General features: G+C 50.1%; 49 protein-coding genes. 37 read left to right on the top strand and 12 right to left on the bottom strand.

Annotated elements, in window-relative coordinates; translation table 11 throughout:
* Positions 1-122: 122 nt before the first annotated feature.
* A complete protein-coding gene (locus tag NUV48_09810) occupies positions 123-2,126 on the top strand; it encodes a methyl-accepting chemotaxis protein (protein ID MCR4442433.1) in 2,004 nt (667 codons plus the stop codon).
* A gap of 69 nt (positions 2,127-2,195) precedes the next feature.
* Here the strand turns inward: NUV48_09810 and glnA are convergent, their stop codons facing one another.
* The 5 genes from glnA to NUV48_09785 form a co-directional block, all read right to left on the bottom strand.
* Positions 2,196-3,530, bottom strand: coding sequence for a type I glutamate--ammonia ligase (gene glnA / locus NUV48_09805; protein MCR4442432.1), 1,335 nt, complete (start codon positions 3,528-3,530; stop codon positions 2,196-2,198).
* Between the two features lie 108 nt (positions 3,531-3,638).
* Positions 3,639-3,977, bottom strand: a complete 339-nt coding sequence (locus NUV48_09800) for a P-II family nitrogen regulator (GenBank protein ID MCR4442431.1) — start codon at positions 3,975-3,977, stop codon at positions 3,639-3,641.
* 29 nt (positions 3,978-4,006) lie between these two features.
* Positions 4,007-5,356 (bottom strand): ammonium transporter, encoded by a 1,350-nt coding sequence (locus NUV48_09795; protein ID MCR4442430.1) that lies wholly within the window; start codon positions 5,354-5,356, stop codon positions 4,007-4,009.
* A 327-nt stretch (positions 5,357-5,683) separates the two neighbouring features.
* On the bottom strand, positions 5,684-6,259 hold the full coding sequence (locus tag NUV48_09790; GenBank protein ID MCR4442429.1) for an ANTAR domain-containing protein: 576 nt from the start codon (positions 6,257-6,259) through the stop codon (positions 5,684-5,686).
* Positions 6,260-6,414: 155 nt separating this feature from the next.
* The gene (locus tag NUV48_09785; GenBank protein ID MCR4442428.1) at positions 6,415-8,835 is read right to left on the bottom strand and encodes a homocysteine S-methyltransferase family protein; all 2,421 of its coding nucleotides are present in this window, start codon (positions 8,833-8,835) and stop codon (positions 6,415-6,417) included.
* A gap of 176 nt (positions 8,836-9,011) precedes the next feature.
* Here NUV48_09785 and NUV48_09780 point away from each other — a divergent pair, with 176 nt between their 5' ends.
* The 12 genes from NUV48_09780 to NUV48_09725 all read left to right on the top strand — a co-directional run bounded on the left by NUV48_09780 (position 9,012) and on the right by NUV48_09725 (position 21,021).
* On the top strand, positions 9,012-9,746 hold the full coding sequence (locus NUV48_09780) for a M23 family metallopeptidase (GenBank protein MCR4442427.1): 735 nt from the start codon (positions 9,012-9,014) through the stop codon (positions 9,744-9,746).
* Between the two features lie 239 nt (positions 9,747-9,985).
* A complete protein-coding gene (locus NUV48_09775) occupies positions 9,986-11,884 on the top strand; it encodes a TIGR03960 family B12-binding radical SAM protein (protein MCR4442426.1) in 1,899 nt (632 codons plus the stop codon).
* On the top strand, positions 11,868-12,554 hold the full coding sequence (locus NUV48_09770; GenBank protein MCR4442425.1) for a TIGR03936 family radical SAM-associated protein: 687 nt from the start codon (positions 11,868-11,870) through the stop codon (positions 12,552-12,554). The genes NUV48_09775 and NUV48_09770 overlap by 17 nt, the downstream gene beginning before the upstream one ends.
* A gap of 57 nt (positions 12,555-12,611) precedes the next feature.
* The gene (locus tag NUV48_09765) at positions 12,612-14,114 is read left to right on the top strand and encodes an Rne/Rng family ribonuclease (protein MCR4442424.1); all 1,503 of its coding nucleotides are present in this window, start codon (positions 12,612-12,614) and stop codon (positions 14,112-14,114) included.
* Between the two features lie 153 nt (positions 14,115-14,267).
* Positions 14,268-14,582 carry a 50S ribosomal protein L21 gene (gene rplU, locus NUV48_09760; GenBank protein MCR4442423.1) on the top strand — a complete coding sequence of 105 codons (315 nt, stop codon included), beginning with the start codon at positions 14,268-14,270 and terminating at the stop codon, positions 14,580-14,582.
* Positions 14,579-14,986 carry a ribosomal-processing cysteine protease Prp gene (locus NUV48_09755; protein ID MCR4442422.1) on the top strand — a complete coding sequence of 136 codons (408 nt, stop codon included), beginning with the start codon at positions 14,579-14,581 and terminating at the stop codon, positions 14,984-14,986. The genes rplU and NUV48_09755 overlap by 4 nt, the downstream gene beginning before the upstream one ends.
* Positions 14,974-15,249 (top strand): 50S ribosomal protein L27, encoded by a 276-nt coding sequence (rpmA, locus tag NUV48_09750; GenBank protein MCR4442421.1) that lies wholly within the window; start codon positions 14,974-14,976, stop codon positions 15,247-15,249. Before NUV48_09755 ends, rpmA begins: the two co-directional genes overlap by 13 nt.
* Before the next feature lie 108 nt (positions 15,250-15,357).
* On the top strand, positions 15,358-15,903 hold the full coding sequence (locus NUV48_09745) for a Spo0B domain-containing protein (protein ID MCR4442420.1): 546 nt from the start codon (positions 15,358-15,360) through the stop codon (positions 15,901-15,903).
* Between the two features lie 5 nt (positions 15,904-15,908).
* The gene (gene obgE, locus NUV48_09740; GenBank protein MCR4442419.1) at positions 15,909-17,180 is read left to right on the top strand and encodes a GTPase ObgE; all 1,272 of its coding nucleotides are present in this window, start codon (positions 15,909-15,911) and stop codon (positions 17,178-17,180) included.
* 141 nt (positions 17,181-17,321) lie between these two features.
* Positions 17,322-18,959: an FAD-dependent oxidoreductase gene (locus NUV48_09735; GenBank protein ID MCR4442418.1), complete on the top strand. Its 1,638-nt coding sequence runs from the start codon at positions 17,322-17,324 to the stop codon at positions 18,957-18,959.
* 103 nt (positions 18,960-19,062) lie between these two features.
* A complete protein-coding gene (locus tag NUV48_09730) occupies positions 19,063-20,010 on the top strand; it encodes a metal-dependent hydrolase (protein ID MCR4442417.1) in 948 nt (315 codons plus the stop codon).
* A gap of 108 nt (positions 20,011-20,118) precedes the next feature.
* Positions 20,119-21,021 (top strand): hypothetical protein, encoded by a 903-nt coding sequence (locus NUV48_09725; protein MCR4442416.1) that lies wholly within the window; start codon positions 20,119-20,121, stop codon positions 21,019-21,021.
* A 24-nt stretch (positions 21,022-21,045) separates the two neighbouring features.
* On the opposite strand, the gene NUV48_09720 is transcribed toward NUV48_09725, so the two are convergent.
* A complete protein-coding gene (locus NUV48_09720; GenBank protein ID MCR4442415.1) occupies positions 21,046-21,321 on the bottom strand; it encodes a DUF1657 domain-containing protein in 276 nt (91 codons plus the stop codon).
* Between the two features lie 243 nt (positions 21,322-21,564).
* On the opposite strand from NUV48_09720, the gene NUV48_09715 reads away from it, so the two are divergent.
* The 4 genes from NUV48_09715 to NUV48_09700 are packed head-to-tail and all read left to right on the top strand — an operon-like array spanning position 21,565 to position 27,447.
* Positions 21,565-23,202: a hypothetical protein gene (locus tag NUV48_09715; GenBank protein MCR4442414.1), complete on the top strand. Its 1,638-nt coding sequence runs from the start codon at positions 21,565-21,567 to the stop codon at positions 23,200-23,202.
* A gap of 50 nt (positions 23,203-23,252) precedes the next feature.
* On the top strand, positions 23,253-25,955 hold the full coding sequence (locus NUV48_09710) for an ATP-binding protein (GenBank protein ID MCR4442413.1): 2,703 nt from the start codon (positions 23,253-23,255) through the stop codon (positions 25,953-25,955).
* Positions 25,952-26,644, top strand: a complete 693-nt coding sequence (locus NUV48_09705) for a response regulator transcription factor (GenBank protein ID MCR4442412.1) — start codon at positions 25,952-25,954, stop codon at positions 26,642-26,644. Before NUV48_09710 ends, NUV48_09705 begins: the two co-directional genes overlap by 4 nt.
* 35 nt (positions 26,645-26,679) lie before the next feature.
* Positions 26,680-27,447 carry an NAD-dependent deacylase gene (locus tag NUV48_09700; GenBank protein ID MCR4442411.1) on the top strand — a complete coding sequence of 256 codons (768 nt, stop codon included), beginning with the start codon at positions 26,680-26,682 and terminating at the stop codon, positions 27,445-27,447.
* A 52-nt stretch (positions 27,448-27,499) separates the two neighbouring features.
* Here the strand turns inward: NUV48_09700 and NUV48_09695 are convergent, their stop codons facing one another.
* Positions 27,500-27,790, bottom strand: coding sequence for a hypothetical protein (locus NUV48_09695; GenBank protein MCR4442410.1), 291 nt, complete (start codon positions 27,788-27,790; stop codon positions 27,500-27,502).
* 148 nt (positions 27,791-27,938) lie between these two features.
* On the opposite strand from NUV48_09695, the gene NUV48_09690 reads away from it, so the two are divergent.
* Genes NUV48_09690 through NUV48_09680 form a run of 3 tightly spaced genes read left to right on the top strand, consistent with a single transcriptional unit; the run spans position 27,939 to position 30,516 of the window.
* Positions 27,939-28,391 carry an ATP-binding protein gene (locus NUV48_09690; GenBank protein MCR4442409.1) on the top strand — a complete coding sequence of 151 codons (453 nt, stop codon included), beginning with the start codon at positions 27,939-27,941 and terminating at the stop codon, positions 28,389-28,391.
* Complete coding sequence (locus tag NUV48_09685; protein ID MCR4442408.1) at positions 28,392-29,723, top strand: 4Fe-4S dicluster domain-containing protein; 1,332 nt, start codon at positions 28,392-28,394, stop codon at positions 29,721-29,723.
* A 1-nt stretch (position 29,724) separates the two neighbouring features.
* Entirely contained in the window at positions 29,725-30,516 is a 792-nt protein-coding gene (locus NUV48_09680; protein ID MCR4442407.1) for a carbon-nitrogen family hydrolase, read from the top strand.
* A 13-nt stretch (positions 30,517-30,529) separates the two neighbouring features.
* Here the strand turns inward: NUV48_09680 and NUV48_09675 are convergent, their stop codons facing one another.
* On the bottom strand, positions 30,530-31,678 hold the full coding sequence (locus NUV48_09675; protein ID MCR4442406.1) for an NAD(P)/FAD-dependent oxidoreductase: 1,149 nt from the start codon (positions 31,676-31,678) through the stop codon (positions 30,530-30,532).
* A 109-nt stretch (positions 31,679-31,787) separates the two neighbouring features.
* On the bottom strand, positions 31,788-31,985 hold the full coding sequence (locus NUV48_09670; GenBank protein MCR4442405.1) for a DUF1858 domain-containing protein: 198 nt from the start codon (positions 31,983-31,985) through the stop codon (positions 31,788-31,790).
* Between the two features lie 195 nt (positions 31,986-32,180).
* Here NUV48_09670 and NUV48_09665 point away from each other — a divergent pair, with 195 nt between their 5' ends.
* A complete protein-coding gene (locus NUV48_09665) occupies positions 32,181-33,224 on the top strand; it encodes a polysaccharide deacetylase family protein (protein ID MCR4442404.1) in 1,044 nt (347 codons plus the stop codon).
* A 39-nt stretch (positions 33,225-33,263) separates the two neighbouring features.
* Here NUV48_09665 and cysK read toward each other — a convergent pair whose 3' ends face one another.
* Both cysK and cysE read right to left on the bottom strand, forming a co-directional pair.
* Complete coding sequence (gene cysK, locus NUV48_09660) at positions 33,264-34,196, bottom strand: cysteine synthase A (GenBank protein MCR4442403.1); 933 nt, start codon at positions 34,194-34,196, stop codon at positions 33,264-33,266.
* A 39-nt stretch (positions 34,197-34,235) separates the two neighbouring features.
* Positions 34,236-35,027, bottom strand: a complete 792-nt coding sequence (gene cysE / locus NUV48_09655; protein ID MCR4442402.1) for a serine O-acetyltransferase — start codon at positions 35,025-35,027, stop codon at positions 34,236-34,238.
* Between the two features lie 164 nt (positions 35,028-35,191).
* On the opposite strand from cysE, the gene NUV48_09650 reads away from it, so the two are divergent.
* The 12 genes from NUV48_09650 to NUV48_09595 all read left to right on the top strand — a co-directional run bounded on the left by NUV48_09650 (position 35,192) and on the right by NUV48_09595 (position 44,743).
* Positions 35,192-36,352, top strand: coding sequence for a DUF1015 family protein (locus NUV48_09650; protein MCR4442401.1), 1,161 nt, complete (start codon positions 35,192-35,194; stop codon positions 36,350-36,352).
* 141 nt (positions 36,353-36,493) lie between these two features.
* The gene (locus NUV48_09645) at positions 36,494-37,096 is read left to right on the top strand and encodes a GNAT family N-acetyltransferase (protein MCR4442400.1); all 603 of its coding nucleotides are present in this window, start codon (positions 36,494-36,496) and stop codon (positions 37,094-37,096) included.
* Positions 37,096-37,620 carry a M48 family metallopeptidase gene (locus NUV48_09640; protein ID MCR4442399.1) on the top strand — a complete coding sequence of 175 codons (525 nt, stop codon included), beginning with the start codon at positions 37,096-37,098 and terminating at the stop codon, positions 37,618-37,620. The genes NUV48_09645 and NUV48_09640 overlap by 1 nt, the downstream gene beginning before the upstream one ends.
* 19 nt (positions 37,621-37,639) lie before the next feature.
* On the top strand, positions 37,640-38,497 hold the full coding sequence (locus NUV48_09635; GenBank protein ID MCR4442398.1) for a hypothetical protein: 858 nt from the start codon (positions 37,640-37,642) through the stop codon (positions 38,495-38,497).
* 30 nt (positions 38,498-38,527) lie between these two features.
* Positions 38,528-39,556: a hypothetical protein gene (locus tag NUV48_09630; protein ID MCR4442397.1), complete on the top strand. Its 1,029-nt coding sequence runs from the start codon at positions 38,528-38,530 to the stop codon at positions 39,554-39,556.
* A gap of 61 nt (positions 39,557-39,617) precedes the next feature.
* The gene (locus NUV48_09625) at positions 39,618-39,968 is read left to right on the top strand and encodes a YlbF family regulator (GenBank protein MCR4442396.1); all 351 of its coding nucleotides are present in this window, start codon (positions 39,618-39,620) and stop codon (positions 39,966-39,968) included.
* Positions 39,969-39,991: 23 nt separating this feature from the next.
* Positions 39,992-40,399 (top strand): transcriptional repressor, encoded by a 408-nt coding sequence (locus NUV48_09620; protein MCR4442395.1) that lies wholly within the window; start codon positions 39,992-39,994, stop codon positions 40,397-40,399.
* Positions 40,400-40,421: 22 nt separating this feature from the next.
* Entirely contained in the window at positions 40,422-41,243 is an 822-nt protein-coding gene (locus tag NUV48_09615; protein ID MCR4442394.1) for an Asp23/Gls24 family envelope stress response protein, read from the top strand.
* Positions 41,244-41,293: 50 nt separating this feature from the next.
* Positions 41,294-42,217: a DnaD domain protein gene (locus NUV48_09610; protein MCR4442393.1), complete on the top strand. Its 924-nt coding sequence runs from the start codon at positions 41,294-41,296 to the stop codon at positions 42,215-42,217.
* Positions 42,218-42,251: 34 nt separating this feature from the next.
* Complete coding sequence (locus tag NUV48_09605) at positions 42,252-43,202, top strand: ATP-binding protein (protein MCR4442392.1); 951 nt, start codon at positions 42,252-42,254, stop codon at positions 43,200-43,202.
* Positions 43,203-43,306: 104 nt separating this feature from the next.
* Positions 43,307-44,173 (top strand): M20/M25/M40 family metallo-hydrolase, encoded by an 867-nt coding sequence (locus NUV48_09600; GenBank protein ID MCR4442391.1) that lies wholly within the window; start codon positions 43,307-43,309, stop codon positions 44,171-44,173.
* A 39-nt stretch (positions 44,174-44,212) separates the two neighbouring features.
* On the top strand, positions 44,213-44,743 hold the full coding sequence (locus NUV48_09595) for a small multi-drug export protein (protein ID MCR4442390.1): 531 nt from the start codon (positions 44,213-44,215) through the stop codon (positions 44,741-44,743).
* Positions 44,744-44,749: 6 nt separating this feature from the next.
* Here NUV48_09595 and loaP read toward each other — a convergent pair whose 3' ends face one another.
* Positions 44,750-45,292, bottom strand: coding sequence for an antiterminator LoaP (gene loaP / locus NUV48_09590; protein MCR4442389.1), 543 nt, complete (start codon positions 45,290-45,292; stop codon positions 44,750-44,752).
* 321 nt (positions 45,293-45,613) lie between these two features.
* Here loaP and NUV48_09585 point away from each other — a divergent pair, with 321 nt between their 5' ends.
* From NUV48_09585 to NUV48_09570, 4 genes are all read left to right on the top strand, one after another.
* The gene (locus NUV48_09585; GenBank protein MCR4442388.1) at positions 45,614-46,366 is read left to right on the top strand and encodes a metallophosphoesterase; all 753 of its coding nucleotides are present in this window, start codon (positions 45,614-45,616) and stop codon (positions 46,364-46,366) included.
* A gap of 30 nt (positions 46,367-46,396) precedes the next feature.
* On the top strand, positions 46,397-47,185 hold the full coding sequence (locus NUV48_09580; GenBank protein MCR4442387.1) for a 4'-phosphopantetheinyl transferase superfamily protein: 789 nt from the start codon (positions 46,397-46,399) through the stop codon (positions 47,183-47,185).
* 100 nt (positions 47,186-47,285) lie between these two features.
* Complete coding sequence (locus tag NUV48_09575) at positions 47,286-47,456, top strand: hypothetical protein (protein MCR4442386.1); 171 nt, start codon at positions 47,286-47,288, stop codon at positions 47,454-47,456.
* Positions 47,457-47,464: 8 nt separating this feature from the next.
* The coding region (locus tag NUV48_09570) for a copper amine oxidase N-terminal domain-containing protein (GenBank protein ID MCR4442385.1) at positions 47,465-48,266 on the top strand (802 nt) is incomplete at its 3' end.

Here is a 48,266-nt window from a genome sequence, read left to right as displayed (position 1 = left end):
TTTCCGCAGTCTTGTTTTTGTGTTGCCTTTTTACGGTCTATGGTTTTCAGGGTAGTTCTTGACAGTTCTTGCCGGCCGGTATAGAAAAGCTGTGAAAAATAAATAGAGGAGGGTTTGTTTGGATGAGAATAAAAATGCGCAGTCTGAGGGTAAAGCTGGTTTCAAGCTTTTTGATTCTTCTTACTGTACCGATGGTTGTTTTGGGTTACCTTTCGTATTCCAGGGCTTCTTCCACCCTGCAGGTAACAATTGAACAGGAGTTGAACAATACGGCCAAGCTGACGGCTGACCTGACGGGACAGGTGCTGGACGGGGTGGAAGGATACCTGGCGGCTCTTAGCAAGGCCACGGTGCTGGCGCAGGCTGCGGCCGGCGATGAGTCGAGCAGGCTTGAGGCATACCAGTATTTGTCAGAAGCCCGTAAAGAGAAAGGCGAGATGCTGGAGAATCTTGTCCTTGTTGATAATATAGCGCGCGGGATAATAACCGATTCAAAGCAAGAGGAAAACCTTGATCTGACAGACAGGTATTACGTCACCCAAGCGCTGGCAGGGAAAAAGAGCAGGAGCGATGTCATCGTCTCCAAAATAACCGGCAATCCTGTGATCGCTTTAGCAAATCCCCTGTTAATAGACGGTCAGGTGGTGGGAGTGCTTGTCGGAACCATCAATTTTAAAAAGATTACCAGGTATGTTTCGGAGGTCAAAATTGGCGAAAACGGGTATGCTTTTATGGTAAACAGGGAGGGGATACTGATTTATCACCCCAAAAAGGAAAAAGTGATGACCGAAAACCTGCTCCAATCGGAGAGCGCCGGTTTAAGAGAGTTGGCCCAGAAGATGACCGCCGGCGAATCCTCCAGCGGGTTTTACACCTATGAAGGCATCAATAAATTTTTGGCTTTTAGACCGGTAGGGGAATGGTCGGTAGCCGTAACCGCGAATTGCGATGAATACATGGCTGCAGCTGTGCAGATCGGGAGGATAATCACCGTTACCGGCGGTGCAGCCCTTGTCATTGCTATTGTCCTGGCCTTTTTCATCACTTCGGGCATAGTAAGACCGGTTCAGCAGCTGCAGCGGCTGATGGAAAAAGCGGGAAACGGCGATTTGACCATCAGGTCGGAAATAAAAACCGGGGATGAAGTCGAGGTCCTCGGGGAATCGTTCAATAAAATGATCGCCAACCAGGCGGCGATCGTGAAACAGGCCTTGACAAGCGCCGGGGAACTGGCCGCCACGTCCGAGGAAATGGCGGCATACTCGGAGGAACTGAGTTCGTCGGTCCAGCAAATTAACGCGAGCACGCAGGAAATTGCCAGCCTGATGGAGGAAACAAGCGCTTCCGCAGAAGAAGTCGCCGCTTCCGGGCAGGAGATAACCCGGTCCGCATCCGAATTGGCTAAAAAAGCCGGGGAGGGGAGCCTTACTGTTCAGGAAATCGAGAAAAAGGCCCAGAAAATGAGAGAGGATGCGGAAAAATCCAGGGAACTGGCCAGGAGCATGTATGAGGAGAAGCAGGAGCGCATTCGCCGGGTTATCGAGGAAGGCAGGGTGGTGGAAGAGATCGTTATAATGACCGATGCGATTTCGGAAATCGCCGACCAGACAAACCTGCTGGCTCTCAACGCCGCGATTGAAGCGGCCAGGGCGGGCGAACAAGGGCGCGGCTTTGCCGTAGTGGCGGAGGAAGTGAGAAAACTTGCCGAACAGTCGTCCCGGACGGTCGGTGACATTCAAAGGGTTATTAAGCAGGTTAAAGGCGCGTTTGAAAACCTCTCGGCGAACGCCAGCGATATTCTCGAATTTATCAATAACAAGGTCGCTGCAGATTATGAGACGTTGGTCGTAACTGGACGGCAGTACCGGGATGATGCGGAAATAATGGGGGACCTTGTAGAGGAATTCGCTGCCGGTGCCGAGGAAATCATGGCTTCGATCAACCAGGTCAATGAGGCCATCGGTTCGGTGGCCAAGGCTGTCGAGCAGGCGGCAAGCGGGTCGCAGGAAATAGCTTCAAGCGTGGCCCAGTCAGCGACGGCGGCGGGCGATGTGGCCAAGGCGGCCCAGAATCAAACGCTAATGGCCGAAAATTTAAACTCGATGGTCCAAAAATTCAAGGTGTGAAAAAAGGTGGATTAAAAGGCTGGAACAGAATGTTCCAGCCTTTTAGGTGGTGGTGGTGCGCAATTTGTTTTAATATATCGAGAGATACCTGTCCAGTTCCCACTGGTGTACCCTGGTGCGGTATTCGTCCCATTCGCGGATCTTGGCTTCCAGGTAACGGTCAAGAACATGCGGCCCCAGGGCTTGTTTTACGACCTCGTCCTTTGACAATTCCTCAATGGCTTCCTGCAGTGTTCCGGGAAGGCTGCCGATTCCCAGGTCCCAGCGCTCCACGGGGGTCATTTCGTAAATATTGCGGTCGCAGGGAGCCGGGGCCTTAAGCCGGTTTTTTATACCGTCCAGCCCGCTCATCAGCACTACGGCCAGGGCCAGGTACGGGTTACAGCTGGGATCGGGATTGCGAAGCTCGATCCGGGTGGAAAGGCCTCTTTTTGCCGGTATGCGAATGAGAGGACTGCGGTTGCGGTAGGACCAGGCAATGTAGACCGGCGCTTCATAGCCGGGAACCAGGCGTTTGTAAGAGTTGACTGTCGGGTTGGTAACAGCGGTGATGGCCCTGGCGTGCTTGAGGATGCCGGCGATATAGTGTACTGCTGTTTCGCTGAGCTGGTCAGGGGCCTCGGGATCGTAAAAGGCGTTTTGGCCGTCCTTAAAGAGGGATTGATTCATGTGCATTCCGTTGCCGGCTACGCCAAAGATGGGTTTAGCCATAAAAGTGGCATGCAGGCCGTGGCGTTGAGCAATGATGCGTACAACCATTTTGAAGGTAATGATTTTATCGGCGATATTCAGGGCATCGGAGTATTTGAAATCAATTTCGTGCTGGCCAGGAGCTACTTCATGGTGAGAAGTTTCTATCTCAAAGCCCATTTTTTCCAAGGTTAGCACAATATCGCGGCGAGCGTTCTCTCCCAGGTCAATTGGCGAAAGGTCAAAATACCCGGCCCGGTCGTGGGTATTGGTTGTAGGGGAACCGTCGGGGGCGGTATGGAAGAGGAAAAACTCCGCTTCAGGACCGACATTGAATGTATATCCCATGCTGGCCGCTTCTTTGAGCGCCCGGCGCAGGACGAAGCGCGGGTCTCCGGCGAAAGGCGTTCCATCAGGGTTATAGATGTCGCATATTAACCTGGCCACTCCTCCTTCTTCAGAAGCGCGCCAGGGATAAATGACAAAGGTGTCGGGATCGGGATAAAGATACATGTCCGATTCCTCAATGCGCACAAAGCCTTCGATGGAAGAACCGTCAAACATCAACTCGTTGTTCAAGGCTTTCTCCAGCTGTTTGACGGTTATGGAGACATTTTTGGGGACGCCCATGATGTCGGTAAACTGCAGCCGGATGAATTTGACATTGTTTTCTGAGACCAGGCGGACTATATCCTCTTTGCTAAGCCTTTGCATACCGGTTACCCTCCCTAATGTGGATTCATGTGCTAAGAATGAATGTACATTAGGTATATTTTAGCAACAGGGATATGTTTTTGCAAGCACATAACAAGAAAGTCGCGTTTAGATGGCGGCCTCTCCTCGCTCGCCGGTCCTGATGCGGATGGCATCTTCGATCTCATAGATAAAAATCTTGCCATCCCCGATTTCCCCCGACCAGGCATTGCCGGTGACAATTTTTACGAGTTCATCCACTTGATGGTCTGGAACAACGATTTCTATTTTTAGCTTGGGGAGCAATTGAATGTCATAGACCGTCCCGCGGTATACTTCCCGACGGCCTTTCTGCAGCCCGCAGCCCATGACCTGGGTTACGGTCATCCCGTGCACTCCGAACTTGTTCAGGGCGCTGGTGACTTCATCCAGCCTGGTCGGGCGGATGATACACTCGACTTTTTTCATCGAGTTCAAACCTCCTTTTACTTTTAATATTAATTGGTGGAATAAAGCGCGCTGGTGCCAAGACCTGCGCTGTCATACGCGTCTTCACCGTGCTGGGTCAGGTCGAGGCCGACATCCTCTTCTTTGGCGCTGACCCGCAGCCCGCCACAGAGGAAGGAGACAAGTTTCAAAATCAAGAAGGTACTCGCACCCACGAAAACGATGGTGACCAGCACGGCTAGGCCCTGTATCGCCAGCTGCTGCGGGTTTCCAAAGATAAGCCCGTTTGCGCCGGCTTCGTTAATGGCCGTGGAAGCAAAGATACCGGTGGCCAGGGCACCCAGGACGCCTCCTACCCCGTGAATACCGAAAGCATCCAGGGAATCGTCATATCCCAGTTTGGCTTTTACGACGGCCACGGCTAAATAACAGGAAGCACCCGCGGCTAGCCCAATTAAAATGGCATAAAGGGGACCTACAAACCCGGAAGCCGGGGTGATCGCCACAAGTCCTGCCACAGCTCCGCTGGCCGCGCCAAGGACAGTCGCTTTGCCGTTGCGGGCCTTTTCGCAAGCCACCCAGGAAATTGCGCCGGCCGCCGCTGCGGTATTGGTAACAATGAAGGCGCTTGCGGCCAGGCTTCCGGCAGCCAGGGCGCTCCCAGCGTTGAAACCGAACCAGCCGAACCAGAGCAACCCTGCACCCATAACGGTCATGGGTATATTATGGGGGGTCAAGGAACCGGAACCGTGCCCCTTTCTTTTACCGAGGACGAAAGCGGCCACGAGACCGGAGACGCCTGAACTGATGTGAACCACGGTACCCCCGGCAAAATCCAAGGCTCCAAGGTTTCTGAGCCAGCCGTCCACGCCCCAGACCCAGTGAGCCAGCGGGTCATAAACGAATGTTGACCAGAAGAGGGTGAACAGAACAAACGCCGAAAATTTCATGCGCTCGGCAAATGCTCCTGTAATCAGGGCCGGTGTTATGATGGCAAACATTAACTGGAAGGCGGCGAAAGCCTGGTGGGGTATTGTTGCGGCGTAATCAGGGTTGGGGTCCATACCCACGCCGCGGAAGCCGAGCCACTGAAAAGAGCCTATCAGGTGGCCCTTATCTGGGCCGAAGGCTAAGGTGTAGCCTACCAGAACCCACTGGACGGATATGAGAGCAATGATGAAAAAGCTCTGCATGATGGTGCTAAGCACATTTTTCTTACGAACCATCCCGCCGTAGAAGAGAGCCAGGCCTGGAGTCATCAGCATAACCAGGGCGGAGGAGATAAGGATAAACGTGGTGTCGCCCGGGTCGACGGATGATTCGGCGGCCAGCGCCGGAAAGGGAAAGACAGCGGCGCAAGAAAGTAAAAGCAAGCAGGTTGACAGTGATTTTTTTCTCATGGTTTTTTATTTCTCCTTTCATTATATTATTTATAAAAACAAAGGCGCTCCCGGACAGGATTTTCCCGCCGAGAACGCCTTCGTTCTCAACCGTTTGTTTGTTAAGGAAACAATGAAAAACGCCCACAGACCGGTTCTGCCTGTCTATGGACGCCTTTGTCCTAAAAAGGATACGCCTTCGTATCGCTTTTCATTTTAGCGGCAATGTATTTAAAATTCAAGAGCCGCGGCGAAAATATATTGTATATCTGGGTCATCAAACCTGATGAGCCGGGGCGGCATAGCGGTTTCTGCAGGTCAAGAGCCTTCCCACAGCTGATCTATTTGCTACTTTTTGAGTTCCTCGTTCAGAAGAATGGCCTGGGCCAGTTCTTTCATGGGTATTCCCTTGTCCATGCTCTGTTTTTGAAGGCGCCGGAACGCTTCGGCTTCAGAGAGTTTAAGGTCGCGCATGATGATGTGTTTTGCACGCTCCACGAGTTTGCGCGTTTCCAGTGATTCTTTGAGTTTTTTGATTTCGGATTCTTTTTGTTCCATCTTGTTAAAGTTGGCCAGGGCGGTATTAACGGCGGATTCCAACGCCCACTTGTTGAGCGGTTTTACCACGTAGGACATGACGTATTCCTCTTTAATAGCGTCAATCACATTCTGCTGGTGGGGAACGGTGACCAGTATCACGGGGGCCAGCTTTTCCCTGGCGATAAGGGAGGCGGTGTCCATCTCGGAGTAATCGTACCTTTCAATATCAAACACGACGAGGCGAGGCTGGGAGGAACGGACCAACCGCAAGGCCTGATGGGCGTCGGATGCTTCCGCTACAACCGTTAGGCCCATGGACTGCAAAAGGGAGGTAATCCTGTTGCGGCGTTTTGTATCTGAACAACAAACCATTACCGTGACCATAAAGAACCTCCCCTATAAAGGTAAAACACAAGAATTCGCCGTTGGGACACCGGCTGATTTCCCTGGCAACATTTTGGCTTGAATTACCTGGATATTATCCTTTAATATATGGAATTTTGTGGAGAGTGTCAAGGATTTTAGGTAAAAGTGATTTATCATGCCTCGATGTTTTCTATTTCTTTAAATAAGGATTGCACCAGTTTTACGGCGGCGACAGCGTCTTTGCCGTAGCCATCCGCTCCTATGGACCGGGCATATTCCTCGGTGACGACAGCGCCTCCCACAATAACCTTGATCCTGCTATCCGCTTTTTTGATCATCCGGATTATGGGCCCCATTTCCACCATGGTGGTAGTCATTAAAGCGCTAAGCCCCACAATGCCTGCCTTTTCCTGTATTGCGGCGGCGAGAAATTTTTCGCCGGGCACGTTTTTACCTAAATCTATTACCCTGTACCCGTGGTTTTCCAGCATGGCGGCCGTGATGTTCTTGCCGATGTCGTGGATATCTCCCTTTACCGTGCCGATCACGACGGTCCCCTTGTTCCCAGATGCCTGCGCGGGCAGGTGTTTCTTGAGAAAAGCGAGTGCCTGTTTGGCCGCGCCTCCGGCCAGCATAAGCTGGGGTAGAAAAACCTCTCCCCTGGCAAAAAGGTCGCCCATTTTTTCCAGGGGCGGGATGACTCCTCGGTTGATGATGCTCAACGGCTCTTCGGTTTCCAGGAGCTTCTTTAAAAGCGGGACGATTGTTTCTACCTGGCCGTGAAAGACCAGCGATTGAAGATGATCTAAAGAGATGTCCTCCTTTTTGCCGGGCGGGGGTGCCTGCAACGGCAAAGACACGGCGCGGCCGGCAACCGAAAGATAGTTTTGGGCTCCTTTGTCCCTGCCGGCAAGCAGGGACGCCGCAGCAAGGGTTTCCGTGATTCTGCTGTCGGCAGGATTAGCGATGACGGCATCCAGCCCGGCGCCAAGGGCGAGGGCGAGAAAAGCGGCATTGAGCCAGGAACGCTGCGGCAGGCCGTGGGAGATGTTGCTTAAACCCAAGACGACGGCGACACGGAGGTCCTTTTTCACCAGCGAGACGGCGCGTATGGTTTCCATGGCCTGGGCGGGAGAAGTTGCGGCGGTGAGCGTCAGGCAGTCGATGAGAACGTCTTCCCTGGCCAGGCCGTGTTCGAAAGCGCGGTTTACAATTCGTTCGGCGATGGCCAGGCGCTGTTTGGCGCTCTCGGGGATGCCTTTTTCATCAAGGCAAAGTCCAATAACAGCGGCACCGTATTTTTTAGCCAGCGGAAGGATTGCGGAGAGGCTTTTTTCCTCGCCGTTTACTGAATTGATTAAAGCCCTGCCCTGGAATTCTCTCAGCCCTTTTTCCAGCGCTTCGGGCCGTGTGCAGTCGAGGACGAGGGGGACATCAAGCGCCTGTTGAAGCTGCTGTACCCCGTCTTTCAGCAGGGAATCCTCTTCCAGGCCGGGAACTCCCACGTTAAAATCCAGGAGCTGGGCGCCCGCTTCCACCTGGGCGGTCGCTTCCTGAACGATGAACGCCCAGTTTCCTTTGCGCAGGGCACCTGCAACAGCGGACCTTGCGGTCGGATTAATTCTTTCGCCGATCAGGACGGGGAGGCAGCCGGGACCGAGGGATACGAGGCAGGAACGGCTGGCCAGCCGGGTAACAGGTGTGCTGGTAGAAGGTGGAAAAACGGGCTGCCGGGAGGTGAGGGCTTTGGCTATTGCTTCAATGTGGCGGGGCGTGCTCCCGCAGCAAGCGCCGATAAGGTTTACTCCCGCCTGGCGAAAAGCCTCCGCATAGGAAGCCATAAATTCAGGGGTATCCCGAAATACCGTTTTACCGCCTATTAATTCGGGCATGCCTGCATTCGGCTCCACCAGGAGAGGCAAACGGGTGGCTGCCCGGTAAGATTTCATCACTTCAAGCAGTTCACGGGAACCCGTTGAGCAGTTGGCTCCTATCAACTGGGCGCCCAGGGAGGATAAAACGGTAGCCGCGATCTCGGGAGAGGTGCCGGTAAGGGTCCGGCCGCCGCTGTATGTCATTGAGCAGGCCACAGGCAGGGAGGTCATGGTTTTAGCGGCAAAAAGGGCTGCCCTGATTTCTCCCAGGTCGGAGAAAGTTTCGAGGAAGATGAAGTCAACGCCGCCTTCCGCCAGGGCTGTTACTTGTTCACCAAAAACATCCACGAGCTCCGACCACTCAATGTCGCCCAATGGGGCGGGAAAGTGCCCGGTAGGGCCAACGATCCCGGCTACAAAGGCTTTTTTCCCGGCGGCCTCTCTGGCCAGCCTGGCTGCTTTCTTATTGATGAGCGCTACCTTATCGGATGCGCCGTATTCCCCAAGTTTGAGCCGGTTGGCTCCGAAGGTGTTGGTTTGTATAACCTGTGAGCCTGCTTCAAGGTAAGAACAGTGAATCTTTTTTATTTCTTCGGGATGTGCAAGCATCCACAGTTCCGGGCTTTCGCCGCGGCCAAGACCTTGTTCGGCCAGCATGGTGCCCATTGCCCCGTCTCCTATCAGCACCTGTTCGCGCAGTTTATCTAAAAAACCAGACAATATAAACACCTCCGTTAACCGGATAATCTTGTTTCAATCATTTTAGCCGTAGATGGCGGGGAAGTCAATTGCCCTGGCCTGTGTTATGTTTGCGGCAGATAAATCATTTCATCAGTCATATTATTGAGGTTGGGACAATATATTTTAGTTAAAAATGGTTTATGAGGGTGGTTTTCATGGGGAAGTTATGGGAACCAGGGGAACGGCCGTCAGTTTCTCGTTATTATGGGAATTATGGGAAAAAAAAGCCGTTGCATGAACGCAGCAGGGAAAGAACAGCCTGGAAAAGCATTTTGTGGCAGAGCGGCATTTCTTTAGTCCTGTTTTTCTTGATCTGGGCCGTTTTCCAGGTTGATACACCCGCGCTGCAGCCTGTTCAGGCCAGGATAAGGGCCTGGTTTACAGAAGACTGTAGTATCACGCCGGTGCTCAAGTTTTTTTCGGAAGTAGGTTTGTGGGGAGATACATTTGATCGGGCGGCTTTTGAAGCCTCAAGTTTTTCTCAGAACCAGGTCTCTTTGGCTGTTCCCGTTTCAGGCCAGGTAACCGGTCCCTTCGGCGGAATTACCGGTACGGGTGCGGCCCAGAGAATCAATGACGGGATAATAATTGCCGCTCCGGAGGGAACGCCTGTTAAGGCCGCGTTCCGGGGAGTTGTCACCAGGCTCGCCAATGACGAGGAAATAGGGAGGACAATAGAAATCACCAGCGAAGGCGGGCTTGTTTTTACATACGGCCATTGCAAGGAGATACTTGTGAATTTAAACGACAGCATTCTCACGGGACAGGTTATTGCCAAGGTTGGCAAAACCGGCAAAGCTGCCGGACCTCAGCTTTATTTCAGGGTATTGCAGCAGGGCGAACCGCTGGACCCGACAAAACTTTTTCTTCCGGCTGCGGATAAAACTTAAAATATAGGTGCAGTGCAGGTCCTGGCCGTGGCCGCGCCAATAACTGCTTGAATGCCGCGTTAATGCGGTCTTTTTAATTCTACGGCCGTAACAGCGGAGAAGAGGAAAAGATTTTGGGAGTGGGGTCGTTGCCATGATTTAGAAATAATTGTATATTATAAGGGTACAATAGTTAATGAATCGGAGAAACAGCTGGTGGCGAGAGATGAAGCCGTGGGCGCTGTGGGAGGACTTTGCGCATGGAAGAGATTAAACGCATTCTGGATAGCGAGATTCTACCCGGAGTGCTCAAGCCGCTGCGTTACGTCGGCAACGAGTACAACGCTGTGAAAAAGGACTGGTCCGCGGTTAAACTGAGAAGCCTTTTCGCTTTTCCCGACCTGTACGAGGTGGGCATGTCTCACCTGGGTCTTAGCATTATTTATCACCTGGTAAATGACCAGCCCGGCTACTTGATGGAACGGGTTTTTGCGCCGTGGACGGATATGGAAAAGGCCCTGAGAGAGAGAAATATTCCACTTTTCAGCTTGGAATCCTGCCGGCCTATTGCCGACTTCGACTGTATCGGGTTTACGCTGCAGTACGAAATGAGCTACACCAACATCCTTAATATGCTTGATTTGGGCAGGATACCGCTCAGGTCAAAGGACCGGAATGACGATTATCCCCTCATTATGGGAGGAGGGCCGTGCGCCTCTAACCCTGAACCAATTGCCGATTATTTTGATTTTTTCGTGCTCGGAGAGGGCGAAGAAGCGATCCTGGAAGTCTTCGAGCTTATTTCCCGCCACCGCCTGGAACGCGGCGGCAGGCAGGATAAAAGAACCCTCCTCAAAGAACTGGCGCGCCTTGAGGGAATTTACGTGCCTGCTTTTTATGAGCCTGTTTACCTGGCAGGCGGCGTCCTAAAAGAGATTAGGGTTATCGAAACAGCGGCTCCCAGCCGCGTGGTTAAACGGGTGGTGCGTGATCTTGATGAGGCCTATTTCCCCTTGAACCCAATTGTACCGTATATAGAAGTGGTTCACGACCGGGTCATGCTTGAGGTTCTGCGCGGCTGCACGCGGGGATGCCGGTTTTGCCAGGCGGGTATGATTTACAGGCCAGTACGGGAAAGAAGCCGTGCACTTCTGGAAAAACAGGCGGAGAAACTGGTGGCCGGGACAGGGTACAACGAAATATCCCTCACTTCGCTGAGCACGAGTGACTACACTTGTGTGGAATCCCTGGTAAAAGGGCTTTTGGATAAGTACGAGAAAGAAAAGGTCGGGGTATCCCTTCCTTCCTTGCGTGTAGATTCCTTTTCCCTGGAACTGGCCAGGCAGGTGCAGCGCGTGCGTAAAACGGGCCTGACTTTTGCTCCGGAGGCGGGAACACAGCGGCTGCGTGATGTTATAAACAAGGGAGTCACGGAAGAGGACTTGCTGGAAGTGACCGCGGCGGCATTTCACGCCGGTTGGACCCAGATCAAACTTTATTTTATGATTGGCCTGCCCACTGAAACAACAGCCGACCTTGACGGCATTGCCGAACTGGCCCGCAGGGTGCTGCGCAGCGGTTTGGAGATCTTACGCGAAAAGAGCGGTTCCAGGCAGCCAAAAATCACTGTCAGTGTGTCCTCGTTTGTGCCTAAAGCCCATACTCCTTTTCAGTGGGAAGCCCAGGACAATCTTCACCGGCTGCGGGAAAAACAGCAGTATTTAAAAGAAAGAATTAGGGACAGGAGAATCGCTTATCATTATCATCAGGCCGAGCTGAGCCTGCTGGAAGCCGTTTTCGCCAGAGGAGACAGGCGTTTGAGCGCCGTTTTGATGAAAGCCTGGCAAAAAGGCTGCAAATTTGACAGCTGGACGGAACACTTTAACTGGCAGGCCTGGTTGGAAGCATTCAGAGAGGAAGGGATTGAGCCGGCCGAAATTGCCTGTTCTGCCAGGAATTATGAAGATGTGCTGCCCTGGGAACACCTGGATATGGGAGTGACCAAAAAGTACCTCTGGCAAGAAAGGGAAAAGGCTTATCAAACTGCCGTTACGGGCGACTGTCGTTTTGAAAGCTGCGTTTTGTGCGGCGTTTGCCAGGTCCTGGAAGTGGATAAGGTTTTAAAGAGCGAGGGGAAAAGCCATGCTGCTTCGAATTAAATATGCTAAAACCGCGGCTGGCCGTTTCCTTTCCCACCTTGACCTGTTGAGAACTATGGAAAGGGCTTTTCGCCGGGCCTGCCTGCCTCTGGCTTTCAGCGAGGGATATAATCCTCATCCCCGGGTTTCGTACGCCTCTGCCCTGGCTGTGGGCGTAACCAGCGACGGGGAATACCTCGACGTAGAGCTAAGGGAAGAGGTCCCGCTTTCCCTGATCAGGCAAAAGCTGGATTGCGCCATGCCGCCAGGGATAAAAATTTTGGGCGTGAAAAGGCTTGTAAGCAAGGGAAAAAGCCTTGCGGCTCAAATAAACATGGCCCGCTATGTGGTAGAAACAAAGCTGCTTTTACCTCTAGGGAAAAAAGAACTGGAGTTGGCTGTCGCCAGGGCTGTGTCACAACCATTTTTTAATGTGGTCCGCGAGGGAAAAAAGGGAAAACGACAGGTGAACATTAAAGAAGGTATTTATTCTCTGAAGGCGGAACCCAGGGGGGAAATACTTGTAATTGAAATGGATATCCGGACTGGAAGTGAAAGAAATGTAAGACCGGAGGAAGTTGTGGAAATGTTGGCCCGGGTAGGGAATATCCCGCTGGGGGATCGATTGAGTATTCATAGAATAGGACTCTTTATTAAAGATGATGAGGGGATAAAAACACCCGTGGACTAAGAGATTAGACTCGAGGCTGAATGTGTATGACGCTTTTTTTGGATGGTGAGGCGGGATATGGGTAGAGAAATATTGGTTCAAACAGCTGACTGTGAGACCAGGGTAGCTGTGCTTGAAGAGGGGAGACTGGCGGAAATTTACGTGGAAAGAGGTTCCAATGACAGGTTAGTGGGAGATATTTATAAAGGGATTGTCAGGAATGTGCTTCCCGGAATGCAGGCCGCGTTTATAGACATTGGAATGGAAAAAAACGCCTTTTTATTTGTTGAAGACGCCCTTGCCTGCTCCAACTGGCAAGAGGAAAACAATGTCGAACAATTAAGAGATGGGGTTCATCCAAGTATTCGCGATGTCGTAAAAGAAGGCCAGGAAATTGTCGTCCAGATAACCAAGGAAGCAGCGGGTACAAAGGGGGCCCGGGTTACCACCCATTTGACCATACCTGGTCGCTACCTAGTTTTGGTGCCGGCCGTTGATTATATCGGCGTTTCAAGGCGTATTAACGATGAAAAGGAAAGAGAACGGCTTAAAGCAGCCGCATGGCAAATAAAACCGGAAAATATGGGAATAATTGTCAGAACGGCGGCCGAAGGAGCCGCTGTGGAAGAGCTTAAACAGGACATTGAAGGCCTGATGAAGATCTGGCAGGCAATTAAACTGAAAGCAAAGCGTGTTTCAGCGCCCGCATTGATACATAAGGACCTTGAACTGGTCCAGCGTATTTTAAGAGACGTTTTCAGCGATGATGTCAAGAAGATCAGGGTGAACTCGCGGGAAGTGATGGACAGGGTTATTGAGTTCCTAGAGGTGATGGGTGTTGATCTTAAAGGAAAAGTATTCCTGAGCGATACGGCCGATCTTTTCGCGAAATATGCCGTTGACCACGAGATCGCCCAGGCTTTAAGACGGAAGGTCTGGTTAAAAAGCGGCGGGTACCTTGTCATTGACGAAACGGAAGCCCTGACGGTCATTGATGTGAACACCGGGAAGTATACGGGAAGCACCGACCTGGCCGATACGGTTTTCAGAACGAATTCCGAAGCCGCCCGGGAAATTGCCAGGCAGCTGCGGCTGCGCAACATTGGGGGAATCATCGTGATCGACTTCATCGACATGCAGAATTCCGCTCACCGGGAGGAAATCATCAGCATCCTGGAAGAAGAGTTGAAAAAGGATAAAATGAAAGCCCATGTTTTGGGGATTACGCCTCTGGGTCTGGTGGAAATGACCAGGAAAAAAGCGAGGCTGTCATTAAGCAGTATTTTTGAAAAGACCTGCCCGTGCTGCGAGGGGAAAGGTAGAGTTGTTTCCGAAGAAACGATCTCTCTTACCCTGCGAAAGGAGCTTCGAGAAAAGGCTGCCGTCACTTCTGCCGGGACGTTGGAAGTAACTGCGCACCCGCTGGTTACGGCGCTTTTAACCGGACCGAACGGGGACAGGCAGCGAGAACTGGAAAGGGAACTCGGGAAAAGCCTTGTTATAAAGGCAAAAGAACAGTTTATGCTTGAAAAATACGAAATAAGGGCTGTTCAAGATTTAATTGAATTCGATACTTGTTGACATCAGGGGATTGATGTAATAAAATTAACTATCGTAGGCGTCGCGTGCCTGCCAAACCGCTCACCACGGGCTCAAATGCGGCCCTGGGCAAGGGTGTGAACCCGCGCCGCTGCCTGGTGGCTGGCGAGTACAGGTCAGGGAGGTGTAAACGTAATGTATGCCATTATTGAAACTGGCGGAAAACAGTACAAAGTCCGGGAAGGAGACATCCTTCAGGTCGAGAAGCTAAATGCCGGCATAGATGAAACCGTGGAGGTAAACAGTGTTTTGGCTGTAGTTAAGGACGGTAAAATTGACGTAGGCAGACCTGTGCTGGAAGGGGCGAAAGTTGTCCTGAAAGTGCTGGAACACGGCAAAGGCGAGAAAATATTGGTTTTCAAATACAAGCCCAAAAAAAACTATCGCCGGATGCACGGCCACAGGCAGCCTTATACGAGGGTCATTGTTGAAAAGATTGAAGCAAAATGATCGAAGCCATAATCTATTATGTGGAACCGGGTTGTGCTCCAGAGGGGTATAACGCCGGAAGAGAAGCCGGCGGGGGAAAAAAGAGGCTGATCAAGGGTTACGTGATCGAGGGGCATGCCGGGATGGCCGAGCCGGGTTATGACCTGGTTTGTGCCAGCGTTTCTGCGCTTGCTCAGGCAGCTTTGCTGGGGCTTGATGCCCATCTCAGCCAAAAGCCTGGCTGGAAAATTGACAATGAGGGGTACCTGGAATGCTGGCTTCCGGACCAGCTTCCCGCGGAAGAAATGAGCCTGGCGCAGGCGATAATCCGCACAATGGAGCTGGGATTGGAGAGCATCGCCGAGGAGTACGGAACTTATCTTAAAGTAAAAAAGAGGAGGTGGACCAAATGCTGTTCAAAATAAATTTGCAGCTTTTTGCTCATAAAAAAGGTGTCGGCAGTTCCCGGAACGGCAGGGACAGCGAAGCGAAGAGGCTCGGAGCAAAAAGGTCCGATGGTCAGTTTGTAAATGCGGGTAATATCCTGGTCAGGCAGAGGGGCACAAAGATCCATCCCGGCGAAAACGTGGGCAGAGGAAAAGATGATACCCTGTTTGCCTTAATCAGCGGTCACGTTAAATTTGAGCGAAAGGATAAGGAAAGAAAACAGGTCAGCGTTTACGCTTAAACAAATCTGATGGATAGAGTCCCGGGCTAAAATCCGGGACTTTTTTGCGTATCTGGAACGCTGCGACATATGCAGGCAATAAAAAAAGAAAAGGGATGTGAGAAGAAAGTGGCGTTTCTTCAACAAATGCTTGAGGCCCACAGGACTTTGCGGCATGATTTTATGAATGACCTCCAGGTTATATTAGGGTATCTCCAGATGGGACAGGAGGACAAAGCGCGCGATTATGTGAGGAAGGCGGCTGCATCGCTGGAAGGATTCCATTCGCTGGCCAGGATTAAACTGCCTGCTCTCCAGTCTCTTTTAACCTGTTTTCTTACTTCTCTTCACAACGAAAGGGTTTTCTTTGCTGTGGAGATCGAAGATGACCTGGGCGCCTGGGAAGAGGACGATATTATCCTGACCCGTCTTTTGCAGAAACTGCTGACTGTGCTTGGGGAAGAAATCCCGGAGAAGAACCTGAAAACCCGTTTGCAGGTAACGGGAGGACCTTCGGTTTACATAGAGGTGTTTTCTCCAAAAAGCGCGTCTGTTGGTAAAGTGCTGGGAGCGGTATGCAGGCTGCAGAAAAAATTCCGGGGGCGGTTCGCGCTTTTGGTAAAAAAAGAGGAAGAAAACCTTATTTTACTGGAGATAATAAAAAGAAAGGCCTGAATCCTATGTTTTATGACTATGCCAGGATCTATGTCCAAGGCGGTGACGGCGGAAACGGCATGGTGGCCTTTCGCCGTGAAAAATACGTCCCGGAGGGAGGCCCGTCTGGGGGTGACGGTGGAGACGGCGGCAGCGTCATTCTCCAGGCAGACGAGGGCCTGCGTACCCTTGTCGACTTCCGTTATAAAAGGCATTATAAGGCAGAGCGAGGCGAACACGGCGGGAGTAAGAACATGCATGGGGCCAACGGAGAGGACTTGATTGTGCGGGTTCCTGTAGGGACGGTCGTCAAAAGGGCGGAGACGGGAGTAGTAGCGGCCGACCTGTTGGAGCACGGCCAGGTTTTCGTTGCTGCCCGGGGTGGCCGCGGGGGACGGGGGAATGCGCGTTTTGCCTCACCGGTTAACAAGGCTCCCGAGTATGCGGAGAACGGGGAGCCGGGAGAAGAGGCATGGTTTGAACTGGAATTAAAATTACTCGCCGACGTGGGGCTGATCGGCTTCCCCAATGTGGGCAAGTCCACCATCCTTTCCCGTGTTTCTGCCGCCAGGCCGAAAATAGCAGACTATCATTTTACGACTATAGACCCTAACTTGGGTGTGGTGCGCGTGGAAGAGGGAAAGAGTTTTGTTCTGGTCGACATACCAGGTTTGGTGGAAGGCGCCAGTGAGGGAGTCGGCCTGGGGCACCGCTTCTTGCGCCACGTGGAAAGGACAAGGCTTTTACTTCATGTGCTGGATGTCTCCGGTTCAGAAGGACGCGATCCGCTGGATGATTTCAAGGTCATCAATCAGGAACTGGAACTGTATAACCCTGCTTTAAAATCGCGCCGCCAGTTGATTGTGGCTAATAAGACGGATCTGCCGGGTTCGGCGGAAAATGTGGAAAGGTTAAGAAAGGAGCTGGGCGGCAAGTACGAAATCCACCCTGTTTCCGCGGTTACCGGAGATGGCTTAAGGGAATTGATGCGCAGGGCTGCGGCCCTGCTGGATGAAATTCCGGAAGAACCGCTGCCCACAGGCGAGAAAGAGATGCGCGTTGTTAGGGTTGAAAGGGGTGAACCTTTTGAAATTAACAATGAACACGGCGTTTGGGTTGTAACCGGCCGAGAGGTCGAAAGGTTGTTATCCAGGACGAACCTGCGCCATGAGGCGGCGTTAAAGAGGTTCCTCCAGATCCTGCGCAAAATGGGCGTAGAGAATGCATTAAGGGAGAAAGGAGCGCGGGACGGCGATGTCGTCCGCATCAACGGGCTGGAGTTCGACTTTGTCGACTAGCAGGACCTGCAATGGAGGCAGGTCTTGTTATTCTCCAAAATTTGTGAAAACATGTGCAAAAAGTTTCCTCATATCGTATAATTGATATATAATAATTAGCAGAAAAATTAGCGCTAATCAACTTGAAAGGAGCATGGAGAAATGAAGATTGTCATCGTGGGCGGGGTGGCGGCCGGGGCATCCGCCGCGACCAAAGCACGGCGTGTTAACGAGGAGGCGGAGATCGTTATCCTGGAGAAAGGTCCGTACGTGTCGTTCGCCAACTGCGGGCTTCCCTATTACGTAGGGGGCGAAATCCAGAAAAGAGAATCCCTGATTCTTGTTTCCCCCGAGCTTTTTAAGAAACGTTTTAATATTGATGTTCGCATTAACCACGAGGTTACGGATATAGACCCGCAGGGGAAAACAGTAACCGTCAAGGCTGCTGGAGAAACGGTAAAAGAGACATATGACAAGCTCATCCTGGCCCCCGGAAGCGAACCTATCATTCCGCCGCTGCCTGGAGTTGACCTGCCGCAGGTGCATGCTGTTTTTACAGTACCCGACGTGGAGAAGATTACAGAAAACATTCAGGAGGGGCTTAAATCCGCGGTGATAGTAGGCGGCGGATTCATTGGCCTGGAAACGGCGGAAGCGCTTCTCAAGAGGGGTCTTGTTACCACGCTGGTGGAAAAAATGCCCCAACTCATTCCCAATTTCGATCCGGAGTTTTCCCTTCCGCTTGAATCGCACCTTAAGGATATGGGCTTGAGAATCTGCCTGGGGAATTCACTGCAGGCCATACTTGGCGACGGCAAAGTGGAAGAGGTTATCCTGGAAGACGGCACGAGGATTAAGACGGAGATGGTCATACTGGCCATCGGCGCAAAGCCGCGTCTCGATTTGGCCCGTAAAGCGGGACTTGCTGTTGGGACAGCCGGGGGAGTGGTTGCCGATGCCACAATGCTGACCAGCGATCCCGACATCTACGCGGCGGGCGACATTGTTGAATCCGTACACCTGGTTTCGGGTAAAAAAGTAAGAATACCGCTGGCGGGGAGCGCCAACAAGCAGGGGCGAATTGCCGGAGCCAATGCCGCGGGCGGTAAACTCCTGTTCAAGGGGGTCATGGGATCGGCCATCATAAAAGTGGGTGAGCTGACGGCAGCCCGTACCGGTTTGAGCGAAAAAGAAGCCAGGGAACTGGGGATGAACTGTTATGTGTCTTATACCCCTTCGCATGATCACGCCACTTACTATCCAGAAGCCAGACGCATGATAATTAAAATCGTTGTCGAGGAACACACCGGCAGGGTCCTGGGAGCCCAGGGAGTGGGTTGGAAAGGTGTGGACAAGCGAATTGACGCTCTGGCTGTGGCTGTTTACGCTAATCTCAGCGTACTTGACCTGGAACACCTTGATTTGCCGTATGCACCGCCGTTTGCTTCGGCCAAAGACCCGGCCATAATGGCCGGCATGGTGGCTGCCAATATCCTGCGGGGGGATGTCCGGCACGTAACACCTGCCCAGCTTAAAGAAATGCTGGAAAAAGAAGAAGTCACGGTAGTTGATGTTCGGACGCCGGCGGAAAATGAGAAAGGCTCTGTGAAAGGGGCGCTAAACCTTCCCCTTGATGAACTGCGCCAGCGCTACCGGGAGCTGGATTCAAGGAAAAAGATCGTCCTGTACTGCGGTGTGGGCTACAGGTCATATGTCGCTTACCGCTTTCTCAAACAAAAAGGGTATGATGTCTATAACTTAAGCGGCGGGTACAGCGGTTATATGATGAGTATGCAGTAGCAACAAGTACCAGTTATTATCTGCAAAAAGGTATGTTATAATGACTGCTGCGGGTTATCCGGCCCGGTATTGTTCGGGCTAATTATGGCCACAAAGGAGCAGGATGATGGACCCGGTAACTCATGCCTTGGCGGGACTGGTTATTGGAAGCAAAGCGGGATCAGGTTTTTCGTTAAGCAACGGGATTATGATGGCGAGCACATTGGGTGCGATCGCCCCGGACGTGGACATTGCAGCCCGTTTTTGGGGCGATTACGCCTATTTGAAACAGCACCGCAAAATGTCTCATTCACTGCCCGGACTTGCTTTTCTAGCCCTGGTCACCGGGGCTGTCCTGGCCCCTTTTTATCCGGAGCAGGGATTCAATGTACTGGTATTTTGGGCTTTTTTCGGGGCGCTTTCGCACAGCCTGCTTGATTTGTTCAATTCTTACGGGGTTAATCTCCTCTGGCCGCTTAAAAAGGAAAAATGGTCCTTCAACCTGCTGCTGATCTTTGATCCGGTTATTTTTGGCTTGTGCGTTTTGCTGGCAGCCGCGGGGGAACAGGCTCGTTATAACCTTATTGCGCTTGGGCTTATAGGTATTTATCTTTTTATACGATGGTTAATGCGTCTTTGGGCTCACCGCATGGTGAAATCGCGCCTGGCTCGCCGGTACCCGCAAGCCAGGATTTACATCCTGCCTTCCATGCGCTACTTCTTTGTCTGGAACTTTATTATGCGCTTTCCCGGCAAGAACGTGGTGGGAACCGTCAACGTTTTAAAAAGAAAGTTCAAAATAGTGCGCCGCCTTCACCCCGCGAAAGGCGACCTGAGGATGGCGATGCAGGAGTCTGTGCTGGGCAGGTTTTTCCGCGATTTTACGCCTTTTTATCATGTCGAGTGCGATGTGGTGGAAGACAAATACGTGGGGCATTTTATGGACCTGCGTTATCTGGTCGAGGAAAGGTTTTTGCATAACGGAACACTCGTGCTGGACCGGGACTTGAAAGTGGAAGAAGCAGTCTTGCAGCCATTCAGCCTTTCCAGGCGAATAGAGTTGAACGCGTAAACACGCCTTTGTGGTGTGTTTATGCGTTTAAAACCTGCGGGGCGGTGCGGCTCATTTGAATATCCTGGAGATTAACTGGTCACACTGGAGACAGGGGGTTATTTGGTTGTGAGATGGAAAAAGTGGTATGCTGGATGGAAAGAAAGGCGGTTGCTCAGGGATTTTTGTTTGAGCCAGGAGCGAAGGCCTCGCGGCGCCGGGATATTCAACCATTTGCTTATTTTTACGGCAACCGGGTTTTTTGTTTTCCACAACACCGACACTTACCGGCAGGCTGTGTGTAGTATGACTCTGGTCTTTTTCATCCTGGTTGTAGGTATCTGCTTCTTGAATAAAATCAAAATCCGCAGGTTAATTGCGAAATATCGTCAAAAGCTGGCTGAAGGTGAGTATAACCGGAGAATCGATAAGGCGGACCACCATGAAGTGATGGAAGCGTTGAAAGAAGAAATAGGCCGCATGTATTCCGTTAATTCTATGGAACTGCAAGGAGATGTTTTAACAGGTCTTTATGAAAACGAGAAAACGGGCGTATTTTTTCGTTACCTGGTTGACGGAGGACTTGTAGAAACCAGGGATGTTATGCAAATCCTGCATTACTGCCGGCAGCACGAGATTAAAAAGGCGCGCATTTTTACCAATGGTGAATTCAGCCACAAAGCTAGCCTTCTTGGCGAGCGTTACGGCGTTGATCTAAAACTTTACAACGGGAGCAAACTGAAAGGCTTATTGCGCAGGAGCCGTTTTTACCCGTCGGAACAGGAGATAGACGCAATTCTCAAGCGAGAAAGTGCAAACAGGCAAAGAAAAATCGCTGTTATTAAAAAAGAGATGCTGGATAGCAATAAATACGGCCAGTACCTGGCTTACAGCGCTGTCCTGCTTGTGATGGACAGGTTCGGCCTGGGCATTTCCTGTCTGAACCTGTTTTTTGCCGTTTTACTGGCAATTCTGGCCGTTTTATCATTAATCAATAAGCAGCCCAGGGATGAAGAAAAACTTGTCTTCTAAACAATAAGGGGACCTTTCGTCCCCTTATTGCAATTTTGTCTGGTTCATTTTGTTTTGCTGTGCATTTTGCTGATTTCCCTGCTGGATGGCATTATTAAATACTTTATATTGAGGTTCTTGCTGCTCAATATAATTGACACGGGCGCTCAGTCCATGGCAGATGGAATCCAGCTGCTGGGCAAACTGGCTGAACATTTGCTTGGCCGCTTTATCTTCTGTTTCCAGGGCAAACGTTTTCATTTCGGCTGTTGCCGCCTCAAGGCTTGCCAGCGTCTGGTGGATTTTGGTGCCGACTGTCATGAGTACCTACCTCCAGTTGAGAAATATAAATGGTTCATTTGTATTATCTTCATTTTTAAAGTATGTATGAATGGAAATGTGTTATTAAAATCACATTTTATACAAACTCGAACGAAAGAGAAGAGAGAAAATTAATTTACCCTTTTGCAGGGAAATTTTCATATTTGTAGAAGTAAAAAACTTGAAGCAAAAGAATAAAAATTAATGTTTTTCTATTCTATTTGTCGAAAAAGCGGAGGCAATATGAGCTACCTTTCAAAAGAAAACAACAAGAAAAAGGTCTATTCTTTAAGCATGCCGCCTACCCAACAGGACCCCTTTCTTCATCCGTTCAGGCACAGCCGGATTATCAAGCATTTTGACAGGAAGGGAAATGCCTGCCATGCTCTGAATTCAGGTGGAGAGGTGGACTTTTATCTTCTTTTATCAGATGATGACGATATTGAGGAAATGCCCAGCGCTCATGAAGAGTTTGCCTTAAACATCAGCCAGCGGTACAAGATTGAACTGGAACTGTATTATGATAATATAATAAAGGGCATTTTTTGTTTTGACCTGAACAACCCTATGGATACCCACAATCTCCGGTGTGTACTGGAGAAAAAAAGCATTAACATATATTATATTTACCGGTTTGAAAGAGAATTCGTATGCTCTGGAATAAAGACCGTATACTTGCCGGGAATGCTTTGCTATGATCTCCAGCGCCACATGGACGGCCAAAAACCACTGCTTCTACCTTCGTTTTCAAATGACCAGGCAGATGACAGCTTTATCAATAAAGAAGTTCTCTTGCGCAAAGCCTGGGGTTTTTACATGGACTTTACTGCTTTTTTGAAAAGAGCCGGCAACTTGGAAGAAGCCGAAGAAATTGTGACGCGGCATATTCTTCACGCCCTCCACAGGATTCAGCACAGCAGAAGACCCAATATTAAAAATGACGTGGTTGTTTTATGGTTAGGAAGAAGGGTAAAGGTTAACAAAAATAACGTGCCCTCCGAGTTCTACAGCATTTATTTGTCGGGTGAATTATTTACGGGGAATAGGGACAGAGATTACGCGTGTAAAATTATGGAAGACGTCCTCAAAGAGATTCCTGAGTTTATCATGCCGTACTGGGTATCTCCCCTTGCGGAGGAAAGCATCCCCCTGGTTGTTTTGCGGAACGGCTTTCTTTCCCGCATCCATTTGTCGCGCCGGTTTTATGCTCTCGCCAATGAGTTATTCGAGGAACACTTTTTGCCTCACCCGGGTTATGAAAGCTATTACCACAAAGTTCTCCACTCTAAAGAGACGAATGAAAGGGAAACAAAGGTCTATAATTTTTTAGAAATCCGCCAGGAAAAACGCGGGTTTTCGGTTGAACCGCTTTCGTCGGAAGAAATACTGCAGCTGGTTAAACGGGGAAGGGAAGAAGATCTGCCGCGTGTCTTTCAAAACCTGTCCCGCGTTAAGGCCGAGGATATGGATGAGATTCTGGTTTCCTTATGTGAAAAGCACAAAGAAAAGATCGAGCCCTTTCTTCTGCCGTATCTCTCGTCCGACCAGCATGCCCTCAAAGCCGTGGCCATTCTTGGGCTGGGGATGATTGAAAGCGTGAGGGCTATTCCAGCCTTGATAGCCAGCCTTAAGGGCCCCAGGCGCGAGGCTTCGCTTGCCAAGTACGCGCTGGCATTGATAGGTGAAGAGGCCCTGCCGCATTTAAAGAAACTCTTGAACGACCGGAAAGCGGAAATACGCATCCGGGGTATCGAAACTTTGGCCCTGCTTGGTTCGGCACAAGCATTTGACGCTATTAAAGGCATGAAGAGCGACCGAAGCACCAAGGTGGAGCAGGTCAGAAAGCGCGCCTTGAAAAAATTTAAAGGACAATTCGCCTGATGTGTTGTTGACACAGCAATGCTCATCAGGGCGGCAGGAGGTAATACCGCTTGAAATACAAACTGAAGATTCGTCATTATGTAAGCATCATTGCTCTTTTGGCCTTGATCCCAACCTTGATTTTGGGGGTAATGCTGGCTTATGATTTTCTGAATAAAGGACAAAATTTGAAAAAACAGCATCTTGCTTTGGCTAATCAGATTTCTAAAGAGGTTTTTTCCTTCTTGAAAATACACCTTTTAGCGGTGGACACCCTGGCTAAACAGGTGGGGAGAATGAATCTCTCTCCTGAAGAGCTCAACGATGTTCTCAAACAGGTGGCGTGGCAGTACGAGGGCTTTTCCGAAATATATTTAGACATACCGGGCTGTCAGCTGAGTTCAAAAATTTTGCAGGCAACACCAGAAAGCCTCCGCGAAAAAACAGAACAAATCTCGCGGCAGATTTACGAAGCTGCTTTGCCTGCCAGCGGCAAATCCTTCGTTAGTTCTTTTTTTTATGACCGGACCGGCCGCCCCGCGGTTTTTATCTACGTGCCCATTGCGCAAGCAAACGCCACTTGCGGATATATCATGGGCATATTGGATATTAATTATCTGAACGCTCTTATTGATAAATACAGGATTTATCCATCAGCCTATACGATTCTAATAGATAACATTGGCCATTTTCTTGCTTTTCCGGAAGTCAATGCGCCTAATGTTTCTACACTGAGTTCACCCGTACTTCAAAAGCTAAAGGAAAAAAACAGCGGATCGATTGAATACCGCGGGCTTTATGGCCGCTGGGAGATTGCGAGTTACACCACAATTCCGGAATTCGGGTGGGGCGTATGGGTTACCGCTCCCCAGTACGAGGTCATGCTTCCCCTGTTCAGGGCGGCCGGCTTATCCCTGGCCTTGATAACGTTTAGCATTGCCGTTATCCTGTCAATCGGGCGCCTTCTTGAAAACAATATCGCCAAACCGCTGACCCATTTAAATGAAGCCTGCCAGCAGATTTCTTCAGGGAACCTGTTCCACCGCGTCGAACTGCAGGGGACTAAACTACCGGTTGAGATTAACACGCTGGCTCAAAAATTCAATTATATGGCGGCAAACATGCAGCATACCAATACACTTTTAAAACTGCACAGCGAAGGACTGGAAAGCCGCGTTAAAGAACGAACCCGGGAATTGGTATTAAAGAACAAGGAATTGTCAGTGCTCTATGCGGTTGCCTCCGCTGTAAGCACTACCCGCGCCCTGTCGGATGTGCTGGCAAATGTCGCGCAGGAAATTGTGTCGTTGTTTGAAGCGGAGGTCGTAACAATTTGGGTCACCAAAGACAGGGAAGACAGGTTGATTCACTGCACTTCTGATTGCCCGGACGCGCAAAAAAAGGAATACGAACGTTTTCTGGAGGTCTACTCGAAACAAGCGATCCTGGATGGCAAGCCGGTAATAATCCAGGAACTTGATAAAAAGATAGGACCGGCGAGCTTTCGCGGGGGCGGGAAACGGCTTGTTTCGTTGGTCAGCGTACCCATTATCCACGACAATAACATCCTGGGAACGATAACCCTGGCCAGCTGCCTCCCCAACAGGTTCAGCAGGCAGGAACTGGCGATAATGCAGGCTATCAACAGCCAGCTGGCCGTGGTTATTACCAATGTTTCGCTGTTTAATGTAATCAATGAAGAACATAATACCCTCCTGGCCGTGATGGACAGCATAAATGAAGGACTTGTGCTTTTTGACGCCAAAGCAACGATTATTTACGTAAACCCGGTGTTTTCGAGGATATTCGGGATGGAGGAGTTTAACTGGCAAGGGCTTACTTTCCAAGGGCTGCAGGGTTTTTTGAGTTATTTTGATGCAAATATCCCCTATGAAGACCTGTGGGATGATTTTAAGAAGAAAAAGGCTTTTCAGCACCGCGAAGCCATGTTGAACCTTAAGGATAAAACGCGTCATTATTTGATACTTGGGTTTCCCGTCATGTCCAATCAAAATTTTATTGGTTACGGTTATCTTTTCCGTGACATTACCCGCGAAAAGGAAGTTGAGTACCTCAAAAACTCTATCCTTTCCACAGTTTCACATGAACTGAGGACACCGCTCACCACGATCAGAGGCAGCGCTGAGTCGCTTTTGCGCAAGGATGTTGGCTGGCCGGAGGAAGAAAAAAGGGAGTTCCTGGTAGGTATCGTTGAAGAAAGCAAGCGCCTGCAGGATTTGATTGACAATATTATGGACATGTCCAAAATTGAGGCCGGGGTTTTAGGGCTTGACCTTCATGTCATTGATATAAGAAAGGTCATTCACCGGGTCCTCTGCCGGTTCAAGCAGCGGTTCCAGCCGGTCCAGTTTTCCGTGGAACATGCACCTGATTTGCCGCTTGTTTGTGTTGACGAGAGAAGAATTGAACAGGTGTTGAGCAACTTGGTGGAAAATGGTATAAAATATTCGAAGGAGACTCCGTACCTGGTGATTAAAACGGCGTATTTAAAAGAACAGGATATGGTGAAGGTAAGTGTGATTGATCACGGGATTGGTATCGATCCAGAGTACTACGAGGCGATTTTTGAGAGGTTTTACCGCATCAACCATGCTGCAGGCAAAGAAGCGGGCGGAAGCGGTTTGGGACTTTCTATATCCAAGGGGATTGTGGAAGCCCATGGTGGCAGGCTCTGGGTTGCCAGCAATAAAGGGCAGGGAAGTCAATTCGACTTTACGATACCATGTAAAAAAGAAGGGGGTAATGTTAGTTGAAACCGGTAGCCTTGGTCGTTGACGATGAGTCCAATATCTTACGTTTTGTGCGGGCCAATTTGCGCGCCAGCGGGTATGAAGTAGTTTCGGCTACGAACGGAGCGGAAGCGATTGCCCAATTTGAGTCGGCGAATCCCAATGTAATTATCTTGGATATTATGCTCCCGGTAATGGATGGGCTTGAAGTGTGCCGGCGAATTCGGAGCGTTTCCGATGTGCCAATTATCATGATTACCGCAAAGGACAATACTCAGGATTCAGTGGACGGTCTTAACGCGGGGGCTGATGATTATATTACCAAGCCGTTTGCGGTGGAAGAGCTTCTTGCCCGGATTAACGCGGTGATGCGAAGGGCCAGGAGCAATGTTTTACAGGCGCCCACGGATAAAATCCGGATTGGCAATATTCTCATCGACCTGGCCCAGAGACAGGTTGTCATAAACGGACAAAACGTGCATCTTACACCGACAGAGTTTAAGCTGCTCACCATCCTGGCCAGCAATTCGGAAAAGGTTGTATCGCACGAAGAGCTCCTGCAGGCTATCTGGGGCAATGAATACAAGGACTGCACCCATTATCTGCGGGTAAGCATCGGGAGGTTGAGGCAAAAAATCGAAACAGATCCCGGTAATCCCGAAATGATTGTAACCTGCAGCGGAGTGGGTTATATGCTGCGCGCAGTAAAGTGAGACCATGTTATCAGAGTATGGAAAGGAACAGCGATATGTTTAAGACTGGGGTTGGCGGGTATGCGCCGGAAGAAATAGACAGGCTGGTTGAATGGTGGCGCGAAGCAGACTACCGGGTCGTGTTGACGGGAGCCGGTATGAGCACGGAATCGGGGCTGCCTGATTTTCGCTCTCCCCAAGGGTTATGGCGCGGTGTGGATCCCAGCAGGATAGCCACGGTTTCAGCTCTCTATGAAAACCCCCTGGACTTTTACAATTTTTACAGGATGCGTTTATCCAATCTCGGCAAAGCCAGGCCGAACCGCGGGCATGAAATCCTGGGCAAGTTACAGCAAGAAAGGCTCCTAAACGCCATAATTACGCAGAATGTGGACGGCCTGCACCAGAGGGGCGGAGCCACCAGGGTGATCGAGCTTCACGGAAACTTGCGCGAAGCCCAATGCTTGAAGTGTAAAAAGGGCTACCCGGCAGAGGTCCTGGAGGAACAAGAAATTCCTACCTGCACGGCCTGCGGCGGGATGATTAAACCGGGAGTGATATTGTTCGGTGAAAGGCTGCCGGATGAGGCGCTGCGGCAGGCGGAAATGGAAACGAAAAGAGCTCGTCTTTTTGTGGTGATAGGCTCATCACTGGAGGTTTCCCCTGCCAATTATTTTCCCGTTATGGCCAGGGAAAGAGACGCAAAATTGGCCATTATCAACAAGGGACCGACCGTTATGGATCATGAGGCGGACCTGATCCTGCGCGGTAGTGCCGGGGAAATACTTGAAAGGCTTTATAATGCGCTTACGGGGAAGGCTTGATGCCTTCCCCGAGACTGTGGTGCGCCCTCCATGTGTGTTGCCGGCGCTTTCTTTATCTTTTCGTTCTTCCCGCTGTTTTGATTTTGTCTTTTACACGCTGCCGCCAGCCGGCGACCTGCTGGGTCGTGGGTTCGTTTTTCAGCATTTTGAGCACTTTTTCCCAGTTTATCTGATCCCGGTTTTTTTTATAGCAAGGCAGTTTTTGCCCCAGGTGGTTTTCCAGTTCCCGTATCAAAATTTTGGTACGGTAAGCATCGATACGTGTTCTGAGAAACATACCCAGAAGCAGTGAGGCAAGAATTATGGTAAGATAAAAAGTGAAACTTGAAGTTAATGATTTCAAAGAAACACCCCCGGACTCGAATGTTATTAAATTATTAATTCTATGGTTAATATTTTTCGACAAGAATTACGGATCACCTTTAACGACTTTGAAAACAATCAGGTTACTCTCTGTTGAATGAATAATAAAAGGAACGTGCGGCGGCTGGATGAACGACAAATCCCGGGTTGAGCCTATCAAAATCAGGTTTCCAGTTGAACAGGGGGACTTTGTCCGAGCAGGAGAAGCAAGCTCCAAGATCAAGCGGTTGCTGCTCCAGCTCGGCTTTTCCGCGGATGTCATCAGGCGTGCGGCAATTGCCACGTATGAAGCGGAAATGAATATTGTAATCCATTCCTGGGGGGGCTTTTTGGAGGCGGAGATCAACCCGCTCAAAATAATCATCACGGCACAAGACAAAGGGCCTGGAATACCGGATGTGGAACTGGCTATGGAAGCGGGGTATTCAACAGCGCCGGAACACATCCGGGAAATGGGGTTTGGAGCCGGGATGGGGCTTCCCAATATGCGCAGCTGCGCAAACGAGTTTACCATAGAGTCCCAAGCGGGGAAGGGGACCAGGGTGAAAATGGCTATTTGGGAAACGGAGGAGCAGGCTTAGATGACTTCCTATTTTCATGCGGTAACTCTCAATAAAGATAAATGCGTGGGGTGTACTAATTGCATCAAGCACTGTCCCACGGAAGCCATCAGGGTAAAGGAAGGAAAGGCCAAAATCATTGATGAGCGGTGTATAGACTGCGGGGAGTGTATCCGCATTTGCCCCCAGCATGCCAAAATGGCGGTAACCAACACGCTTGAAGAAATAAAACGTTTCCGCTATCCGGTGGCGCTGCCGGCCCCCACGTTGTATGGACAGTTTAAGGCCGGGACCACGGTTGACATGGTCATTGCCGGGCTTTTGGAACTGGGCTTTGCCAGGGTATGGGAAGTGGCAAGAGGAGCGGAGATAGTGTCCCGTGTAAGCGGGGAATATTTCAGGGAAAAGGAACTACCCAAACCGGTAATTTCTTCAGCCTGTCCAGCTGTGGTGAGATTGATCAGGGTGCGTTTTCCTGAGTTGATTAATAACATTTTACCGGTTGATTCGCCCATGGAGGCGGCCGCCCGCATGGCCAAGATGGAAATGGAAGAGGAAGGCTGCCCGCTGGATGAGGTCGGGGTGTTTTTTATATCTCCATGCGCGGCCAAGTTTACGGCAGTAAAAAACCCCATCGGCAGGAGAAAGTCTTTCGTTGACGGGGTAATAGCAATTTCCGACATTTATGGGCCGCTGTACGGTATGCTTGAAGAGATGAAAGGAGCACCCCGCTTGCAAAAATCAACTGGTTCCGGTATTCACTGGGCTGTGTCAGGCGGCGAAATGAGATTGCTTCCCAAACGCAGCAGTTTGTCGGTTGACGGCCTTGTCAATGTGGCCCATGTCCTGGAAGATGTGGTAATGGGAAAACTGAAAGAGGTCGATTTTATCGAAGCCCTGGCCTGCGTTGGCGGCTGCGTAGGCGGGCCGCTCACCGTGGAAAATCCTTTTATGGCCAAAACGCGCATTGTGGCTCTGGCTAAACGGGCAGGCCAGCCGGTGGACCTGCTGCCGGAGCTGCCTGAAGGGACTAAATGGCAGGATTTTACCTGGACGGAAAATCTGCAGCCGCAGGCCGTATTGAAACTGGATGATGATCTGGCCGAAGCGATCAGAAAAATGGAAGCACTGGATGAAATCCACAAATCGCTGCCCGGCTTGGACTGCGGTTCATGCGGGGCTCCAACATGCCGGGCCCTGGCGGAAGACATCGTCCGCGGGCAGGGCAATGAGGTTGACTGTGTTTTTAAACTGCGGGAGAAAGTCGCCGAACTGGCGGAAAGAATGGTGGCACTATCCAGCAAACTGCCGCCTTCGATGAACGAGAAAAAGCAAAAGGAGGGTAAACAATAGAATGCGCTTGGCTTTGCTGCAGGCCGGGATCGTCTTCGGCGACCCGCGGGCAAACCTGGAGAAGATGAGGATGATGGCGGAGAAAGCTGTGGAAAACAAGGCTGATGTGGTTATTGCACCGGAAATGTGGAATTCCAGCTATGCCGTTAAGGAGGTGCCGAACCTGGCGGACAGGGCCGGTTTTCCGTCCGCAGAAGCAATGGGGGAACTGGCCCGCCGTCACGGAATAAATATAGTCGCCGGTTCCATTGCGGACATGAGGGACGGCCGTATCTATAATACCAGTTACGTCTTTGACCGAGAAGGCCGCAATGTTGCCAGGTATGACAAGGTTCATCTCTTTCGCCTGATGAGGGAAGATCAATACCTGGCGGCGGGCGAGCAGAGGGCGGTCTTTGAACTGGACGGAGTTAAATGCGCCGTCATCATCTGTTATGACTTGCGGTTCCCGGAGCTGGTTCGCGCGCTGGCTTTGGACGGAGCCCAGGTGTTGTTTGTTCCGGCCCAGTGGCCAATGCCCAGGATTCACCCGTGGCGTATTCTCATACAGGCCCGGGCAATCGAGAACCAAATGTTTGTGGCTGGCGTTAACAGGGTCGGAAAGGAAGGAAGATATCTTTTTTTCGGGCATTCCATGGTTGTGGACCCATCCGGTGATGTCCTGGCGGAAGGTTCGGAGGACGAGGAACTGTTGCTGGCCGATATAGACTTGGAACAGGTCAAGAAGGTAAGGGAATACATGACTTGTTACCATGATCGTGTGCCGGGAGTTTATAAAGGACTGGACAGTTGATAGATTGAAGCGCTTAGAGCCACCGGTTAAGCCAGTATTTTTCAAAGAGTATTTTAGCCCAGTAGGCTGGCTTGGCCGGCCTGAGCAGGGTAATAAAGGGAGCCGGCTGGCGATAGTAGTGGACTGTTGAATAACGGGCCCGACCGAAGCCGGTGTTCATTATGCAGGCGCCCTTGCCCGTGTAGCGGTAAACGGGCTTTTTACCCCGCGCCAAAAGAGCGATATTCCTTGCCGTCACTTCGGCCTGGTAATGAGCGAAGATGCCGGCTTTAGGAGCCAGAGCGCCGATGACGGGAAGCCTGATGGCTGTCGCATCACCGACGGCGTAAACACTGGGGCAGCCGGTTGTGAGCTGGTATGGGTCTACCTTGACCCAGCCGGCTTCGTCCACCAGGCCGGTTTCGCGCAGAACAGACGGGGCCCGGTGCGGAGCGATGCCCAGGAAGAGGTCGCCTTTTATTTCCCCGTGGTCAAGAACAAGGGTTCCAGGTTCAAGTCTTATTACCTTCGCTTCCGTTAGCAGGTTGATGCCTTTCTTCGCCAGCATGTTCCTGACGCTCCTGCCGACCAGGGGCCCGGCCAGCGGCTCAGGAGAAAGATCGGGAGTTACCAGGGTCAGTTCGATTCTTGAGCGCAGACCCTTCTGTCGGAAAAACTGGTCGAGCAGGAACACCATTTCATAGGGAGCCGGCGGGCATTTGTAAGGGGTGCTGGATATGAAGAGGACTACATGCCCGCTTCTCATGTTAAAAAGGGCTTCCCTCGCTTTCAACAGCTCTTTAAAGTCATAAATGTTGTAAGCGTTGCGGGAAAAGCCTGGTACGGTTTCAGGGTTGTACTCTGCGCCCAGGGCGATTACCAAGTAGTCACAGCTCATGGTTCCCTGGTCAGTGGTTACAAGCTTTTGAGCGGGATTTAATGCTGTCACTTCCGTGTGGATGAATTCTATGCCTTTTTTTTCAAGTCTGGCCAGTTTTCTTGTGACTTCCTCCGGCTTTCTTTTTCCGATTAACAAGAAAGGATAGGAAGATGAAAAATAGTGGTTTTCTTCTTTATCCACAACCGTTACCTGCATTTCCTTTCCCAGGGCTTTTTTCAGCACCTGGGAGGCAACGATGCCGCCTATACCGCCTCCCAGGATAAGGGTTTTATATTTAGCCATTTTTCAACACCATTTTATTTTCCCAGTGTTATTCCTGGATTATTCGCCCGGTAAAAAAGCTGCTGAAAACAGTTTCAGCAGCTTTTGAGGATAACCATTAACTCTTTTCTCATTCCTGGACAGCTTCGTTAAGGTCGGCTATCAGTTTGTCCACATCAATACCGTGGGCCATCGCGCCCTGGCCCAGGTTTTCGAAACGGGCGGCGGCGCATCCTAGACAGCCCATGCCGTGTTTAATAAAGACATCGATGGACTGGGGGTACTTCTGTACTATTTCCGATATGGACATTTCTTTAGTGATTTTCATGGCGGACCTCCCTCACTTTTTATACTCCTTGAGTATAACAGAATTCAGGCGGTTTCACAACCTTGCCCGGTGCCGTTGGATATATGAGGCGGGGTTTTCCAAGACACAGTTTTGCTTTAATATTCCAACAGGAAAGGGAAGACCGGCGTCGAATATAATTGCGACAACAAGCTTGGGTTTTTAGCAGGGGGGCTTATGACAAAAAAAACAGCAGTTTTCTTACTGGCGGCGGTGCTGGTGCTACTCCTGGCGCAAGGGGGATGCCGCCCGGCAGTTGAGACGGGTGAGCCGGACCCTTTTCCGGGCCAACAGCCGCAACCTGGCGACACGTCCATAGAACCGCCAAAGGCGGATCCAGCAGCCGTCAAGGTTGATGAAACGGGCAAAGTCATGATACTCATGTACCATGTCATCGGCGCGGAAAAGGAAGCGCCCTGGAAGCAAACGGCAGCGAACTTCAGGCGCGATCTTTTGACGTTGTACAACGAGGGTTATTCGCTCTGCAGTCTCGGGGATTTTGTGGCAAACGACATCAGGGTCGCGGCCGGCAGGACGCCGGTAATCATTACCTTTGACGACGCAAGCGCGGGGCAGTTTCGCTATTTGACGGGTGAAAACGGCAAGAAGGAGATCGATCCGGAGTGCGCTGTGGGGATAATGCTTGACTTTGCCGAAAAGCACCCGGATTTTGGCTGCACGGCGACGTTTTATATCAATGAAAACCCGTTTGACCAAAAAGAGTGCTGGAAGGAAAAACTGCAGGAGCTCGTGGAGCTTGGTTTCGACATCGGCAACCATACCCTTACCCATCCCAAACTGAACCAGCTTTCCGACGAGAGCGTGCAGAAAGAACTGGCCGGCCTGGCCAGGCTTGTGGAACAAGCGGTGCCGGGATACCAGGTCGATTCGCTGGCCCTGCCTCACGGCATATCGCCCCAAAACGCTCTGCTGGCTGTTCAGGGGGAATACATGGGGTACCGGTACCATCACCGGGCGGTCCTGAAGGTGGGGGCCAATCCCGCAGTCAGTCCGGCGACCAGGGGATTTGATCCGCTGCGGCTTCCGCGGGTCCAGGCCAGCACAGTGGAATTGGAAAAGTGGCTGAATTATTTCAGGAAGAACCCGGCTGAGCGCTATGTCAGCGACGGTGATCCGTCCACAATTACCATCCCGCGGGGCAAGGAGGGACTTGTCGATAAGGAAAGGATCAAGGGAAAAGAACTTGTTGTTTATCCATGAAGAGGATGTGTCGTTTCGCACTGGGTTGATGCGCTTGTCTCATGTTTCCTGAAAGAGGGCGGTGGAAAGATAGCGCTCGCCTGAGTCAGGCAGGATAACCACGATTGTTTTACCCATATTTTCGGGTCTCTTGCCGATCTGGGTTGCGGCATAGACTGCGGCCCCTGATGATATTCCCACAAGCAGCCCTTCAGTGCGGGCTAACTTCCTCACTGTTGAAAAGGCTTCTTCATCCTTGACTTTGAATATTTCATCAATTATTTCCAGTTTTAAGACATCCGGGATCATTCCAGCTCCGATTCCTTGTATGTTATGAGGTCCCGGTTTCCCACCGGAAAGCACAGGCGAATCGAAAGGTTCGACTCCCACTACCTGGCACTTCGTGTTTCGCTGCTTGATAACCTCGCCGATTCCTGTAATTGTACCGCCGGTTCCAACGCCGCAAACGATGATGTCCACCTGGCCCTCCGTGTCTCTCCATATTTCTTCGGCGGTAGTGTTGCGGTGTATTTCCGGGTTGGCGGGATTTTTAAACTGCTGCGGGATAAAGGAGTTGGCAATTTGGGCACCCAGTTCTTCCGCTTTCCTGATCGCGCCCGGCATTCCTTCAGAACCCGGTGTAAGAACAAGCTCTGCGCCCAGGGCTTTTAACAGTTTCCTTCGTTCAAGGCTCATGGTGTCGGGCATGGTGAGGATCAATCTGTAGCCCCTGGCAGCAGCGGCAAAAGCCAGGGCGATGCCGGTATTGCCGCTGGTGGGCTCGATGATTACCGGGTCTTTTTTTAATTTTCCGTTATCTTCGGCTGCTCTGAGCATGGCATAAGCGGTTCTGTCTTTAATGCTTCCCGCAGGGTTGAAGTATTCCAACTTGGCGACGAGCCTTGCGTTTAAGCCTGCGCTCCTGCTGTATTTGCTCAGCTCAAGCATAGGGGTATTGCCGATCAGGTCGGTTAAGGTTTTAGCTATTCTCATCATTGGTTCTCCTTTTTATATCCGGTTAATACTGGTTTTTTAGGCTTTCTCAGCCTTTTCCAGTTTTTTAAGTCTCATTTCCAGTTCCTGAATACGGTTGAGCAGGGACTGGAACATTTCCCGGTCAGGGTCGGGCAGTTTATTGTGTTCCAGGTCGACGGCCGGATGCTTTTTCTCTTCGCTTTCCATACCGGGGACGCTTTTAGGAACAACTCGTCCGGGAATACCCACCACTGTGCTGTTGGGCGGAACCTCGCTCAGGACAACAGAACCCGCACCGATTTTTGAATTGTCGCCTACTTTAAAAGAACCCAGGACCTTGGCTCCGGTGCTGATTACCACGTTGTTCCCAATGGTTGGATGGCGTTTCCCTTTTTCTTTTCCAGTTCCGCCCAGGGTAACTCCCTGGTAAAGGGTTACATTGTCTCCGATTTCCGCGGTTTCCCCGATGACTACACCACACCCGTGGTCTATGAACAGCCCTTTGCCGATTTTCGCTCCGGGATGGATTTCGATTTGGGTCAAAAAGCGATTAAGCTGGGACAGGAAGCGAGCGGTGACGTACCATTTTTTGTTGTAGAACCAGTGGGCCACCCGGTGGAGATTGACCGCATGAAAACCAGGATAACACAGTATAACTTCCAGGACGTTCTTGACTGCCGGGTCCCGCTCAAAAACCGCCTGGATGTCTTGTTTAATTGTTTCTAAAATGCTCATTCGCCATTGCACCTCCTGGTATACATAAGCCCTTCTCTTCAATGAAGAAAAAATGCTGGCCTGGAGAAGGCGTGTGATTATGAGAAGTATACAACAGCCGGAAAGTGTTTTCAATAGTACAGACAAGCAGGCGTGTACAGACAAGCAGGCGGCGAACTAAATCTTATTCGTGGTTTAAATACTCCATTTTGGTACTTTTCTTTTTTAGCTGGTCATAGTAAAGTAGAACGTGCATGAGATTATTTACCGAAGCTGCCGCCGGGAGGGGTCAATGAAGAATGGCCGAGATAGAAGGTTTGACCGGGCTCAGACCCGGGAAGGAAAGCATAAAAAGTGTCACCTGTCCACCTTATGATGTGATCAAAGCGGGCAGCAAGCTGGAAATGGTGTTGAACGCGAACAGGAACGCACTGTCGCATATTACGCTGGGACAGGACCCGCTTGGAGTGCTCAACAGGCTGATAAAAGAAGGGGTCCTGCAAGAAGACAAGGTCCCGTGTTTTTATGTGTACGAACAGTCGTTCGCCGGGCGAACGAGAACAGGGGTTCTGGCGGCGGTCAGGGTGTACGATTATGCCGAAGGCGAGATCATCAGGCATGAAAGAACTTTTGATGACAAGGTCCGGGGCAGGCTAGAACTGCGCGCTAAAACCGGGTACACCTTTGAACCGGTTTTTCTCTTAACCAAGGCACCGGTTGGAAAAATACTGGAAAGGGTGAAAGATTTAAACCAGCCGGAATACCAATTTATTTCCGATTTTGAGGGGGCCTCCGAGCTCCACGGGATTGCCAACCGTATCTATCGTTTGACAGAGGACAGCAGGGAAAGCCAGCAGCTGAAAGCGCTGATTAAAGGGAATCCCCTGTATATTGCCGATGGACACCACAGGTATCATGCCTCCCTTTTAAACAGGCAGACTCACTGTCTTGCTTACATTTGCGAGGCCGGGCAGGTGGAAATCCAGGCCTATAACCGGGTTATCAAGGGAACGGTAAAATTTGACGAGATAAAAGAAAGACTGAAGCTGTCTGAGCTCCGGGTCTTTGCCACGCCGCCCAAGCATCATTTCGCCGTGTATACGAAAAAGGGCAGTTATCTCATCAAGGCCAGGCATATACCGGATGATGTCGTCGGCAGGCTGGACTGCAGCATCCTGGAAAACGAACTTTACCCTCTGCTGGGCCTAACCCGCGAGATGATCAGGGATCCACGGCGCTTTGATTATTTCCCTGAGTATGAAATGGACAGGATGGTGGAAACTGTAAATGCAGGCAAGTACGATATCGCTGTGGCCCTGCATCCCGTTTCCATTGAAGAATTGATGGCGGTGGCCGATGCCGGTATAAACGACTCAAGCATTGTTATGCCGGAGAAGTCAACGTTTTTTGTTCCCAAAATACTTTCGGGAATCTTTATCTACAAGCATCGGATTACCTGAGATTGTCCTGAATTATCCGGGCGAAACGATCATATCAACCGTAAAATATTGAGGATAGGACAATGGTCGGAAAGGAAAAACAGTGCAGTTTGTGGAATTATTACTATAAAACTATAAAACGCTCCTGCGAGGTGGGTGTGCGTGTGGAAAGGCAGAAAAATAGTTTTACGCCAGCTGAAAGCCTCTGATGCGGAGATTTTGCAAAGATGGTATGTCGATAAGGAGTTCCGCATGGCCTACGATGAGTACGAAAGCGTAGATTTGGATTCCATTCGCAGGGAAATTGAGATGACCAGGGTGGATATCGGCGACCCGAAAACAAAAAAAGTCGTTTATCTCGTTTTACGAAAAATTGACCAGCGTCCTATTGGTTTGGCCTGTTTGAGGCGTATCGACCGCCAGAACGGCAACGCCGAAGTGGTCCTGGGTATAGGTGAAAGGGATATGCGGCTTGCCGGGTACGGGGTTGATATCCTCATTGTGCTTTTGGACATCGTTTTCTACGAACTTGGGCTGGAAAAGGCTTACCTGCGTATTTACGACAATCATGAATTGGGTCGCAAAAGCGCTGTCAGTTTCGGATTCATCCCGGAGGGTAAAATGCGCAAACAGGCTTTTGTGGAAGGAAAATACGTCGACCTGTGGATATTGGGACTGTTGAAGGAGGAGTATGAAACACTGCCCATCGTTCCCAAGTGGAAGAAAAAATACTCGGATGTTGATAGAATAAGGGATGATTTTTAATGAATGATTTCGAGAATAAACCAAGAGTAATTGTCGAATACAAGAATAAAAAAAATTCTTCCGGCAAGGTTATTGATGGAGTGATCCATCTAGCGATCTCCAGCCGCCTTGAACAGAAAGAACGGGAGAAACACATAGAAAAGCTGACCCATAAACTGATCGACAAGATGACCTGGGCCCGGAACTACCGGTTCGAGGACCGGGAGGGCGTGGTCCGTTCGGACGAAGATTTATGGCACTTGGCCCAAACGATTAACCGCGCTTACTATAACTTCCCCCTGGATAATGCCGCTTTTCACCGGCAGCACAGCACATGGGGAACATGCAGCCGCAAAACAGGACAGATTTATATTTCCCACCGTTTGGTGGGCGCCCCGCTGGACTTGTTGTGGTATGTGGTGACGCATGAGATCTGCCATCTTGAAGAGCCTTCGCACAACAACCGGTTTTGGCAGCTGGTCAATAAAGCCTGCCCGAACTACCAGGACTGCCGGAAGAAACTGAAAGCTTTTGGTCTGCAGTAACAAAACATTGATTAATTAAATGAAGAAAAGGGTGTTTGCCGTGGACTGGGGATTTTTCCTTTTTTTATTTTTAATAATCACCTCGCTTATGCCCATGCTTAAGCAACACCGGCTCGAAATGGAAAGAATCAGGCTGATGCGGTCAATTGAGAGAAAGCGTGGGTCACGGGTAATTACCATGATTCACCGCCAGGAGTCATTGAGCTTTTTAGGTTTTGCTTTCAGCCGGTACATCAACATCGAAGATTCCGAACATATCCTGAGGGCCATTCGCCTTACTCCCGAAAACATGCCCATAGACATCATTCTCCATACCCCGGGGGGGTTGGTCCTTGCTTCCGAACAGATTGCCTACGCCTTGCAGAGGCACCCGGCCAGGGTTACAGTGATGGTACCTCATTATGCCATGTCGGGAGGGACGCTGCTGGCTCTTTCCGCGGATGAAATCCTGATGGATGAAAATGCGGTCCTGGGCCCGGTCGACCCGCAGATTGGTCAGTACCCGGCTGCGTCGATACTTAGGGTTACAAAAGAAAAAGACATAAACGATATAGATGATACCACTTTAATCCTGGCCGATATAAGCCAAAAAGCGATCCACCAGATGGAAAATACGATTTACAATTTACTGGTGGACGAGATGCCGGAAGAAAAGTCGCGTGAAATAGGCCGCATTTTCAGTGAGGGTTTATGGACCCATGACTATCCCATAAAAGTTGACGAGTTAAAGAAAATGGGGATACCGGTAAAAGTCGGGCTGCCGGAAGAAGTATATCACCTGATGGAGCTTTATCCGCAGCCGTCCGGACGCAGGCCGTCCGTACAGTATATTCCTTTGCCGTATGAAGCCCCAACTAACGAAAAACCAAAAAAATAATTACCTGGGAAATATAGGAAGATTTATGATATGAAAAGCAGGGAGCTGTTGAAAAAAATTATTGGGATAGCGGGAACCGCCAAAAACACAGGGAAGACAACAACCATGACCGCTTTGATGGATAGGGTTTACCAGGAAAGAGTAAAACTTGGTTTGACAGGAATTGGATACGACGGCGAGGCGGTGGACAACGTGACAGGCTTGCCCAAACCGCGTATCCGCTGCGAAAGAGACACGATTATTGCTACTGCTGAACGCTGCCTGCAGGCCGGGTCGGCCGGTATTGAGGTTATGACCTTGACCAAGGTGCGCACCGCCCTGGGCAGGGTCATCATCGGCCGCGTAATAGAACCGGGCCAGGTTGTGCTTGCTGGACCAATTAAGGGTTCGGAGTTGAAAATGGTCAACGAGACTCTTAGTGAGCACGGCTGCCGGTTGATCCTGGTAGACGGCGCTCTCAATAGAATGGCCCCGATGGTGGAAACGGACGGGTTAATACTGGCCACGGGAGCGGCCAGGACTTCCAATATTCAGGAACTGGCCGGCGAGACTCGTTCCCTGGCGAAAATATTGAGCCTGCCTTTCTGGCAGAGGCCAGGCGTGCCGGAGGTTAAAACCTCATCGCTCTTGACCGAAGCAACGGTGGCCGAACTCCTGAGAAAGGTTGCCCCGGGAGATGAAGCGGTTTTTGTAGATGGCGTAATCAGCGAAAACTGTTTTCAAATGATCGCGGAGCGGGGAAGGGACGAGCTGGCAGGTAAAGCCCTGGTCCTGCCTGATCCCATTAAAGTAATGGTGGCCGGGAATCCGCAGAATGTATGCCGGATGCTGGACGAATTAAAGAGCAAAGATATCCATATTTTTGTAAGGAAAAGAATAAAGTTGATTGCCGTAACCGTTAATCCCTTTTATCCAAGGTATCGTTTCGTTTCTCGTGATTATGAGCCGGCCTACGTGGATAAGGATGAGCTAAAGAGCGAGCTGTCGGCAGGTTGCGGCGTTCCTGTGTTGAATGTAGTTGATGATGGAGTGGAAAAGCTCTGGGAACATATCGGTTAAATGCAAATATCGGGCAAGACCCTTATACCGGCACAGCAGCAAAAAAACAGGGGGGAGAAGGATGATTTATGACAAGGCCCACGAACTGGCGAGGGCGATCAAGTTTAGCCCGGAATACAGGCAGTTCAAGGAGGCAAAAGAAAAAGTCAGCCAGAATCCTGAGAACATTAAAATACTGCAGGATTTTCACATGAAGCAGCTGGAGATACAGACCATGCAGGTGATGGGCAAGGAAATACCTCCTGAGAAAATGCAGGAGTATGAGAAGATGGGCGAGCTGCTGTCATATCACCCCAGCGTGCGGGAGTTTCTTCAGGCCGAATTCAGGCTGGCCCAGGTTATGGCCGATATTCAGAAAATATTGGCCGAAGCCGTTGAGCTTGAGTTGCCCAAAGTTGACCAGCAGAAATAGTTTATTGTACACCGGGTGAGGATATGCCTAAAGCACGACGTATGACCAGGCAAAGAAAGATAATCCTGGAGATTTTGCGCAGCACCAGAATCCACCCTACCGCCGAGTGGGTTTATGAACAGGCCAGAAAACGCCTGCCGGAAATAAGTTTGGGGACGGTTTACCGCAATCTGCACTTGTTGGAGGCAGAAGGTGAAATAATGGAGCTTAACTGCGGCGGCGCGTTCAGCAGGTATGACGGTAAGCCGCTAAACCATGCTCATTTTAAATGCCAGGAATGCGACAGGGTTTTTGATGTAACCAGCCCGTTTGAGTTTAACGAAGGGCAAGGGCCGGTTGAGCTGGAAGGCCACATGGCCAGCAGTTACCAGCTTGTTTTTTACGGCATGTGCCGTCACTGTTTGAATAAAAACGCGGGCGGGTTAGAATAGCGGCAAAAGGTGTGGTGTCAGGATGGAGGTTTATGCGCTGGTGGGTTCGACCGGTACCGGGAAAAGCCACCGGGCCATGATTGTTGCCTATCAAGAGGGCATAGACACGATAATAGATGACGGCCTGCTGATTAAGGACGGGTGCAAGCTGGCCGGAAGGTCGGCTAAAAGGGAAGCTACTGCCCTGCAGGCTGTAAAGAGGGCTATCTTCCTTGATCCCGAGCACGCCGAAGAAGTAAAAAAACGGCTGCGGGAAGAAAATCCCGAGCGTGTCCTGGTTCTCGGCACATCTTTAAGAATGGTCTGCCGCATCACCGATTCGTTATCAATTCCCCGGCCTACAAGGGTAATCAGGATCGAGGATGTGGCTACAGAGCGCGAAATAAAACTGGCCCGGGAACTGCGAGAAACATACGGTATGCATGTTATTCCTGTTCCTACTGTTGAGGTAAAAAAGGATTTTCCCGGCTACCTTGTGGATCCTTTAAAATATTTTTTCAGTAAAAAAAACGAAAACCGTCGCAAAATAGGTGAGAAGTCGATCATCCGGCCGAAGTTCAGCATGATCGGCAAGCTGGTTATAACAGAGCATGCGGTTGCTCAGATTGTAACCATTGTAGCATTACAAACCCCTGATGTGGGGCAAGTCACGAAAGCCCAGGTGGAAATGAGCGGCGAAGGAGTGAAGATACGCCTGGAAATAACGGCGCGCTACGGGTGTTTTTTGCCGGATGTTGCTCGTGCCGTTAAAAAAAAGGTGGAAACAAACCTGGAAAGCCTTACCGGCTTGATTGTCTATGGGGTACACGTTATTGTGAAGTCACTTGAAACCCAGCACAAATAGACGACAGGCATAAAGATGATGCAATCTGTCTTGGAAATGGGGGAATTCGGGTGGAGCAAGCTGCCTTTACCAGGTGGATTTGTGAAGGCGGGCAGGTGGTGCTGCCGGTTCAGTTGCTGGAGAAAACGGAGCGCCTGAACCTGCCTCCGGAGCACCTGGGATACTTGGTTTTGGCTATGGCCCGTTGCCAGGAGGGACGGGGCTATGAAGAGCTTGCCCGTGACAGGTGGATAAAATGGTGCCTGGCGGAAGGCTGGGCACGGTGGCAGGGGCAAGGGGATGAAAAAAGCATCACGTTTTCGCCTTTATGGGAAAGGCTGTATGCAATCTGGCAGGAAAGCAGCCAAGAGAATGATATGACTGCAAGCAGGCAGAAGAGAGACTTTAACTTTGAAAAGATTTTAAAATGGCTTGATGCGGAAAGAGGCACTCTTTCCATAACTTTAAGAGAAAAGCAGGTAATCCAGGAATTCAATTTGAAGTACGGCTGGTCTTCAGATTTTATTCTGATTTTCCTGCAGCTGGCTTTTGAGCGAGGGAACAGGCAGGTTCATGCTTACCAGCCTATTGCCAAGAGGGTTTACGAGTGCGGGATTGATACGGTTCAGGGTTTGATAAATTTCATGGATGAACAGGACTGGGTACAGTACAAGGCAGCGGAAATAAAAAAATGCATCGGCCAGTACGGAGGGGTTACCAGGCCGCAAAGAGAAATGTATCTTAAATGGCAAAACCAGTGGAAATTTAGTCATGAATTGATCCTTAGGGCGGCCGAAGAAACTGTCCGCACCAATAACCCAAACTTCAAATACATTGACGCCATTTTGCAGGACTGGTATGAAAAAGGGGTCAAAAATCTCAAAGATGCGGAAACAGTACTGCGAGAGCGTGAAAAAAAGAATGGTGGGCCCAAGCCGGCCGTAATAAAAAAAAGGATTAACCGGATAGATCACAGGAACTGGGAAGATATTTGAAAATACAGGTTACCTATTGTAGGAGAGTGAAAATATGGCGCTGCAGTCGATGGAATTAAAGCGTCAGAAAAGGATAGCGGAGTGGGAGACAAGGATTCAGCTCTTACATAATAAGTTTCCCCGTTTGGAGGAAATAAGCAGGTTGTATGCCCGCCTGTCTTTAGAACTTGTCCTGGTGGAAATGGGAAATGGTAAAATGGGCATGAGCAGGCAAGATATTCTTAAAACCCAGGAGTCCCTTGTGCTGGAAAGAAAAAGCATCATCGCCAATAACAATCTCCCGGAAAACATTTACGATGTTTGGTGGGACTGCGAGAAGTGCAAGGATACGGGGTTTCTTGGACCTGGGCTGAAATGCTCGTGCCGAATTCAGGAGGAAATAAAGGCGCGCTGGCAGACAAGCGGCCTTTCTCCCGAACAGGAAAGGCAGACGTTTGGGACATTTTCGCTGGAATGGTACCAGGACAAGGAGAGGCACCGCCAGATATTGGAAAAATGTGTTGCTTTTGCGGAAAAGGTTTGCGCAAAACAACCAGTGGAAAACCTGTTTCTTTATGGGCCGGTGGGAACGGGGAAGACACACCTTTGCAGTTCGATAGCCAATTATGTTTTGCAGGCCGGGATAAACGTCATTTACATTAAAATATCACAGCTTCTTGACCTCATTCGCGAGTATAAATTCAGTCGCGAGTGGGACGAGCAGGGACAGCAGCAGAAGCTTAAAACCCTGTACCGCGTGGATTTGTTAATAATAGATGACCTTGGCACCGAGACTTCTACCGACTTTGTTCGGGAACAGCTGCTTTTGCTCCTTGATGAAAGGAACAACTATCGTTTACCGTGGGTGATCAGCACTAACCTTACGCCTAATGAGATAGGTACCATGTACGAAGACAGGCTTAGCGACAGAATGCTGGCCACCTCCCAAATTCTAAAATTTACGGGCGAAAGTGTCCGCCGCCAGAAAAAAATCATGAGAAAATGAAACAGAGGGAAGAAACTGTTTTTAAGAGGCCAAAGCAAGTAAAAACAGCCGCCGTCATGTTATGCCTTCTTTTTTTGTTCTCTTCCTGCGGCCAGGAAGAGGCAATGCCTGATAAGGGAATTGATGATTTAACGGCTGGGCAGAGAATCATGACACATGTGGAACAACTGGCTGGAAAAGAAATGGCCGGGAGAAGGGTGGGCAGCCGCGGCGAGGCCGGAGCAGCTCTTTACTTGGCCCGCCACTTGAAAAAGGCCGGCCTTTGCCCGGCTGGTGATGCAGGTACTTTCTTTCAAGCCTTTCCTGTGTGCAAGTATGAACCTGTACTGGCAGACAAGCGCATGACCTTGAGACAATCTTCGGCAGAACCGGCCGGCTTTAGTGAAAACGTGCTGGCGGCGCTGCCGGGAAAAACCGGTGAGGTAATAATAGTAAGCGCGCATTACGATCACCTGGGGATAGTGGAAGGCAACCTTTATCCCGGCGCCAGCGACAACGCCTCAGGAGCTGCTGTTGTACTGGAACTCGCTCTAGCCTTGAGGGAAGAAAAACCCAAATATACAATACTATTTGCTTTTTGGGGAGGGGAAGAGGCCGGTTTGTTGGGGTCGGACCATTTCAGCGAAACCCCCACCGTGGCGCCGGAAAAGATAAGCGCGCTGGTCAACCTGGACAGTATTGGCAACCTCGGCCCGGACAAGAAGCTGCTGGGCTGGAAAGCCGGCGAGAACGAAGTGAGCGCGGAAATATTGAATAAGCTGGCGCAGCAGGGCTGGGAGGTCAGCTGGGAGAAAGGCAATGGGCATAAAAGCGACGAGGCGTCTTTTGCCCAAAAAGGCATGGCTGGTTTTACGTTACTTTCCCCAAACTGGTTGGTAGACAACCACACCCCACGGGATACGGCTGACAGGGTACAAACCGGGTATCTCGTTGAACTGCTGGAAGCCATAAGAATAGCCCTGCTGACATAAATATTATTACTGATCAAAGCAGTGAAGGAGAATGGATGAATGAACGTAACAGGATGGCAGATTTTTTTTATGTCAGCGCTGCCGGTGACGGAATTGCGCGTTACCATTCCCCTGGCGCTGGCTGTAGGGTTTGCTCCTGTCAAAGCTTTTGTCCTGGCCGTGCTGGGCAATCTGCTGCCAGTCGTACCTTTAATGCTGCTGCTGGAACCGCTGAGCAGGAAACTGCGGAGGTTTCCGGCCCTGGACAGCTTGTTTCAGAAAATCCTGATCAGGACTAGGCGCAAAGGGTCCCAGGTGCAAAATTACGGAATCATAGGTCTTTTACTGTTTGTGGCTGTTCCTTTACCCGGAACGGGAGCCTGGACTGGAGCAATTCTCGCCTGGCTGTTGGGCTTCGATTTATACCTGAGCGTGATCTCCATCTGCGCGGGTGTCATGCTGGCCGGTGCGCTGGTGACCCTGGCCGGCATGGGAATGGTTAGAATCGCGCTGATGACCGATCTTGAGTATGTGTTGATTATTGCAGCGGTTGCTATACTTTTAATGGTTTGGTACAAGAACAAGCATTGAGGCTGTTTATTCAAACCAGGGCAAGGTATAGTAATAAGCATTTACTGTTTTGGTGATAACTTCAATGCCGACATCGACAATCTTTGGTTCTCCCGCCAGGTTCAGCAATATCTTGGCCCTTCTTTTCCGGGGGTCTACTTTGTGTATGATGCCTTCCAGGCCTTGGAGCGGCCCTGACTTCACGACAACCCTGGAATTGATTAGGTAAATCCTCGATATGTCAACGGTTTCACTATGCCGTGTCAGTTCGTTTATGACAGCCATTTCCTCGTCGGTTACTGCGGAAAACTGAGAACCGTTGCCTAATACACGGTAATATCCTGGGACGTTTTTCAGTTTATGATACAGTGATTGATCCATGTTGGTCTTAATGAAAACATAGCCGGGGAAGAGAGTTTTTGACGTGTATTCAAGTTTTCCCAGCCGTTTTTCGGGGAGCAGCCTTTTGGGCACGAAAGGCTGCAAAAAAGATTCGTCAAAAAAATAACGCAGGCTTTTTTGGACCATCTCCTCTTTTCCCGTTTGCACAAAGAGCACATACCATTCCATCGATAATCACCATGCAATTGTAATATATGGTTATTTAAGATAATTCTAGGGAGTATATGGAAGGATGTCAACGGGAATAATGTCGAAAAATTATATATAATGTAGAAATAATGCAAAGTTTTATTATTGACATGTCTAGAAATAGTTAATATAATCAAAATATGGAAATATATAATCACTAGGCAGCCAATCGATGTTCAGGCACGTTGGCGGTCTGTGGTTTAGTCTATTAATTCAGATGTTGAGCGGTAAACAGCGATTAGTTTACCAGGCGGGTTATTTTATTGACTTTTTTAGACAATTTTACGAGGGTATATAGAATTGCGCATATATGCTGTTTCCGATCTCCATATGGAATACAAAGAAAACCGGCGGTGGGTAGATGATTTACCGCGTGCTGAATTCAGGAAAGATGTTCTTATTCTGGCCGGTGATGTGACCGATGATTTGAATCTCCTGGAAGAGACCTTTCAGGAACTGAAAAACAGGTTTTATCAAGTGCATTATATTCCCGGCAACCATGACCTGTGGGTGCGACATGGAAAGGGGATAGATTCACTGGAAAAGCATAAACTGGTACAGGCCGTGTCCAGGAGCTGCCGCGTTTGGATGGAACCGGGCGATTACGGGGATGTTTCAATAATTCCTTTATATGCCTGGTACGATTACAGCTTCGGCGAACCTAACGAAAGAATCCTGGAAATTTGGTCGGATTATTACGCCTGCCGGTGGCCGGCAGGCGTGGATGAAAAACAGGCAACAAGGTATTTTATCGAAATAAACAGGGAGCACTTGAAAAAAAGGAACAAATGGGTCATCTCGTTTTCACATTTTCTGCCGCGCATAGACTTGATGCCGTCTTATATACCACCTGAAAAACGTGATATATATCCAGTGCTGGGAACTGCTCTTCTGGAAAAACAGATCCGCTGTCTTGGGGCGGACATTCATGTTTTTGGGCACACTCATGTGAACACCACTGTGGTGATCGACGACGTAACATACATTAATAATGCCCTGGGTTATCCGCACGAAAAAAGGATCAGCGCTCGTGAACTGAAGCGCGTTTTTTAATACAGGCGGGAAGGAGATCGAAATGATTTTATGCCGGTTCAATGCTCACCCCTGATACTTTGCCATAAACTGGTTTTGAGAAGGCGAAAAAAAGAATACGACTCTTCTTTTTGCCTGTTCTGGGTATCACAGAACGATAATTACAAGTCCCTTGTCAGGTATTTACATCCCAGAGAGGCAAGCTGCTACGGATCAATGCAGTTTGAAAAAAGGAAAAAAGACTATCTCTTAGGACGATACAGTGCGAAAATGGCTCTTTCTGTTCTAAGCGGAGAGACCGAATTGGACAAAATATTCATTGAGCAGGGTGTTTTTAACCACCCCGTAGTTTTGGGCACTTGCCAGGTCCAGAGCCTGGAGGTGGCAATAACTCATTGCGATGACCTGGGAGCGGCAGCCGCTTTCCCCAGGGCCTATCCGCTGGGAATTGACCTGGAAAGGGTGAGCACGGACAGAATCAGGGTTATGGAAAAAGAGACAACGGGCGAAGAGAAAAAAATTCTCAAAGACTTGCCTTTTTCCAAAGCGGTCTCCCTGGCTTCATTTTGGACGGCGAAAGAGGCCCTGTCCAAGGTTTTGAAGACCGGCCTCACCACCCCTTTTCACATTTACGAGATCAACCGGGTGGAAGGACATGAGGGTTACCTGATCAGCCACTACAAGTATTTTACCCAGTACTGCTGCTTTTCTTTTGACTGGGGCGGTTATGTTTTTTCGATGGCCTGCCCCAGGGAGACCGAACTGCCGGTCGAGTTTATAAGTCATCTCCAGGAACTGTCGTTTGTACTGCCCGGTACCCGGGATGAAGCGGTGAACTGATGTCTCTCCGTACACAAACATGGAGGGCGTTTTTTATATATGCGCAATGATTGGCGGATGTTTTGAAAAGAAATTTGAGAAAGTGGAAGGAGTATTCTTGATGAATGAAAAACAATTGGCGGTGGTTCTTGAAGAAATGTTGGGTAAGCTGGAAAAGCTCGAGCACTGCCTGGAAGAAATCAAAGGTTATATGAATTCGGTGGATGACACCTTTTATGACCACGAGAAGCGTCTTGAATTTCTGGAGAAAAAAGCCAGGCCAGGGTGGTGAGGCGTTTAATGGAGAGAGTGAGTTTACTGTTTTACCGAACGGGTGAGGAGAAGTTGTTGCGAAAAACCGCTTTAATCCTGGCTTTTTTCTTATTCCTGGCCATGCCGGCGCAAGTTTGGGCATTCGACGAGATCAAGGTTTATATTGACGGGATAAGGATTTCTTTTCCTGACCAGGCCCCTTACATCAACGGCGAAGGCAGGGCGATGGTGCCGGTGAGGTTCGTTTCCCAGGACCTGGGGGCGGAGGTTGACTGGGACGAGCGGGAACAAACGGTAAGAGTCAGGCAGGAGGAGAAAAGCATTAGCCTGAGGATTGGGGAGAGGAAGGCAAGGGTTAACGCAAGCGATGTGGCGCTTGATACGGCGGCGGCTCTGGCCAATAACCGGACGATGGTGCCCCTGCGGTTTGTCAGCGAATGCCTGGGCGCCGGCGTGGAGTGGAACGGCGGCAAAAGGGCGGTGTATATAACCAGGCTTGACAAGCCGGTTACGCCTTTTGCCGGCACTCCCATGAATGAGAAGACGTTTAAATTTTATGGCAATACAGACGAGATAATTTACGGTTCAAATGAACCTGGGGCCAGGTACATGTATGTTACGACCGACCAGCTTCCGGTGAGATTTGGCACATACACCGTTTACAATTTAACAATTGATCAAAAATATGTCTATGTAAAGCAGTCAGAAGAGACAAATTATGCTGCTCAAATGCTTATCGTCCAGGACGGGGTTGTCATTGGCGGCAGGAATGATTTTACATATGAAGCAAATCCATTTACGGCAAAATACCAAATCCATAGTAAAGTTG

The sequence above is a fragment of the Peptococcaceae bacterium genome, from assembly GCA_024655825.1.
Taxonomy (GTDB): Bacteria; Bacillota; Peptococcia; order DRI-13; family PHAD01; genus JANLFJ01.
This window is presented reverse-complemented; position numbering and strand designations above follow the sequence as displayed.

Coding starts and splice junctions, on each gene's coding strand:
- NUV48_09800 (MCR4442431.1), bottom strand. CDS start 3,977: ATGAAAAAAGTCGAGTGTATCATCCGCCCGACCAGGCTGGATGAAGTC.
- NUV48_09600 (MCR4442391.1), top strand. CDS start 43,307: ATGCCTGATAAGGGAATTGATGATTTAACGGCTGGGCAGAGAATCATG.
- NUV48_09580 (MCR4442387.1), top strand. CDS start 46,397: ATGCCGGTTCAATGCTCACCCCTGATACTTTGCCATAAACTGGTTTTG.
- NUV48_09615 (MCR4442394.1), top strand. CDS start 40,422: ATGGAGGTTTATGCGCTGGTGGGTTCGACCGGTACCGGGAAAAGCCAC.
- NUV48_09700 (MCR4442411.1), top strand. CDS start 26,680: ATGTTTAAGACTGGGGTTGGCGGGTATGCGCCGGAAGAAATAGACAGG.
- NUV48_09670 (MCR4442405.1), bottom strand. CDS start 31,985: ATGAAAATCACTAAAGAAATGTCCATATCGGAAATAGTACAGAAGTAC.
- NUV48_09765 (MCR4442424.1), top strand. CDS start 12,612: ATGGGTAGAGAAATATTGGTTCAAACAGCTGACTGTGAGACCAGGGTA.
- NUV48_09685 (MCR4442408.1), top strand. CDS start 28,392: ATGACTTCCTATTTTCATGCGGTAACTCTCAATAAAGATAAATGCGTG.
- NUV48_09605 (MCR4442392.1), top strand. CDS start 42,252: ATGGCGCTGCAGTCGATGGAATTAAAGCGTCAGAAAAGGATAGCGGAG.
- NUV48_09730 (MCR4442417.1), top strand. CDS start 19,063: ATGATGGACCCGGTAACTCATGCCTTGGCGGGACTGGTTATTGGAAGC.
- NUV48_09770 (MCR4442425.1), top strand. CDS start 11,868: ATGCTGCTTCGAATTAAATATGCTAAAACCGCGGCTGGCCGTTTCCTT.
- NUV48_09595 (MCR4442390.1), top strand. CDS start 44,213: ATGAACGTAACAGGATGGCAGATTTTTTTTATGTCAGCGCTGCCGGTG.
- NUV48_09755 (MCR4442422.1), top strand. CDS start 14,579: ATGATCGAAGCCATAATCTATTATGTGGAACCGGGTTGTGCTCCAGAG.
- NUV48_09650 (MCR4442401.1), top strand. CDS start 35,192: ATGGCCGAGATAGAAGGTTTGACCGGGCTCAGACCCGGGAAGGAAAGC.
- NUV48_09630 (MCR4442397.1), top strand. CDS start 38,528: ATGAAAAGCAGGGAGCTGTTGAAAAAAATTATTGGGATAGCGGGAACC.
- NUV48_09665 (MCR4442404.1), top strand. CDS start 32,181: ATGACAAAAAAAACAGCAGTTTTCTTACTGGCGGCGGTGCTGGTGCTA.
- NUV48_09635 (MCR4442398.1), top strand. CDS start 37,640: ATGAAGAAAAGGGTGTTTGCCGTGGACTGGGGATTTTTCCTTTTTTTA.
- NUV48_09575 (MCR4442386.1), top strand. CDS start 47,286: ATGAATGAAAAACAATTGGCGGTGGTTCTTGAAGAAATGTTGGGTAAG.
- NUV48_09690 (MCR4442409.1), top strand. CDS start 27,939: ATGAACGACAAATCCCGGGTTGAGCCTATCAAAATCAGGTTTCCAGTT.
- NUV48_09640 (MCR4442399.1), top strand. CDS start 37,096: ATGAATGATTTCGAGAATAAACCAAGAGTAATTGTCGAATACAAGAAT.
- NUV48_09715 (MCR4442414.1), top strand. CDS start 21,565: ATGAGCTACCTTTCAAAAGAAAACAACAAGAAAAAGGTCTATTCTTTA.
- NUV48_09680 (MCR4442407.1), top strand. CDS start 29,725: ATGCGCTTGGCTTTGCTGCAGGCCGGGATCGTCTTCGGCGACCCGCGG.
- NUV48_09810 (MCR4442433.1), top strand. CDS start 123: ATGAGAATAAAAATGCGCAGTCTGAGGGTAAAGCTGGTTTCAAGCTTT.
- loaP (MCR4442389.1), bottom strand. CDS start 45,292: ATGGAATGGTATGTGCTCTTTGTGCAAACGGGAAAAGAGGAGATGGTC.
- NUV48_09775 (MCR4442426.1), top strand. CDS start 9,986: ATGGAAGAGATTAAACGCATTCTGGATAGCGAGATTCTACCCGGAGTG.
- NUV48_09795 (MCR4442430.1), bottom strand. CDS start 5,356: ATGAGAAAAAAATCACTGTCAACCTGCTTGCTTTTACTTTCTTGCGCC.
- NUV48_09735 (MCR4442418.1), top strand. CDS start 17,322: ATGAAGATTGTCATCGTGGGCGGGGTGGCGGCCGGGGCATCCGCCGCG.
- NUV48_09780 (MCR4442427.1), top strand. CDS start 9,012: ATGGGGAAGTTATGGGAACCAGGGGAACGGCCGTCAGTTTCTCGTTAT.
- glnA (MCR4442432.1), bottom strand. CDS start 3,530: ATGCAAAGGCTTAGCAAAGAGGATATAGTCCGCCTGGTCTCAGAAAAC.
- cysK (MCR4442403.1), bottom strand. CDS start 34,196: ATGAGAATAGCTAAAACCTTAACCGACCTGATCGGCAATACCCCTATG.
- NUV48_09720 (MCR4442415.1), bottom strand. CDS start 21,321: ATGACAGTCGGCACCAAAATCCACCAGACGCTGGCAAGCCTTGAGGCG.
- NUV48_09790 (MCR4442429.1), bottom strand. CDS start 6,259: ATGGTCACGGTAATGGTTTGTTGTTCAGATACAAAACGCCGCAACAGG.
- obgE (MCR4442419.1), top strand. CDS start 15,909: ATGTTTTATGACTATGCCAGGATCTATGTCCAAGGCGGTGACGGCGGA.
- NUV48_09620 (MCR4442395.1), top strand. CDS start 39,992: ATGCCTAAAGCACGACGTATGACCAGGCAAAGAAAGATAATCCTGGAG.
- NUV48_09675 (MCR4442406.1), bottom strand. CDS start 31,678: ATGGCTAAATATAAAACCCTTATCCTGGGAGGCGGTATAGGCGGCATC.
- NUV48_09625 (MCR4442396.1), top strand. CDS start 39,618: ATGATTTATGACAAGGCCCACGAACTGGCGAGGGCGATCAAGTTTAGC.
- rplU (MCR4442423.1), top strand. CDS start 14,268: ATGTATGCCATTATTGAAACTGGCGGAAAACAGTACAAAGTCCGGGAA.